This window comes from Streptomyces sp. NPDC057616, from assembly GCF_042800575.1.
In the GTDB taxonomy this organism is placed as follows: domain Bacteria; phylum Actinomycetota; class Actinomycetes; order Streptomycetales; family Streptomycetaceae; genus Streptomyces.
In genome coordinates this window covers 86,242-131,783 of record NZ_JBHVGU010000021.1, presented here as the reverse complement: position 1 = coordinate 131,783, position 45,542 = coordinate 86,242, and the positions used below count along the sequence as shown (strand labels likewise).

At 72.3% G+C, this 45,542-nt stretch carries 42 protein-coding genes; 29 read left to right on the top strand and 13 right to left on the bottom strand.

Annotation, left to right across the window (positions count from 1 at the left end):
• Nucleotides 1–1,264, bottom strand: a 1,264-nt coding sequence (locus ACFU97_RS26190) for a HAMP domain-containing protein (protein ID WP_384260908.1), incomplete at its 3' end; no start/stop codon positions are given.
• Between the two features lie 192 nt (nt 1,265–1,456).
• On the opposite strand from ACFU97_RS26190, the gene ACFU97_RS26185 reads away from it, so the two are divergent.
• Together ACFU97_RS26185 and hemW are read left to right on the top strand one after the other, a co-directional pair.
• Nucleotides 1,457–3,370: a SpoIIE family protein phosphatase gene (locus tag ACFU97_RS26185; protein ID WP_384260905.1), complete on the top strand. Its 1,914-nt coding sequence runs from the start codon at nt 1,457–1,459 to the stop codon at nt 3,368–3,370.
• 46 nt (nt 3,371–3,416) lie between these two features.
• The gene (hemW, locus tag ACFU97_RS26180) at nt 3,417–4,649 is read left to right on the top strand and encodes a radical SAM family heme chaperone HemW (protein ID WP_384260902.1); all 1,233 of its coding nucleotides are present in this window, start codon (nt 3,417–3,419) and stop codon (nt 4,647–4,649) included.
• A gap of 449 nt (nt 4,650–5,098) precedes the next feature.
• Here hemW and ACFU97_RS26175 read toward each other — a convergent pair whose 3' ends face one another.
• Nucleotides 5,099–5,905 (bottom strand): DUF3097 domain-containing protein, encoded by an 807-nt coding sequence (locus tag ACFU97_RS26175; protein ID WP_384260899.1) that lies wholly within the window; start codon nt 5,903–5,905, stop codon nt 5,099–5,101.
• A gap of 34 nt (nt 5,906–5,939) precedes the next feature.
• Complete coding sequence (locus tag ACFU97_RS26170; RefSeq protein ID WP_384260897.1) at nt 5,940–6,668, bottom strand: MBL fold metallo-hydrolase; 729 nt, start codon at nt 6,666–6,668, stop codon at nt 5,940–5,942.
• A gap of 151 nt (nt 6,669–6,819) precedes the next feature.
• Between ACFU97_RS26170 and hrcA the strand changes: the two genes are divergently transcribed.
• The 10 genes from hrcA to ACFU97_RS26120 all read left to right on the top strand — a co-directional run bounded on the left by hrcA (nt 6,820) and on the right by ACFU97_RS26120 (nt 17,682).
• Complete coding sequence (gene hrcA, locus ACFU97_RS26165) at nt 6,820–7,836, top strand: heat-inducible transcriptional repressor HrcA (RefSeq protein WP_384260895.1); 1,017 nt, start codon at nt 6,820–6,822, stop codon at nt 7,834–7,836.
• Nucleotides 7,837–8,973: a molecular chaperone DnaJ gene (dnaJ, locus tag ACFU97_RS26160; RefSeq protein WP_384260892.1), complete on the top strand. Its 1,137-nt coding sequence runs from the start codon at nt 7,837–7,839 to the stop codon at nt 8,971–8,973.
• 100 nt (nt 8,974–9,073) lie between these two features.
• Nucleotides 9,074–10,150 carry a nitronate monooxygenase gene (locus ACFU97_RS26155; RefSeq protein ID WP_384260890.1) on the top strand — a complete coding sequence of 359 codons (1,077 nt, stop codon included), beginning with the start codon at nt 9,074–9,076 and terminating at the stop codon, nt 10,148–10,150.
• On the top strand, nt 10,147–10,899 hold the full coding sequence (locus ACFU97_RS26150; protein ID WP_384260888.1) for a 16S rRNA (uracil(1498)-N(3))-methyltransferase: 753 nt from the start codon (nt 10,147–10,149) through the stop codon (nt 10,897–10,899). Before ACFU97_RS26155 ends, ACFU97_RS26150 begins: the two co-directional genes overlap by 4 nt.
• Nucleotides 10,900–10,919: 20 nt before the next feature.
• Nucleotides 10,920–11,312, top strand: coding sequence for a VOC family protein (locus tag ACFU97_RS26145; protein WP_384260885.1), 393 nt, complete (start codon nt 10,920–10,922; stop codon nt 11,310–11,312).
• A 178-nt stretch (nt 11,313–11,490) separates the two neighbouring features.
• Entirely contained in the window at nt 11,491–12,045 is a 555-nt protein-coding gene (locus ACFU97_RS26140) for a hypothetical protein (protein ID WP_384260883.1), read from the top strand.
• Nucleotides 12,046–12,090: 45 nt separating this feature from the next.
• Entirely contained in the window at nt 12,091–15,342 is a 3,252-nt protein-coding gene (locus ACFU97_RS26135) for a S41 family peptidase (RefSeq protein WP_384260880.1), read from the top strand.
• A 64-nt stretch (nt 15,343–15,406) separates the two neighbouring features.
• On the top strand, nt 15,407–15,760 hold the full coding sequence (locus ACFU97_RS26130; protein WP_384260878.1) for a histidine triad nucleotide-binding protein: 354 nt from the start codon (nt 15,407–15,409) through the stop codon (nt 15,758–15,760).
• Between the two features lie 6 nt (nt 15,761–15,766).
• Nucleotides 15,767–16,672: a ribonuclease Z gene (locus ACFU97_RS26125; RefSeq protein ID WP_384260875.1), complete on the top strand. Its 906-nt coding sequence runs from the start codon at nt 15,767–15,769 to the stop codon at nt 16,670–16,672.
• Between the two features lie 20 nt (nt 16,673–16,692).
• Nucleotides 16,693–17,682, top strand: coding sequence for an adenosine deaminase (locus ACFU97_RS26120; protein WP_384260873.1), 990 nt, complete (start codon nt 16,693–16,695; stop codon nt 17,680–17,682).
• 9 nt (nt 17,683–17,691) lie between these two features.
• On the opposite strand, the gene ACFU97_RS26115 is transcribed toward ACFU97_RS26120, so the two are convergent.
• Together ACFU97_RS26115 and ACFU97_RS26110 are read right to left on the bottom strand one after the other, a co-directional pair.
• Nucleotides 17,692–18,882, bottom strand: coding sequence for an MFS transporter (locus ACFU97_RS26115; protein ID WP_384260870.1), 1,191 nt, complete (start codon nt 18,880–18,882; stop codon nt 17,692–17,694).
• A 220-nt stretch (nt 18,883–19,102) separates the two neighbouring features.
• Nucleotides 19,103–19,885, bottom strand: a complete 783-nt coding sequence (locus ACFU97_RS26110) for an IclR family transcriptional regulator (RefSeq protein WP_384260869.1) — start codon at nt 19,883–19,885, stop codon at nt 19,103–19,105.
• Between the two features lie 142 nt (nt 19,886–20,027).
• Here ACFU97_RS26110 and ACFU97_RS26105 point away from each other — a divergent pair, with 142 nt between their 5' ends.
• From ACFU97_RS26105 to ACFU97_RS26065, 9 genes are all read left to right on the top strand, one after another.
• On the top strand, nt 20,028–20,924 hold the full coding sequence (locus ACFU97_RS26105) for a 5-dehydro-4-deoxyglucarate dehydratase (RefSeq protein ID WP_384261003.1): 897 nt from the start codon (nt 20,028–20,030) through the stop codon (nt 20,922–20,924).
• Complete coding sequence (locus ACFU97_RS26100; RefSeq protein WP_384260866.1) at nt 20,921–22,210, top strand: glucarate dehydratase family protein; 1,290 nt, start codon at nt 20,921–20,923, stop codon at nt 22,208–22,210. The genes ACFU97_RS26105 and ACFU97_RS26100 overlap by 4 nt, the downstream gene beginning before the upstream one ends.
• 112 nt (nt 22,211–22,322) lie before the next feature.
• A complete protein-coding gene (locus ACFU97_RS26095; protein WP_384260864.1) occupies nt 22,323–23,726 on the top strand; it encodes an MFS transporter in 1,404 nt (467 codons plus the stop codon).
• Between the two features lie 229 nt (nt 23,727–23,955).
• A complete protein-coding gene (locus ACFU97_RS26090) occupies nt 23,956–25,101 on the top strand; it encodes a carbohydrate kinase family protein (protein WP_384260861.1) in 1,146 nt (381 codons plus the stop codon).
• A 141-nt stretch (nt 25,102–25,242) separates the two neighbouring features.
• The gene (locus ACFU97_RS26085) at nt 25,243–26,316 is read left to right on the top strand and encodes a PhoH family protein (protein WP_384260858.1); all 1,074 of its coding nucleotides are present in this window, start codon (nt 25,243–25,245) and stop codon (nt 26,314–26,316) included.
• Between the two features lie 13 nt (nt 26,317–26,329).
• Complete coding sequence (gene ybeY, locus ACFU97_RS26080; protein ID WP_384260856.1) at nt 26,330–26,827, top strand: rRNA maturation RNase YbeY; 498 nt, start codon at nt 26,330–26,332, stop codon at nt 26,825–26,827.
• Complete coding sequence (locus ACFU97_RS26075; RefSeq protein WP_384260854.1) at nt 26,824–28,131, top strand: hemolysin family protein; 1,308 nt, start codon at nt 26,824–26,826, stop codon at nt 28,129–28,131. The genes ybeY and ACFU97_RS26075 overlap by 4 nt, the downstream gene beginning before the upstream one ends.
• Nucleotides 28,128–28,418 carry a hypothetical protein gene (locus ACFU97_RS26070; protein WP_384260851.1) on the top strand — a complete coding sequence of 97 codons (291 nt, stop codon included), beginning with the start codon at nt 28,128–28,130 and terminating at the stop codon, nt 28,416–28,418. The genes ACFU97_RS26075 and ACFU97_RS26070 overlap by 4 nt, the downstream gene beginning before the upstream one ends.
• Entirely contained in the window at nt 28,415–28,774 is a 360-nt protein-coding gene (locus tag ACFU97_RS26065; protein ID WP_384260849.1) for an MmcQ/YjbR family DNA-binding protein, read from the top strand. Before ACFU97_RS26070 ends, ACFU97_RS26065 begins: the two co-directional genes overlap by 4 nt.
• Here the strand turns inward: ACFU97_RS26065 and ACFU97_RS26060 are convergent.
• Entirely contained in the window at nt 28,736–30,178 is a 1,443-nt protein-coding gene (locus ACFU97_RS26060) for an MFS transporter (RefSeq protein ID WP_384260846.1), read from the bottom strand. The two genes, ACFU97_RS26065 and ACFU97_RS26060, sit on opposite strands and share 39 nt — an antisense overlap.
• 180 nt (nt 30,179–30,358) lie before the next feature.
• Here ACFU97_RS26060 and ACFU97_RS26055 point away from each other — a divergent pair, with 180 nt between their 5' ends.
• From ACFU97_RS26055 to ACFU97_RS26035, 5 genes are all read left to right on the top strand, one after another.
• Nucleotides 30,359–31,180: a helix-turn-helix transcriptional regulator gene (locus ACFU97_RS26055; protein ID WP_384261001.1), complete on the top strand. Its 822-nt coding sequence runs from the start codon at nt 30,359–30,361 to the stop codon at nt 31,178–31,180.
• Between the two features lie 28 nt (nt 31,181–31,208).
• Nucleotides 31,209–31,562 carry a cytidine deaminase gene (locus tag ACFU97_RS26050; RefSeq protein WP_384260843.1) on the top strand — a complete coding sequence of 118 codons (354 nt, stop codon included), beginning with the start codon at nt 31,209–31,211 and terminating at the stop codon, nt 31,560–31,562.
• A gap of 210 nt (nt 31,563–31,772) precedes the next feature.
• Nucleotides 31,773–32,249: a hypothetical protein gene (locus ACFU97_RS26045; RefSeq protein WP_384260840.1), complete on the top strand. Its 477-nt coding sequence runs from the start codon at nt 31,773–31,775 to the stop codon at nt 32,247–32,249.
• Between the two features lie 161 nt (nt 32,250–32,410).
• Nucleotides 32,411–33,739, top strand: a complete 1,329-nt coding sequence (locus ACFU97_RS26040) for a beta-xylosidase (RefSeq protein WP_384260838.1) — start codon at nt 32,411–32,413, stop codon at nt 33,737–33,739.
• A gap of 56 nt (nt 33,740–33,795) precedes the next feature.
• Nucleotides 33,796–34,827 carry a WxL protein peptidoglycan domain-containing protein gene (locus ACFU97_RS26035; RefSeq protein WP_384260836.1) on the top strand — a complete coding sequence of 344 codons (1,032 nt, stop codon included), beginning with the start codon at nt 33,796–33,798 and terminating at the stop codon, nt 34,825–34,827.
• On the opposite strand, the gene ACFU97_RS26030 is transcribed toward ACFU97_RS26035, so the two are convergent.
• Both ACFU97_RS26030 and ACFU97_RS26025 read right to left on the bottom strand, forming a co-directional pair.
• Nucleotides 34,721–35,059 carry a P-II family nitrogen regulator gene (locus ACFU97_RS26030; protein ID WP_384260833.1) on the bottom strand — a complete coding sequence of 113 codons (339 nt, stop codon included), beginning with the start codon at nt 35,057–35,059 and terminating at the stop codon, nt 34,721–34,723. The two genes, ACFU97_RS26035 and ACFU97_RS26030, sit on opposite strands and share 107 nt — an antisense overlap.
• Entirely contained in the window at nt 35,056–36,366 is a 1,311-nt protein-coding gene (locus tag ACFU97_RS26025) for an ammonium transporter (protein WP_384260832.1), read from the bottom strand. The genes ACFU97_RS26030 and ACFU97_RS26025 overlap by 4 nt, the downstream gene beginning before the upstream one ends.
• Nucleotides 36,367–36,560: 194 nt before the next feature.
• Between ACFU97_RS26025 and era the strand changes: the two genes are divergently transcribed.
• Nucleotides 36,561–37,514, top strand: a complete 954-nt coding sequence (gene era, locus ACFU97_RS26020; protein WP_384260830.1) for a GTPase Era — start codon at nt 36,561–36,563, stop codon at nt 37,512–37,514.
• On the opposite strand, the gene ACFU97_RS26015 is transcribed toward era, so the two are convergent.
• Nucleotides 37,494–38,351: a helix-turn-helix transcriptional regulator gene (locus ACFU97_RS26015; RefSeq protein ID WP_384260827.1), complete on the bottom strand. Its 858-nt coding sequence runs from the start codon at nt 38,349–38,351 to the stop codon at nt 37,494–37,496. The two genes, era and ACFU97_RS26015, sit on opposite strands and share 21 nt — an antisense overlap.
• 136 nt (nt 38,352–38,487) lie before the next feature.
• Between ACFU97_RS26015 and ACFU97_RS26010 the strand changes: the two genes are divergently transcribed.
• Nucleotides 38,488–39,342 carry an NAD-dependent epimerase/dehydratase family protein gene (locus ACFU97_RS26010; RefSeq protein ID WP_384260824.1) on the top strand — a complete coding sequence of 285 codons (855 nt, stop codon included), beginning with the start codon at nt 38,488–38,490 and terminating at the stop codon, nt 39,340–39,342.
• Between the two features lie 12 nt (nt 39,343–39,354).
• Here ACFU97_RS26010 and ACFU97_RS26005 read toward each other — a convergent pair whose 3' ends face one another.
• The 4 genes from ACFU97_RS26005 to ACFU97_RS25990 all read right to left on the bottom strand — a co-directional run bounded on the left by ACFU97_RS26005 (nt 39,355) and on the right by ACFU97_RS25990 (nt 43,360).
• Entirely contained in the window at nt 39,355–40,614 is a 1,260-nt protein-coding gene (locus ACFU97_RS26005; protein ID WP_384260822.1) for an MFS transporter, read from the bottom strand.
• On the bottom strand, nt 40,611–41,933 hold the full coding sequence (locus ACFU97_RS26000) for a GH1 family beta-glucosidase (protein WP_384260820.1): 1,323 nt from the start codon (nt 41,931–41,933) through the stop codon (nt 40,611–40,613). Before ACFU97_RS26000 ends, ACFU97_RS26005 begins: the two co-directional genes overlap by 4 nt.
• A 65-nt stretch (nt 41,934–41,998) precedes the next feature.
• A complete protein-coding gene (locus ACFU97_RS25995; RefSeq protein WP_384260817.1) occupies nt 41,999–42,265 on the bottom strand; it encodes a protealysin inhibitor emfourin in 267 nt (88 codons plus the stop codon).
• A 21-nt stretch (nt 42,266–42,286) separates the two neighbouring features.
• A complete protein-coding gene (locus ACFU97_RS25990) occupies nt 42,287–43,360 on the bottom strand; it encodes a M4 family metallopeptidase (protein WP_384260815.1) in 1,074 nt (357 codons plus the stop codon).
• Between the two features lie 318 nt (nt 43,361–43,678).
• Between ACFU97_RS25990 and leuA the strand changes: the two genes are divergently transcribed.
• A complete protein-coding gene (leuA, locus tag ACFU97_RS25985) occupies nt 43,679–45,400 on the top strand; it encodes a 2-isopropylmalate synthase (protein WP_384260812.1) in 1,722 nt (573 codons plus the stop codon).
• Nucleotides 45,401–45,542: the final 142 nt, after the last annotated feature.

The following is a 45,542-nucleotide window of genomic DNA, read 5'->3' as shown; positions in this document are numbered from 1 at the left end:
CGACCTCGCGGGCGACGCGGGTGACCTCGTCGGCGAAGGCGGAGAGCTGGTCGACCATGGTGTTGATCGTCGACTTCAGCTCCAGGATCTCGCCCTTCGCCTCGACCGTGATCTTCTTGCCGAGGTCGCCCTGGGCGACGGCGGTGGAGACCAGCGCGATGTTGCGGACCTGCGAAGTGAGGTTGTCCGCCATGAAGTTGACGTTGTCGGTGAGGTCCTTCCAGACGCCCGACACACCGCGTACCTGGGCCCGGCCGCCGAGGTTGCCCTCGGTGCCGACCTCGCGGGCGACGCGGGTGACCTCGTCGGCGAAGGCGGAGAGCTGGTCGACCATGGTGTTGATCGTCGACTTCAGCTCCAGGATCTCGCCCTGGGCGTCGACGGTGATCTTCTGGCTCAGGTCGCCGTTGGCGACGGCGGTGGTGACCTGGGCGATGTTGCGCACCTGCGAGGTCAGGTTCGAGGCCATGAAGTTGACGTTGTCGGTGAGGTCCTTCCAGACGCCCGACACACCGCGCACCTGGGCCCGGCCGCCGAGCTGGCCCTCGGTGCCCACCTCGCGGGCGACCCTGGTCACCTCGTCGGCGAAGGCGGACAGCTGGTCGACCATCGTGTTCACGGTCAGCTTCAGTTCGAGCAGCTCGCCGGTCGCCTCGACGGTGACCGTACGGGTCAGGTCGCCACGGGCCACCGCCGTCGTCACCAGGGCGATGTCGCGCACCTGGGCGGTCAGCCGGGACGCCATCGTGTTGACCGCCTCGGTGACGGCCCGCCAACTGCCCGACAGTCCGGTCACCTTGGCCCGTCCGCCGAGCCGCCCCTCCGTGCCCACCTCGCGCGCGACCCGGGTCACCTCGCCCGTGAACAGCGATAGCTGGTCGACCATCTTGTTGACGGCGCGGCCCAGCCGGCGCAGGTCACCCCGTAACTGCCGGCTGCCGTCGTGCAGGTCGACCCGCTGGGTGAGGTCACCGCCCGCCACCGCGTCCAGGACCCGGGTGGCGTTGGCCGCCGGAGCCACCAGGGCGTCCAGGATCTGGTTGACGTCGTTGACCCGGGACGTCCACGCGCCCTGGCCCGGGCTGGCCGAGACCCGCTCGTCGAGCCGCCCGTAACGCACCAACTCCCGTTTCACACGCTGCACTTCACCGTTGAAGTGCGTGCTCCGGTCCGCAATCTGGTTGAAGGCCGCCGTCAGTTCGGCCACGATCCCCTGGCCGGTCTCGGGCACCTTCTTGAATTCCCCGTCCCGGGCCGCGGTCATCGCGGCGAGCAGCGGGCGCAGCTCCGATGCTCTGACTTGTTCCGCTTTTTGTCCGTCTTCGAGCACACGTGTAGCACTGTTCTCACTCATGGCGGCCCACTTCGGTAACTCGGCGCTTATGGGCGTGGCCAGTCTGTCACTCTGTCGGCATCGACTGAGGCGTATTCGTCCGAACCGTTCGGGGAGCTGTCCATGGGGGCCATTCCGACGCAACGGGAGACCGCTCCCTGTGCCTGCGGGGCGCCGGCGCCCGGGCACACGGCCGCACACGGGGATGCGGAGTCCTGCGCGCAGACGTGCACGACGCTCCCCGGAAGCCCCCTCGCGCCCGGATCCGCCCGCGCCCTCCTGCGCTCCGCAGCCGCGGAGTGGACCGACGCCCGACTGCCCGGCGCCGACCTCCTCACCGACCGCCTGGTCGACGACGCCGTGCTCGTCGTCAGCGAACTCGTCACCAACGCCGTCGTGCACGCGGGCACCGAGGTTGTGCTCGAGTGCCGGCTGGAGCACGACTCGGGCGCGCTGGTCGTGGAGGTCGGCGACCACCACCCCTCCCGGGCGCCCCGCGACTCGGAGGCCGAAGTGCCGTACGAGACACCGGAGTACGGCCGCGGGCTGCGTCTCGTCGCCACGCTCGCCGAATCGTGGGGCGTCACCTTCCGCAAGGGCACCAAGACCGTGTGGGCGCGGCTGACTCCCGAGACGCGCACCGCCGCGGGCGCGGAGGCGTACGGCGGCCGGCTCGCCCTGGAGCGCGGACTGCGCGCCGCGGAGATCCTCGCGCCCGACCCGCAGCGCGCCGAGCGCGACCGGGACTGGCTGCACCGGGGCGCCCTGTCCTTCCTCGCCGAGGCCTCCGACCTGCTCGCCGGGCAGCTCGACGAGAACCTGGTCGCCGCGCTCGCCGGGCAGCTGATCGTGCCGCGGCTCGCGGACTGGTGCGCGGTGTGGCTGGAGGACGAGGCCATGGGCCGCTGGGCCGACGGCACGGCCGGGGCCGGGCCCCGGCTCGCCCGCGTCTGGCACGGCAGCGAGAACCGCATCGAGGAACTGCGCCGCTCGCTGGAGAAGGATCCACCGCATCCGGCCGACCCGTCACGGTCCGGGCCCGTACCGCACCCCTGGCCCGGCGAGGCGCTCGGGGTGCGCGACGAGCACGGTGCGGCCCTCGCCTACCGCCTGATCGCGGGAGGCCGCCCGCTCGGCACGCTCGTCATCGGACGGGCCGGACTGCTGCGTTTCCCCGACGAGGTCACCGGGCTGGTCGAGGACCTCAGCCGCCGGGTGGCGCTCGCCATCGGCGCGGCACGGCAGTACGCCCGCCAGGCCACCATCAGCCAGGTGCTCCAGCGCGGCCTGCTGCCCGCCGCCGTCGCAGAGATCCCCGGCGTACGCAGCGCCCTCGTCTACGAGCCGTGCGACAAGGGCGGCCCCAGCGGCGACTTCTACGACCTCTTCCCGGCCGGCGACGGCCGCTGGTGCTTCGCCGTCGGCGACGTCCAGGGCAAGGGCCCGGAGGCCGCCGTGGTCATCGGCCTGGCCCGCCCCTGGCTGCGCCTGCTCGCGCGCGAGGGCTACCGCGTCGCCGACGTCCTCGACCGCCTCAACCGGCTGCTGCTCGACGACGCCACCGAGGCCGCGGACGCCGCCGCCCGCGCCCTGGTCAGGCCGCCCGCCCCCGGCGACGGCCCGCAGACCCGCTTCCTGTCCCTCCTCTACGGCGAGCTGACGCCCGTCGACGGCGGTGTCCGCTGCACCCTCGCCTCCGCCGGGCACCCGCTCCCGCTGCTGCTCGGCCCGCACGGGGACGTCCGTACGGCCGCCCGTCCGCAGACCCTCCTCGGGGTCGTCGAGGACGAGACGTACACCAGCGAGACCTTCGAGCTGCGCAACGGCGAGAGCCTGCTGTGCGTCACGGACGGGGTGACCGAACGCCGCGACGGCTCCCGCATGTTCGACGACGCCGACGGGCTCGCCGACGCCCTCTCCGGGTGCGCGGGCCTGAGCGCCCAGCTGATCGCCGAGCGCATCCGGCGGCTGGTGCACGAGTTCGGCGGGAAGCCGCCGGACGACGACCTGGCGCTGCTGGTGCTGCAGGCGGTGTGAGCGGCGCGGGACACAGCTCCGGCCGGGGTGCTGGACAATGGAGGGCATGCCTTCCGCCCTTCCCGACGGCGAGCCGGTCCCCGCCGACGGCGCCCTGCCCGCGTCCGCGCTCGCCGCGGCCGCCGACCGCCCCCTCGGGTTCTACCTGCACGTCCCGTACTGCGCGACCCGCTGCGGCTACTGCGACTTCAACACCTACACCGCCACCGAGCTGCGCGGCACGGGCGGCGTCCTCGCCTCCCGCGACAACTACGCGCAGACCCTGGCCGACGAGGTCCGCCTGGCCCGCAAGGTCCTGGGCGACGACCCGCGCCCGGTCCGCACGGTCTTCGTGGGCGGCGGCACGCCCACGCTGCTGGACGCGGACGATCTCGTCCGGATGCTGGGCGTGATCCGCGACGAGTTCGGCCTCGCGCCGGACGCCGAGGTCACCACGGAGGCGAACCCGGAGTCGGTCGACCCGGCCTATCTGGCGGCCCTGCGCGAGGGCGGCTTCAACCGGATCTCCTTCGGCATGCAGAGCGCCCGGCAGCACGTGCTGAAGGTCCTGGACCGCACCCACACCCCGGGCCGCCCGGAGGCGTGCGTGGCGGAGGCCCGCGCGGCCGGCTTCGAGCACGTCAACCTGGACCTGATCTACGGCACGCCGGGAGAGTCGGACGACGACTGGCGGGCGTCGCTGGAGGCGGCGATCGGCGCGGGCCCCGACCATGTGTCGGCGTACGCCCTGATCGTCGAGGAGGGCACCCAGCTGGCCCGGCGCATCCGCCGCGGCGAGATCCCGATGACGGACGACGACGTCCACGCGGACCGGTACCTGATCGCCGACGACGTCCTGTCCGCGGCCGGCTTCGACTGGTACGAGGTCTCCAACTGGGCCACCACCGCCGAGGCCCGGTGCCTGCACAACGAGCTGTACTGGCGCGGCGCGGACTGGTGGGGCGCGGGCCCCGGCGCGCACTCCCACGTCGGCGGGGTGCGCTGGTGGAACGTGAAGCACCCCGGCGCGTACGCGGCGGCCCTGGCGCAGGGCCGCTCCCCGGGCGCCGGCCGCGAGCTCCTCACCGAGGAGGACCGCCGGGTGGAGCGCGTCCTGCTGGAGCTGCGGCTGCGCGAGGGCGTGCCGCTGGACCTGCTGAAGCCGGAGGGGCGCGCGGCCGCCCGCCGCGCGCTCGCCGACGAGCTGCTGCAGCAGGGCCCGTACGAGGAGGGCCGGGCCGTGCTGACGCTGCGCGGCCGGCTGCTGGCGGACGCCGTGGTCAGGGACCTGGTGGACTGACGCGCCCTCGGCTGGACTGCCCGCTCGTGATCGCCGACGAACGGCCGAGCGGGAACGCCGCCGTGGTGCGGTGGGGACGGCGGCGACCGCCGATCCAGGTGCCGGTCTTCGTGCTGCTCGGCGCCCTGTGCCGGCTCGGGCTGCGCGCCGTCCTCGACGGCGGTGGCCGGGCGGACCTGGTGTTCGTCCTGGCGGCCGGACCGCTCGACGTGTGGCTGTTCCCGCTCGCCTGGCGGGAGCGCGACAGCAGCGTCGCCTTCGATGCCACCGGCCTGTGGATGCTGAGGCGAGGAGAGGCCGTACCGGTCCGCTGGGACGCGCCGGCCGGGATCGGCGTCGACGACACCCTGTGCCGCTCCGGGTGCGAGCGGGCCCTGTGGCGCTTCGCCCCGCGGAAGCTGCTGTGCGGGGAGGAGACCCGGCCGCGGGCGCCGCGAGGCCCCGCGCCGTCAGACCGGCGCCGTCACGAAGTCGATCAGCTCCTCGACGCGGCCCAGCAGCTCCGGCTCCAGGTCCTTGTAGGAGTCCACCCGCTTCAGGATCGCCTGCCACACGGCCCCGGTGTTCTCCGCGGGCCAGCCCAGCGCGCGGCACACGCCCGTCTTCCAGTCCTGCCCGTGCGGGACGCGCGGCCAGGCGTCGATGCCGACGGCGGCCGGCTTCACCGCCTCCCAGATGTCGATGTACGGATGGCCGACGACCAGGGCGTGCTCGCTGCCCACCGACTCGGCGATGCGCCACTCCTTCGTCCCCGGCACCAGATGGTCGACCAGGACGCCGAGCCGGGCGTCCGGGCCGGGGTCGAACTCGGCCACGATCGACGGCAGGTCGTCGACGCCCCCGAGATACTCCACGACCACGCCCTCGACGCGCAGGTCGTCGCCCCACACCTTCTCGACCAGCTCCGCGTCGTGCCGCCCCTCGACGTAGATGCGGCCGGCGCGGGCCACCCGCGCGCGTGCGCCCGGGACGGCGACCGAACCGGACGCAGTACGGGAGGGGCGGGCCGGGCCCGAGGACGGGCGCACGAGCGTCACCACCCGGCCCTCCAGCAGGAACCCGCGCGGCTCCAGAGGGAACACCCGGTGCTTGCCGAAGCGGTCCTCCAGCGTCACCGTGCCCGCCTCGCAGCGGATCACCGCGCCGCAGAAACCGGTGCCCGGCTCCTCGACCACCAGACCCGGCTCGGCCGCCACCTCCGGGACCGGCCTGGGCTTCTTCCACGGAGGGGTGAGGTCGGCGGAGTACTGGCGCATTCGGATGACGATAGGAGAACCGGCGGGCCGGTGGTCACGACACGCCGAAACGCGCCGCCAGCTCGTCCCGCTGGGCCCGCACGAACCGCGCGTCCACCACCGCTCCGTGACCGGGCACGTACAGCGCGTCCTCGCCGCCCAGCGCGAGCAGCCGGTCGAGCGCGGCGGGCCAGTGCGACGGCACGGCGTCGGACCCGGCCTGCGGTTCCCCGGACTCCTCGACCAGGTCGCCGCAGAAGACCACCTCGGGCGAGCCCGGCACCAGCACCGCCAGGTCGTGGGCGGTGTGGCCGGGGCCCACGTTCGCCAGCAGGACCTGCCGGCCGCCGCCCAGGTCGAGGGTCCACTCGCCGGAGACGTGGTGGCGGGGACCGGTCAGCGCGTCCACGGCCTCCTCGGCCGCCTGTGCGTCCAGGCCGTTGGCCACCGCGTCCGAGCGCAGTTCCTCGCGCGCCTGCCGCGCCTCGAACAGGGCGTCCATGCCCACCGCGCCGTACACCTGCGTACCGGCGAAGGCCGCCGTCCCGAAGACGTGGTCGAAGTGCGGATGCGTGAGGGCGAGATGGGTCACACGGTGACCGGTGAGCCGCTCCGCCTCGGTGCGCAGCCGTGTGCCCTCCGCCAGGCTGGAGCCCGCGTCGATCAGGAGCGCCGTGCCCTCGCCGACGACCAGGCCCGCCGTGCAGTCCCAGCGCGGAAGCCGGCAGCGCCCGACCCCGGCCGCCACCCGCTCCCACCCGAGCTCTTCCCAAGTCACCGTCATACGGCGACGCTAGCGGTACGGGCCGGTCCGGCAGGGACTGCCTTGCCCGGGGCGTACCCCACCGCCGTACACTGGGCCGGGGAACTCTGGCACTCGGATGGACAGAGTGCCAGGCGAAGCGCCCGGGGACGATTTTCTGGAGGTGTGCGCGATGCTGAGTGAACGACGGCTCCAGGTACTGCGTGCCATCGTCCAGGACTACGTCGGCACCGAGGAGCCGGTGGGCTCCAAGGCCCTGACCGAGCGGCACGGCCTCGGCGTCTCCCCGGCCACCGTGCGCAACGACATGGCGGCCCTGGAGGACGAGGGCTACATCGCGCAGCCGCACACCAGCGCCGGGCGCATCCCGACCGACAAGGGCTACCGCCTGTTCGTCGACAAGCTCGCCGGCGTCAAGCCGATGACCGGGCCCGAGCGGCGGGCCATCCAGAACTTCCTCGACGGCGCGGTCGACCTGGACGACGTGGTGGCGCGGACCGTGCGGCTGCTCGCGCAGCTGACCCGGCAGGTCGCCGTCGTGCAGTACCCCTCGCTGACCCGCTCGACGGTGCGGCACGTGGAGCTGCTCTCGCTCGCCCCCGCGCGGGTGATGCTGGTGCTGATCACCGACACCGGCCGGGTCGAGCAGCGCATGGTCGACTGCCCGGCGCCGTTCGGGGAGGCCTCGCTCGCGGATCTGCGGGCGCGGCTCAACAGCAGGGTCGCCGGCCGCCGCTTCGCGGACGTCCCGCGCCTGGTCGAGGACCTGCCCGAGGGCTTCGACGTCGAGGACAGGGGTACGGTCTCGACGGTGCTCTCCACCCTCCTGGAGACACTCGTCGAGGAGAACGAGGAGCGGCTGATGATCGGCGGCACCGCCAATCTCACGCGCTTCGGACATGACTTCCCCCTCACCATCCGCCCCGTGCTGGAGGCGCTTGAGGAGCAGGTCGTGCTCCTCAAGTTGCTTGGGGAGGCCGGAGATTCGGGCATGACCGTACGCATCGGTCATGAGAACGCCTACGAGGGACTCAACTCCACTTCTGTGGTGTCGGTGGGCTACGGTTCGGGCGGCGAGGCAGTCGCCAAGCTCGGCGTGGTCGGACCGACCCGCATGGACTACCCGGGAACGATGGGAGCGGTACGCGCAGTGGCACGGTACGTCGGACAGATCCTGGCGGAGTCGTAAGTGGCCACGGACTACTACGCCGTTCTAGGCGTGCGCCGCGACGCGTCGCAGGAAGAGATCAAGAAGGCCTTCCGGCGGCTCGCACGCGAGCTGCACCCGGACGTCAACCCGGACCCGAAGACCCAGGAGCGGTTCAAGGAGATCAACGCCGCCTACGAGGTGCTCTCGGACCCGCAGAAGAAGCAGGTCTACGACCTCGGCGGCGACCCGCTCTCGCAGGCGGGCGGCGGCGCCGCGGGCGGCTTCGGCGCCGGTGGCTTCGGCAACTTCTCCGACATCATGGACGCCTTCTTCGGCACGGCGTCGCAGCGCGGTCCGCGCTCGCGCACGCGCCGGGGCCAGGACGCGATGATCCGGCTGGAGATCGAGCTCGACGAGGCGGCCTTCGGCACGACGAAGGACATCCAGGTCGACACGGCGATCGTCTGCTCCACCTGCAACGGTGAGGGCGCGGCGCCGGGCACCTCCGCGCAGACCTGCGACATGTGCCGCGGCCGCGGTGAGGTCTCGCAGGTCACCCGGTCCTTCCTGGGCCAGGTCATGACCTCGCGGCCGTGCCCGCAGTGCCAGGGCTTCGGCACCGTGGTGCCCAGCCCCTGCCCGGAGTGCGCGGGCGACGGCCGGGTCCGCTCCCGCCGTACGCTCACGGTCAAGATCCCGGCCGGCGTCGACAACGGCACCCGCATCCAGCTCGCGGGCGAGGGCGAGGTCGGCCCCGGCGGCGGCCCGGCCGGCGACCTCTACGTCGAGATCCACGAGCTGCCGCACTCCACGTTCCAGCGGCGCGGCGACGACCTGCACTGCACGGTGACGATCCCGATGACCGCGGCGGCCCTCGGCACCAAGGTGCCGCTGGAGACGCTGGACGGCATGGAGGAGGTCGACATCCGGCCCGGCACCCAGTCCGGCCAGTCCATCCCCCTGCACGGCCGGGGCGTGACGCATCTGCGGGGCGGCGGCCGCGGCGACCTCATCGTGCACGTCGAGGTGCAGACCCCGAACAAGCTCGACCCCGACCAGGAGCGGCTGCTGCGCGAGCTGGCGAAGCTGCGCGGCGAGGAGCGCCCGCAGGGGCAGTTCCAGCCGGGCCAGCAAGGGCTGTTCTCGCGCTTGAAGGACGCCTTCAACGGCCGCTGAGCCACACCCGTCACGGCCGCCCGTACGCAGGGCACGGGCGGCCCGTACGAAGGGGACGGGCGGATTCGGACTTGTACGGAGGACGTGACAACATGCCGTCATGTCCTCCGCTCTGACCGATCTCTTCCCTCATCCGATCGTGCAGGCCCCCATGGCGGGCGGCGTCTCCGTGCCCCACCTCGCCCAGGCCGTGTCCGAGGCGGGCGGGCTGGGGTTCCTTGCCGCCGGGTACAAGACGGCCGACGGCATGTACCAGGAGATCAAGCAGCTCCGCGGGCTGACCACCCGCCCCTTCGGCGTGAACCTGTTCCTGCCGCAGCCCGACCACGCCGACCCCGGCGCGGTCGAGATCTACGCCCACCAGCTGGCCGGCGAGGCCGCCTGGTACGAGACCGAGCTCGGCGACCCGGACAGCGGCCGCGACGACGGCTTCGACGCCAAGCTCGCGGTACTGCTCGACAATCCCGTGCCGGTGGTCTCCTTCCACTTCGGCGTGCCGAGCCGCGAGGTGATCGACTCCCTGCGCCGCGCCGGGACCTTCACCCTGGTCGCCGCGACGACCGCGGAGGAGGCTCTCGCCGTGGAGCGCGCCGGCGCGGACGCGGTGATCGCGCAGGGCGTGGAGGCCGGCGGCCACCAGGGCACGCACCGGGACACCCCGGAGAACAACGGCGCCGGTATCGGCCTGCTCTCCCTCGTCGCCCAGGTGCGCGAGACCGTGAGCATCCCGATCGTCGCCGCCGGCGGCGTCATGCGCGGCGGGCAGATCGCCGGGGTGCTGGCGGCGGGCGCGAGCGCGGCCCAGCTCGGCACCGCGTTCCTCGCCACCCCGGAGTCCGGCGCCAGTGCCGTCCACAAGCAGGCGCTGACCAACCCTCTGTTCGTACGTACGGAGTTGACCCGCGCGTTCAGCGGCCGCCCGGCCCGCGGTCTGGTCAACCGCTTCATGCGGGAGCACGGCCCGTACGCCCCCGCCGCCTACCCGGAGGTCCACCACCTCACCGCCCCGCTGCGCAAGAAGGCCGCCGCGTCCGGCGACGCGCAGGGCATGGCGCTGTGGGCGGGCCAGGGCCACCGCATGGCACGCGAACTCCCGGCCGCCCGGCTGGTGGAGGTTCTCGCCGCCGAGCTGGACGCGGCCACGACAGCGTTGTCGGCCAAGGGGGACATGCGATGACCGCGCCCGTGTTCGTGATCGACTCGCTGGAGGGCGTGGCCGCCGGGGCGGTGGTCGAGCTGGCCGGCCCCGAGGGCCGCCACGCGGTCTCCGTACGGCGGCTGCAGCCCGGCGAAGCCGTGGTGCTGACCGACGGCCAGGGCCGGGGCGCGGCCGGCACGGTGGTGCGGACAGAGGGCAAGGACCGGCTGTTCGTCGAGCTCGCCGAGCTGCCGTTCGAGCCCGAGCCCGCGCCCCGGATCACCGTCGTGCAGGCCCTGCCCAAGGGCGACCGCGGCGAGCTGGCCGTCGAGACGATGACGGAGACCGGCGTGGACGCGATCGTGCCCTGGTCGGCCGCCCGCTGCATCACCCGGTGGAAGGGCGAGCGGGGCCTGAAGGCGCTGGCCAAGTGGCGTGCCACGGCCCGCGAGGCGGGCAAGCAGTCCCGCCGGCTGCGCTTCCCGGAGGTCGCGGACGCGGCAACGACCAAGCAGGTTGCCGCACTTCTGGCCAAAGCCGACTTCGCCGCCGTGCTCCACGAGGACCGGGCGTACTCCAGCGAGCCGCTGGCGACCGCGGAGCTGCCCGCCGAGGGCGAGATCGTGCTGGTCGTGGGCCCCGAAGGGGGTGTCTCGGAGCAGGAGTTGACGCTCTTCGAGGAGGCGGGCGCGAAGGCGTACCGGCTCGGGCGTAGCGTGCTGCGTACATCGACCGCGGGTACCGCGGCGACCGCACTGCTCCTCGGCCGTACCGGCCGCTGGTCCTGAACGCCCCAGGGGGAAACACCGTGGAACTCGCCCAGGTCAGGCTCCTCGTCAGCGACTTCGCCGCCTGCTACCGCTTCTACTGCGAGGTCCTCGGCCTCAAGCCGCAGTCGGGCGCGGCCGAAGGGCCGTACGAGAAGTTCAGCCCGGCCACCGGCTCGGCGGGGATCGCCCTGCAGGACCGGTCGATGATGGCCGAGGTGCTGAACGAGCTGGGCGACACGGCGACCGGCCACCGCTCCCTGGTGGTCCTGCGCGTCGACGACCTCGACACCTACTGCGAGCAGATCGCCGGCCGCGGCGCGACCCTGCTGCACGGCCCGTCGCCCATGACGGAGCGGATGCGGGTGGCCCACCTCAAGGACCCCGAGGGCAACCTGGTGGAGCTTCAGGAGTGGCTGCTGCTGCGCGGCTGACGTCGTGCGTTTCAGCCTGTCCGGCGTTTGAGGACGAGGCCCCTTCAGGGCCGATCCGGGGGCCTGGGGGCGAAGCCCCCGGAGGACGGCTCGAACGCGGGTCGCTCAAGGCACAGCCGCGCTTCAATGACTGTTTGCGCTCTACCGCCGGACGGCAACCGGTGGCAGGCTGCCGTCCATGGGGGCGTTGAGGCAGATCTGGCGGCGGCCGCGGGGACGGCGGGTCGCGGCTGCGACGGCCTGTGTGATGGCCGCCGTGGGCGGGGCCGTGGCGTGTGACCCCAACGGGCTGAACTCCGCGTCGGTGGCGTACACGACCGATCAGACCGCGACCGCGGCGCTGAAGGCGCAGCACGTCGACGTGCAGTGGCTCAGCTGCACCGCCAACTACGGCAACAACAACCAGGCGTCGAGCCAGGCACCCACGGCGAGCGAGACCACCATCGCCAACGTCGACTGCCAGGGCCAGACCAAGGACGGGCAGGACATCACCGTCACCGGCAAGGTCACGCGGACCGTCGACGGGGCGTGTGTGCGCGGTGATCTGACCGCCAAGGTCGGCAACAAGGTCTGGTTCCACGTGAGCGGGCTAGGCGACTGCAACGCGAAGCCGTCGCCCATCGTCAACAACCCGTCCACCGGGCAGCAGCCGGGCGCCACCGTCACCGTGACGGTCACCAGGACCATCTGGTGCAAGGGCGATCCGCAGTGCTGGCCCGTGGAGGGCAAGTGATCGAAAGGCCTGGTTGCGCGAGCCGCCCTTGCCTAAGGTGATCGGGTGACTCAGCCCGCCTCGCCGGCCTCCGCAGCCCCCTCGGTCTATCTTCGATTCCCGCATGTGCACGGCGAGTTGGTGACCTTCGCCGCAGAGGACGACATCTGGCTCGCGCCCCTCGACGGCGGCCGGGCCTGGCGGGTCAGCGCCGACGACGTGCCGGTCTCCACACCGCGCATCTCGCCCGACGGCACCACCGTCGCCTGGACCTCGGCCCGCGACGGTGCCCCCGAGGTGCACATCGCGCCGGTCGACGGCGGACCGGCCAAGCGGCTGACGCACTGGGGGAGTTGGCGCACCCAGGTGCGCGGCTGGACCCCCGACGGCCAGGTCCTGGCGATCACCACGCACGGCCAGGCCAGCCTGCGCCGCTCCTGGGCGCACGCCGTCCCGCTCGACGGCGGACCGTCGACCCTGCTGCCGTACGGACCCGTCGGCGGTGTCGCGTACGGGCCGAGCACCGTGCTGCTGTCCGCGCCGATGGGGCGGGAGGCGGCCTGGTGGAAGCGCTACCGAGGGGGTACGGCCGGGAAGTTGTGGATCGACCGGGAGGGCGAGGGCGAGTTCGTACGGCTGCACGAGGACCTCGACGGCAACCTCGAGTTCCCGGTCTGGACGGGGGAGCGGATCGCCTTCCTCTCCGACCACGAGGGCACCGGGGCGCTCTACTCCTCCCTCGCCGACGGGTCCGATCTGCGCCGGCACACGCCGCATGGGGGCACCTCCCGCCCGAGCGAAGCCGGGAGTGGGGGAGGCTTCTACGCCCGGCACGCCGCGGGCGACGGCACCCGGGTCGTCTACGCCTCCGCCGGTGAACTGTGGATCCTCGACGACCTCGACGGAGCCGAACCGCGCCGGATCGACATCCGGCTCGGCGGGCAGCGCAACGACCGGCAGCCCTTCCACCTGGACGCCTCCCACTGGTTCGGCTCCGCCGCGCCGGACCACACCGCGCGCGGCAGCGCGGTCGCCGTCCGGGGCGCCGTGCACTGGGTCACCCACCGCTCGGGCCCGGCCCGCGCGCTGGCCGCCGCACCCGGCGTACGGGCCCGGCTGCCGCGCACCTTCCGGGCGGAGGGCGAGGAGTGGGTGGTGTGGGTGACGGACGCGGAGGGCGACGACGCCCTGGAGTTCGCGCCCGCCACCGGCCTCGCGCCCGGCGCCACCCCGCGCCGGCTCGCCGCGGGACAGCTCGGCCGGGTCCTCGGGCTCGCCATGGCACCCGACGGCAGCCGGGCCGCGGTCGCCGCGCACGACGGCCGGGTGCTGCTCGTGGAGCGCGAGACCGGCGAGGTCCGCGAGGTCGACCGCAGCGACGACGGAGACGTCTCCGGCCTGGTCTTCTCGCCCGACTCGGCGTGGCTGGCCTGGTCCCACCCCGGCCCGCGCCCGCTGCGCCAGCTGCGCCTCGCCAACACCACCGACCTGTCGGTCACCGAGGCCACACCGCTCCGCTTCCAGGACTACGCCCCCGCCTTCACCCTCGACGGCAAGCACCTCGCCTTCCTGTCCAACCGCTCCTTCGACCCGGTCTACGACGAGCACGTCTTCGACCTGGCCTTCGTGGTCGGCGACCGCCCGCACCTGATCACGCTGGCCGCGACGACCCCCTCGCCCTTCGGGCCGCAGCGGCACGGCCGCTCCTTCGACGCGCCGGACAAGGACGAGACCCCCGACAGCGAGGGCACCCCGGCCACCCGCATCGACCTGGAGGGCCTCGCCGACCGGATCGTGCCGTTCCCGGTCGAGGCCGCCCGCTACTCCAACCTGCGCGCGGCCAAGGACGGCGTGCTGTGGCTGCGTCACCCGGTGCAGGGCGTCCTCGGCTCCTCCCGGGCCACCCCGGACGACCCCGACCCGCGGACCGAGCTGGAGCGCTACGACCTCGCGCAGCACCGCCTGGAGCATCTCGCCGCCGACGCCGACCACTTCGCGGTGAGCGGCGACGGCAAGCGGGTGCTGCTGTGGACGGACGGCCGGCTGAAGGTCGTCCCGAGCGACCGCAGGGCCTCGAACGACGACGACAGCGACACGAACGTCACCGTCGACCTCTCCCGGGTCCGGCAGACCGTCGACCCGTCGGCCGAGTGGCGGCAGATGTACGAGGAGACCGGCCGCATCATGCGGGACCACTTCTGGCGGCCCGACATGAGCGGCGTCGACTGGCCGGGTGTCCTCGACCGCTACCGGCCGGTGCTGGAGCGGGTCGCCACCCACGACGACCTCGTCGACCTGCTGTGGGAGGTGCAGGGCGAGCTCGGCACCTCGCACGCCTACGTCGTCCCGCGCGGCGGCCACGGCCACGGTCCCCGGCAGGGCCTGCTGGGTGCCGACATCTCCCGGCACGAGGACGGCAGTTGGCGCATCGACCGCATTCTGCCGACGGAGACCTCCGACCCGGCCGCCCGCTCCCCGCTCGCCGCACCCGGCGTCGCGGTGCGGGCGGGCGACGCGATCGTGGCGGTCGGCGGCGTCCCGGTGGACCCGGTCACCGGACCCGGCCCGCTGCTCGTCGGCACGGCCGGCAAGCCCGTCGAGCTGACCGTCTCCCCGGCCGGCGGCGGCGAGGCGCGGCACGCGGTGGTCGTCCCCACGGCCGACGAGGAACCCCTGCGCTACCACGCGTGGGTGGCGGACCGCCGCGCCCACGTCCACGAACGCTCCGGCGGCCGCCTCGGCTACCTGCACGTCCCCGACATGCAGGCCCCGGGCTGGGCCCAGATCCACCGCGACCTGCGCGTCGAGGTGGCCCGCGAGGGCCTGGTCGTCGACGTCCGGGAGAACCGCGGCGGCCACACCTCCCAGCTCGTGGTGGAGAAGCTGGCCCGGCGCATCGTCGGCTGGGCCCTGCCCCGCGGCATGCGCCCCTACAGCTACCCGCAGGACGCGCCGCGCGGCCCGGTCGTCGCCGTGGCCAACGAGTTCTCCGGCTCCGACGGCGACATCGTCAACGCGGCGATCAAGGCCCTCGGCATCGGCCCGGTGGTCGGGACGCGGACCTGGGGCGGGGTGATCGGCATCGACAGCCGCTACCGGCTGGTCGACGGCACGCTCATCACCCAGCCCAAGTACGCGTTCTGGCTGGAGGGTTACGAGTGGCGGGTGGAGAACCGCGGCGTGGACCCGGACGTGGAGGTGATCCAGAGCCCCCAGGACCACGCGGCGGACCGGGACCCCCAGCTCGACGAGGCGATCCGCATCGCCCTGGAGGCCCTCGCGGAGACCCCCGCCAAGACACCACCGGGCCTGGACTGAGGCCCGGGGGACGGGCCCTGGATACGATGCCCTCGTACGCGATCAGCCGGCCGGAGGAGAGCACATGCCAGGGGAGCCGCAGGACGACTGCCTGTTCTGCAAGATCGTCGAAGGTCATGTCCCGGCGACGATCGTCCGGGAGACGGACACCACCGTCGCGTTCCGGGACATCAACCCCCAGGCGCCCACGCACGTGCTGGTGATCCCCAAGGCGCACTACCGGGACGCCGCCGCGCTCGCCGCCGGAGCGCCGGAACTCGCCGCCGACGTGCTGCGCGAGGCGCAGTCCGTCGCCGACGAGGACAAGCTGGAGAGCTACCGCATCGTCTTCAACACGGGCGCCGGCGCCGGCCAGACCGTCTGGCACGCCCACGCGCACGTCCTCGGCGGCCGCGGCCTGCAGTGGCCCCCCGGGTAACTCCGTATGTCCGTACGTGAACTGGTGGTCCTCGGCACCGCCAGCCAGGTCCCGACCCGGCACCGCAACCACAACGGCTACCTGCTGCGCTGGGACGGCGAGGGCCTCCTCTTCGACCCCGGCGAGGGCACGCAGCGCCAGATGCTGCGGGCCGGCGTCGCCGCGCACGACCTGAACCGGATCTGCGTCACGCACTTCCACGGGGACCACTCGCTGGGCCTCGCGGGCGTCGTCCAGCGCATCAACCTCGACCGGGTGCCGCACGAGATCAGCGCGCACTACCCGGCCTCGGGGCAGCACTTCTTCGACCGGCTGCGGTACGCGACGGCGTACCGGGAGACGGTCGCGCTCACCGAGGCGCCGGTCGCCGCGGACGGCGTCCTCGCCGTCACGGACTCGTACACCCTCGAAGCGCGCCGGCTCTCCCACCCCGTCGAGTCCTACGGCTACCGGCTCGTCGAGCCCGACGGGCGCCGCATGCTGCCCGAGCGGCTGGCGGCGCACGGCATCAAGGGCCCGGACGTGGGCCGCCTGCAGCGGGAGGGCTCCGTCGACGGCGTCTCGCTGGCGGACGTCAGCGAGGTCCGCCGCGGCCAGCGGTTCGCGTTCGTCATGGACACCCGGCTGTGCGACGGCGTGCACGCGCTTGCCGAGGGCTGCGACCTGCTCGTCATCGAGTCGACCTTCCTCGACGAGGACGCCGGCCTCGCGACCGAGCACGGCCACCTCACCGCCGGGCAGGCGGCGACCGTGGCGCGCGAGGCGGGCGTCCGGCACCTGGTGCTCACGCACTTCAGCCAGCGCTACACCGACGCGGAGGAGTTCGAGCGGCAGGCGCGGGCCGCCGGCTTCGAGGGAGAGCTGACCGTCGCGCACGATCTGCTGCGGGTACCGGTTCCGAAACGCCGGTAAAACACCCGTACGATACTTCGATGCCTCTCCCCAAAGCTGAACTGCACCTCCACATCGAAGGCACCCTGGAACCGGAGCTGGCCTTCGAGCTCGCCGCGCGCAACGGCGTCGAGCTGCCCTACGCCGACACCGGCCGGCTGCGCGAGGCGTACGACTTCGAGGACCTCCAGTCCTTCCTGAACCTGTACTACGGGCTCATGACCGTCCTGCGCACCGAGCGGGACTTCGAGGACCTCGCCAACGCCTACCTCGCCCGCGCCGCGGCGCAGGGCGTGCGGCACGCGGAGATCTTCTTCGACCCGCAGGCGCACCTCGCGCGGGGCGTGGCGATGGGCACGGTCGTGGACGGGCTGTGGCGCGCGCTGGGCAGCAGCGAGGCGCACCACGGCGTCTCGACGCGGCTCATCCTGTGCTTCCTGCGGGACGAGCCCGCCGAGTCGGCCCTGGAGACCCTGCACCTGGCGAAGCCGTACCTGGACCGGATCACCGGCATCGGCCTCGACTCGGCCGAGGTGGGGCACCCGCCGGCGAAGTTCCGCGAGGTGTACGAGACCGCCGCGGGGCTCGGCCTGCGGCGGGTGGCGCACGCCGGTGAGGAGGGCCCGCCGGAGTACGTCACGGAGGCCCTGGACGTGCTCGGCGTCGAGCGCGTCGACCACGGGCTGCGGTGCATGGAGGACCCGGCGCTGGTCGCGCGGCTGGTCCGGGACCGTGTCCCGCTGACCCTGTGCCCGCTGTCCAACGTCCGGCTGCGCACGGTCGACACCCTGGCCGACCACCCGCTCCCCGCGATGCTCGACGCGGGCCTGATGTGCACCGTCAACTCCGACGACCCGGCCTACTTCGGCGGCTACGCCGGCGACAACTTCGCCGCCGTGCGCGCCACCCTGGGCCTGTCCGAGGAGCGCCTGCGCGAGCTGGCCCGCAACTCCTTCACCGCGTCCTTCCTGGAGGACGACGAGGAGCGGCGGGCCAGGTATCTCGCCGAGGTGGAGGCGTACGAGTTCTAGCCGGGCCCGCTACGCCGCCTTGGTGTCGTAGGCGCTCGGGACGGATGTCTCCACCGGGATCTCGACGACCGGGAGGGTGGTCCTGCCGACGCGGAGGGCGACCGCCGTCATCGGCACGGCGATCACGAGGAGGCCGACGGCGAGGACCGTGCCCATCACCGGGAAGCCGGCCCGCGCGGCGAGCACGCTGCCGGCCAGCGGGCCCGCCGCCGTCCCGAGCGAGGACGCCGAGCCGACCAGCACCGCCCAGCGTCCGCGCGGGTCCAGGAGGGCGGCGAGGCCGATCACGTACGACAGCACCACCGGGTAGAGCAGGTTCCAGGCGATCTCGCCGCCCGCGAAGGTCGTGAGGTCGGTCGCGGAGGCGCTGAGCACGATGCAGCCGGCGATGACGGCGGTGCCGGCGCCCACCGGGACGGCCCGGCCGAACCGCGGGCCGACGGCGCCCGCGACCGTCAGGCCCAGCAGCCCGGCGCCGAGCGCCACCGCGAAGACCACGCCCACGGTCGCCTCCGACAGGTGCGCCTGCGCCAGGCCGATGCGGCCGCTGACGCCCCACAGGGAGTTCTGCGCGAGGGACCAGCCCAGGAGGGCGAGGGCGAGGACGAGGCCGGAGCGGAAGTGGGGGAGGCGGGGGCCGTCCAGGGCGGACCGCTGGGTGGCCGTGCGCAGCGGCAGGCGGCCGGTGAGCGGCAGGACGGCGAGCGCGGTGAGGGCGATCGCGGCCAGCGGCTGCCCGTGGCCCGCACCGAGGTGGGGCACGGTCAGATAGACGGCGCCCGCGAGCGCGGAGACGCCGAGCAGGCCGACCGTGGTCGTGCGGTGCGGGTCGGGCTGGGCGGCGATCCCGGTGGCGGCCACGGTGGTGGCCGTACCGGAGCCGAATCCGCCGACCAGCGCGCCGAGGACGACGGCGAGGACGGAGTGGGTCAGCGCCGCGGTGCCGTAGCCGAGCACGGCGAGTGTGAGTCCGATCCGGGCCAGGGTGCGGGCCCCGGTCCGTTCGACGCGCGAGGCCAGCAGGAAGCCGGCCGAGGCCGAACTCAGCAGCAGCGCACTGCCGATGGCGCCCGCCTGTGTGGCGGTCAGTGGCAGCCCCGAATCCAGCCGGCCCACGGTGGTGGGCAGCAGGTAGGGGGCGAGGTACCCGGCCGTGAAAAGGGCGACGAGGGGCCAGGGGATGGTGCGAGGGGCGAACACGGGCGTTCCCAGGGCATGCGAAAGGAGCGGCACAAGAAAGGGGGTGGGGCGCAGGCCGTCGACGGACAGGAACGCGCGAGCAAGTTGTATCAAGCACGCGGTTTGCGAAAGAAGCCCAGACGGTGTGATCTGGCACACGTTCTGTTTGGGGTGCGGAAGTGCGGGTAGACGAGCGCCCCGCATCCGGTGAGCAGGCGCCTTCCGCCTGCGTGGAGGCGCGCTAACGCCAGTGCGCCGAGCCCCCCGCGCCGGGTGCGCTCGACTCGATCTTCAGCCGGATCTCCCGCATCACCGCGACGATCTTCTCCTGGTGCTCCGGCGTCAGCCGGGCCACCGGCACCGAGCAGCTGATCGCGTCCTGGGCGGGAGTGTCGTAGCGCAGCGCGAAGCCGAAGCCGACGATGCCGAGGACGCCCTCCTCGCGGTCGACCGAGTAGCCGCGGGCGCGGATCTCGGCGAGATCGGCGGCGAGGTCCTCCCTGCCGGTGCGGGTGTTGGGCGTCATCGCCGGGTACGGCCCCTCGGGGAGCTCCTCGTCGCCCCGCTCGGCCAGCAGCGCCTTGCCGAGGGCGCCGACGTGGGCCGGCAGCCGGCGGCCGACCCGGCTGATGGTGCGCAGGTACTCGTGCGACTCGCGGGTCGCGAGGTACGCCACGTCCCGGCCGTCCAGCCGCCCCAGGTGGATCGTCTCGCCGAGCGCGTCGGAGGCCTCGTCGAGGTGCGGCCGCGCGATGCGCACGCGCGGGTCGGAGTCCAGATAGCTGGTGCCGGTGAGCAGGGCGTGGATGCCGATGCCGTAGAGCGAGCCGGTGATGTCCGTGCGCACCCAGCCCCGGCCGATCAGGGTCTGCAGCAGCGCGTACATCGAGCTGCGCGGCACGCCCAGCTCGTCCGCCAGCTCCTGCAGCCGCGCGGGCCGGTCGCCGCGCGCCGCGAGCAGTTCCAGCAGCTCGACCGTCCGGGCGGCCGACTTCACCTCGCGGACGCCATCAGTCTCCGACATGGGGCGATGGTAATCGGCCGGCACCGGACCGTTGACGGCCGATGTTCGCATATCTAAGCTCTGTCTTCATACGTAGACGACATCTACATGGGGAGATGCTGTGACTGAGGCGAGGACGGCTGCGCACAGGCTGCGGGACGGGATGGAGAAGGGGGTGCTCTCCTTCCCGCTGACCTCGTTCCACGAGGACGGCTCGCTCGACCCGGAGGGCTGCCGCGCCCATCTCGCCGCCCAGCTCGCCACCGCGCCCGGCGCCGTCTTCCCGGCCTGCGGCACCGGCGAGTTCTTCTCGCTGGACGAGGACGAGTACCGGCAGGTCGTGACCGTCGCGGTCGAGGAGGCGGGCGGGCGCGTGCCCGTCGTCGCCGGCGTCGGCTACGGCTGGGCGCAGGCCGCGCGGTTCGCGCGCATCGCCGAGGAGGCCGGCGCCGACGCGCTCCTCGTCCTGCCGCACTACCTGGTCGCCGCGCCGCAGGACGGCCTGGTCGCCCAGCTGGAGCAGATCGCGGCCCGCACCCGGCTGCCGCTGATCGCCTACCAGCGCGGCCAGGTCGCCTTCACCGCCGACTCGCTGCGGCGCATCGCACGGATCCCGAACGTCATCGGCCTCAAGGACGGCCACAGCGACCTCGACCGCCTCCAGCGCCTCACCCTGGCCGCCCCGGACGGCTTCCTGTTCTTCAACGGCGCCTCCACCGCCGAGATCCAGGCCCGCGCCTACGCCACCGTCGGCGTCCCCGCCTACTCCTCCGCCGTGCACGCCTTCGCCCCGGAGATCGCGAACGCCTTCTTCACGGCGCTGCAGAAGGAGGACCTGGCCACCACCGGGACGCTGCTGCGCGACTTCTACGTCCCGCTCGTCGAACTCCGCGACCGCGTACCGGGATACGCCGTGTCGCTGGTGAAGGCGGCGGCCCGGCTGCGCGGCCGGCCCGTCGGCCCCGTACGCGCCCCGCTCACCGACCCCTCGGCCGCCGACCTGGCGGACCTCAAGACCCTCCTGGCCACCGGACTCGACCTCGTAGGAGCCTCCCTGTGAACCTCACCATCACCGACGTACGGCTGACGCCGATCCTGGTCGCCGACCCGCCGCTGCTCAACACGCAGGGCGTGCACCAGCCGTACACGCCGCGGCTGATCGTGGAGGTGGTGACGGCCGACGGGATCACCGGTGTGGGCGAGACGTACGGCGACACCAAGTACCTGGAGCTGGCGGAGCCGTTCGCCCGGAAACTGAAGGGCCGTCAGGTCAGCGACCTGAACCGGCTGTTCACGATCGCGGACGAGGTCGCCGTGGACGACACCCGGGTCTTTGGGCAGGTCGACGTCGGCGGGCTGCGCGGCGTCCAGACCGCCGACAAGCTGCGGCTGTCCGTCGTCTCCGGCTTCGAGGTCGCCTGTCTGGACGCCCTCGGCAAGGCGCTCGGCCTGCCCGTGCACGCGCTGCTCGGTGGCAAGGTGCGCGACGCGGTCGAGTACAGCGCCTACCTGTTCTACAAGTGGGCCGGCCACCCCGAGGGCGTGGCCTGCGAGCAGGACGACTGGGGTGCCGCGGTCGACCCGGCCGGGGTCGTCGAGCAGGCCCGGACGTTCACGCAGCGGTACGGGTTCACCTCGTTCAAGCTCAAGGGCGGTGTCTTCCCGCCGGACGAGGAGATCGCCGCGATCCGCGCGCTGGCCGAGGCGTTCCCCGGGCACCCGCTGCGACTGGACCCCAACGGCGCCTGGTCCGTGGAGACTTCGCTCAAGGTGGCCGCGGAGCTCGGGGACGTCCTCGAGTACCTGGAGGACCCCGCGCTGGGCACCCCGGCGATGGCCGAGGTGGCCGCCGCCACGGGCGTGCCGCTGGCCACCAACATGTGCGTGACGACGTTCGCCGAGATCGAGGAGGCGTTCACCAAGGGCGCCGTCCAGGTCGTCCTCTCCGACCACCACTACTGGGGCGGGCTGCGCAACACCCAGCAACTCGCCGCCGTCTGCCGCACCTTCGGCGTCGGTGTCTCCATGCACTCCAACACCCACCTCGGGATCAGCCTGGCCGCGATGACCCATGTCGCGTCCACCGTGCCGAACCTGCACCACGCCTGTGACTCGCACTACCCCTGGCAGTCGGAGGACGTGCTCACCGAGCGGCTGACCTTCGCCGGCGGCAAGGTCGCCGTCTCCGACGCGCCGGGCCTCGGCGTCGAACTCGACCGCGCGAAGCTCAAGTCGCTGCACCAGCGGTGGCTCGACGACGACGGCACGCTGCGCGAGCGCGACGACGCGGCGGCGATGCGCGTCGCGGACCCCCGGTGGGTCACCCCCGCCGTGCCCCGCTGGTGATTTCCCCCTGACAACTCCCCGCCGGTAAGCCCCCCTTGGCAGCCCCCCCACGGAAACCCCCCACGGCCACCCCCGACACCTCCCCTTCCCCTGCTCACGACCGGAGCCGCTCGTGTCTGCAGCAACCCCCGAAGTCCACCCGCCGGCGGTCGAGTCCGCCATCCGCAAGATCTTCCGCCGTGTGGTCCCGCTGTTCTTCGTGATGTTCGTCGCGAACTACATGGACCGCGTCAACCTCGGCTTCGCACAGGACCAGCTCCGCGCGGACGTCGGCCTGTCGGCCGCCGCGTTCGGCCTCGGCGCCGGCATCTTCTTCATCGCCTACGCCCTCTTCGAAGTCCCCTCCAACATGCTGATGGAGCGCTTCGGGCCCAAGGTCTGGCTGACCCGGATCATGATCAGCTGGGGTGTGGTGGCGACGGCGATGGCCTTCGTGAACAGCCCCGGCGCGTTCTACGCCCTGCGCTTCCTGCTCGGCGTCGCGGAGGCGGGCTTCTTCCCGGCCGTCATCTACTACTTCTCCCGCTGGCTGCCCGACTCCCACCGCGGCCGCGCCACCTCGATCTTCCTGATGGGGTCCGGTACGGCGACGGTGATCGTCGGCCCGATCTCCGGCGCGCTCCTCGAAATGCACGGCATCTGGGGCCACTCCGGCTGGCAGTGGATGTTCTTCGTCGAGGGCGTCTTCTCCGTGGTCCTCGGGTTCGTCGTCTTCCGCTTCCTCGACTCGGGAATCGAGAACGCGCGCTGGCTGACGGAGGAGGAGAAGCGGGAGCTGGTGGCGGTCATCGACACCGAACAGGCCGCCCGTGACGAGCGGCGCGGCACCGGGGCCCACGTCTCCCGCTGGAAGCTGCTGGCCGACCCCCAGATGCTGCTCTTCCTCTGGATCTATTTCGCGATCAACGTCGCCCTGTACGCGGTGACGTTCTGGCTGCCGTCGATCGTGGACGACATCGGCGGGCTGAGCGACTTCCAGGTCGGCCTGCTGACGGCGGTCCCGTGGCTGTGCGCGATCGCCGCGGTCTACGGCGCCGGGCGGATCTCCGACCGCATCGGCAAGCGGCGCCCGGTCCTGATCGCCCTGCTCGTGCTCGGCGGCTGCGGCACCCTGCTCGCGGTGTTCGTCTCGCCCTGGGTGAGCCTCGGCGCGCTGTGCCTGGCCGCCATGGGCTTCAAGCCGGCCTCCCCGATCTTCTGGACGATCCCCCAGAGCTACCTGGACGCACGGGCGGCGGCGCCCGGCATCGCCCTCGTCAACTCCATCGGCAACCTCGGCGGCTTCGTGGCCCCCACGGCCTTCGGCCTCATCGAGGACGCCACGGGTTCGACCAAGGCCGGGCTGGTGGGGCTGACGGTGGTCGGCTTCCTGGCCGCGCTGAGTGTGCTGCTGGTCCGCGGCGGCGGCCGCAACGACCGCGTCCGCCCGCGCCCGGCACCGGCCGCGCCGGCACCGGCCCCGGAGACGGCACCGAAGGCGCTGCGTACGGGGCGGTGGGGAGGTTCGGCGGCCTGATCCGGCCGGGGGCCGGGGCCGGGAGCCGGGGCCGGGCTGGTGGGGCTGATCGGCGCTCGCTTCCTGGCCGGGCCGACGCGGCACCGGAGGCGCTGCGTACCTGGCCGCGGCCTGATGCGGTCGGTGGTTGCCGGGCGGGGGGACGGCGTTCACCGGGGCGTTCTGGTCGGCGTGCTGTCGGTGGGGTGGTGCACACTGGCCTGATCCGCACCATGTCAGGGAGCGCACCGTGATCACCCCCACCGGGAAGGGACCGTCGCCCATCACCGAAGGACCGCAGTGCCAGGCCCAGGTCGACCCCCTGGCCGCGCTGCGCAGTCCGGACGATCCGCCCTGGGACGTGTACCTCACCGGCACGGTCTTCCTCGACATCATCTTCACCGGGCTCGACTCCGCCCCGGTGCGCGGGACGGAGTCCTGGGCGCGCGGGATGGGGTCGAGCCCCGGCGGCGTGGCGAACATGGCCACCGCCCTGGCCCGCCTCGGCCTGAAGACGTCCCTGGCCGCGGCCTTCGGCGACGACCACTACGGCGAGTACTGCTGGGACGCGCTGGAGCAGGGCGAGCACATCGACCTCTCCACCTCCCGCACCCTCCCCGGCTGGCACTCCCCGGTCACCGTCTCCATGGCGTACGAGGGCGAGCGCACGATGGTCTCCCACGGCCACGAGCCGCCCTTCGAGGCCGTCCTCGACCAGGCCGGCAGCCACGACCCAACCCCGCGCGCACGTGCCGCGATCGCCGCGCTCAGCCCGGGCAGGCGCGCCCCCTGGATCGCGGAGGTCGCCGCCCGCGGCACCCGCATCTTCGCCGACGTCGGCTGGGACGACAGCGGCGCCTGGGACCTCGCGGGCCTGGCCGACCTCGAACACTGCGAGGCCTTCCTGCCGAACGCGGAGGAGGCGATGCGCTACACCGGCGCCACCTGCCCCCGCGCCGCCGCCCACGCCCTGACCGAACACGTGCCGCTCGCGGTGGTCACCCTCGGCGCCGAGGGCGCGTACGCGGTGGACCGCCGCACCGGCGAGACCGCCGAGGTCCCCGCCATCGCGGTGGAGGCCCTGGACCCGACCGGCGCGGGCGACGTCTTCGTGGCCGGCTTCGTCACCGGCACCCTCGCCGGCTGGCCGCTCGCCGACCGCCTCGCCTTCGCGGGCCTCACGGCGGCCCTGTCGGTGCAGGAGTTCGGCGGCTCCCTGTCCGCGCCGGGCTGGTCGGAGATCGGCGCCTGGTGGCGCGAGGTGCAGTCGGTGCGCAGCCAGGACCCGGCCGCCCTGCGCCGGTACGCCTTCCTGCAGACGCTCGTCCCGGAGGAGGAGGCGCGGCCGTGGCCGCTGCGCCGGGCGGTGCCGACGATCGGTTTCAGATCCGCGTAGCGGGCGTGGCGCTGTGAAACACGGGGCACGGAAAAGCCCTACGGCGTTGTCACTGCCCCGGCGTACCCTTGAAATCGCCAGGCAGCCCCATCGGGCAGCGTGCCGTAACGAGGAGGACGAGCAAGGCCTACGAGCCGGCCCATGACTCAGACACCCACAGCTCACAGCCCCGCGCAGGGGCAGGCACGAGCAGAGTTCACCGTCCCCGCCCAGCACCCGATGGTCACAGTTCTGGGGTCCGGCGACTCCCTTCTGCGCGTGATCGAGACGGCCTTCCCGGCGGCCGACATCCATGTCCGGGGCAATCAGATCAGCGCGGTCGGCGACCCGAAGGACGTCGCCCTGATTTCGCGCGTGTTCGACGAGATGATGCTGGTGCTCCGCACCGGGCAGCCGATGACGGAGGACGCAGTGGAACGCTCGATCGCCATGCTGAAGGCGAGCGAGAACGGGACGAGCGACGGCCAGGAGACCCCGGCCGAGGTACTCACGCAGAACATCCTGTCCTCCCGCGGCCGCACCATCCGCCCCAAGACCCTCAACCAGAAGCGGTACGTCGACGCGATCGACAAGCACACGGTCGTCTTCGGCATCGGCCCCGCCGGCACCGGCAAGACCTACCTCGCCATGGCCAAGGCGGTGCAGGCCCTGCAGTCCAAGCAGGTCAACCGCATCATCCTGACCCGTCCGGCGGTCGAGGCCGGCGAGCGTCTCGGCTTCCTGCCGGGCACGCTCTACGAGAAGATCGACCCCTACCTGCGCCCGCTCTACGACGCGCTGCACGACATGCTCGACCCGGACTCGATCCCGCGCCTGATGGCCGCCGGGACCATCGAGGTCGCGCCGCTCGCGTACATGCGCGGCCGCACCCTGAACGACGCCTTCATCATCCTGGACGAGGCCCAGAACACGAGCCCCGAGCAGATGAAGATGTTCCTCACCCGGCTCGGCTTCGACTCGAAGATAGTGATCACCGGTGACGTGACGCAGGTCGACCTGCCCAGCGGCACCAAGTCGGGTCTGCGCCAGGTCCAGGAGATCCTGGAGGGCGTCGAGGACGTCCACTTCTCCCGCCTCACGTCCCACGACGTCGTACGGCACAAGCTGGTGGGCCGTATCGTCGACGCGTACGAGAAGTACGACAGCAAGCACGGCACCGAGAACGGCTCCCACAAGGGCGGCCGGGGCAGGCAGTCCGGGCACAAGGGGAAGTAGACCGAGCAGCACCATGTCGATCGACGTCAACAACGAGTCCGGTACCGAGGTCGACGAGCAGGCGATCCTCGACATCGCCCGCTACGCGCTCGCGCGGATGCGCATCCACCCGCTCTCCGAGCTCTCGGTGATCGTCGTGGACGCCGACGCCATGGAGCAGCTGCACGTGCAGTGGATGGACCTGCCGGGGCCCACGGATGTCATGTCCTTTCCCATGGACGAGCTGCGTCCGCCGTCGAAGGACGAGGAGGAGCCCCCGCAGGGTCTCCTCGGCGACATCGTGCTGTGCCCCGAGGTCGCCAAGAAGCAGGGCGAGGAGGCGCCGACGCAGCACTCCATGGACGAGGAGCTCCAGCTCCTGACCGTCCACGGCGTGCTGCATCTCCTCGGGTACGACCACGAGGAGCCCGACGAGAAGGCCGAGATGTTCGGCCTCCAGGCGGCCATCGTGGACGGCTGGCGCTCGGAGAAGGGCCTGACCGGCCCGTCCCCGGCCCCGACCGTCTCATGAGTCCGCAGATCGTCGCGGGCGCGATCGCCCTCGTCGTGGTGGCGTGGCTCGCCGCCTGTGCGGAGGCGGGCCTCGCGCGCGTCTCCAGCTTCCGGGCCGAGGAGGCGGTGCGCTCAGGGCGGCGCGGCAGCGCGAAGCTCGCGCAGATCGCCGCGGACCCGACGCGCTATCTGAACGTCGCGCTGCTGGTCCGCGTCGCGTGCGAGATGGCCGCCGCGGCGCTGGTGACGTACGCCTGCCTCCAGGAGTTCCCGGGCACCACCCGCGCCCTGCTGGTGGCGATCGGCGTCATGGTGCTGGTGTCGTACGTCGCCGTCGGCGTCTCGCCGCGCACCATCGGCCGCCAGCACCCGCTGAACACGGCGACGGTCGCGGCGTACGTGCTGCTGCCGCTGGCCCGGATCATGGGCCCCATCCCGAACCTGCTGATCCTGATCGGTAACGCCCTGACTCCCGGCAAGGGCTTCCGCCGCGGCCCGTTCGCCTCCGAGGCGGAGCTCAGGGCGCTGGTCGACCTCGCGGAGAAGGAGTCGCTGATCGAGGACGAGGAGCGCCGCATGGTGCACTCGGTCTTCGAGCTCGGCGACACGCTGGTGCGGGAGGTCATGGTGCCGCGCACCGACCTGGTCGTCATCGAGCGATACAAGACGATCCGTCAGGCCCTGACCCTCGCGCTCCGCTCGGGTTTCTCGCGCATACCGGTCACCGGTGAGAGCGAGGACGACATCGTCGGGATCGTGTATCTGAAGGACCTGGCCCGCAAGACGCACATCAGCCGCGACGCCGAGTCCGAGCTCGTCTCGACGGCCATGCGGCCGGCCGCGTTCGTGCCCGACACCAAGAACGCCGGCGACCTGCTGCGCGAGATGCAGCAGGAGCGCAACCACGTCGCCGTCGTCATCGACGAGTACGGCGGCACGGCCGGCATCGTCACCATCGAGGACATCCTCGAGGAGATCGTCGGCGAGATCACCGACGAGTACGACCGCGAACTGCCGCCCGTGGAGGACCTCGGCGAGGACCGCTACCGCGTCACCGCCCGCCTCGACATCACCGACCTCGGCGAGCTCTACGGCCTCGACGAGTTCGACGACGAGGACGTGGAGACCGTCGGCGGCCTCCTCGCCAAGGCCCTCGGCCGCGTCCCCATCGCCGAGGCCTCGTCGGTCGTCGACCTCCCCGACGGCCGCGCCCTGCGCCTGACCGCCGAGGCCGCCTCCGGCCGCCGCAACAAGATCGTGACGGTCCTGGTGGAGCCCCTGGCCCCACCCGAGGCACCGACGGAGGAGGCGAAGGAGGAGTGACGGAGGCCGACGGGGGACAGGCGGCGCGGCTGCGCGTGACCAACCGGGGCACGGCCCCGCTGGAACTGATCCTCGAGCCCTACGGCAGCGACCACTGGCTGCGCCCCGGGGAGACCTTCGTGGTCGTGACGTACGGTTTCGGCGACGGCGACCCCTTCGAAGTGGAGCACGAGCCCGCCACGGTGACGGTGCAGCTCGACGGGCACGGGTACGTGACCGACCTCCACGGGAACGAGATCGAGTGTGCCCACGGCCGTCCGGCGACCGGCGAGGAGACCACCGTATGAACCCGCAGGAGCTGCGTGACCTCTGTCTGTCCTTCAACGCCGCGGTGGAGGACTTCCCGTTCACGCCGGAGACCTCCGTCTTCAAGGTGCTGGGCAAGATGTTCGCGCTGAGCCGGCTGGACGGGCGGCCGCTCACCGTGAACCTCAAGTGCGAGCCGGAGGACGCGGTGCGGCTGCGTGCCGAGTACGAGGGGCTGATCAGCCCCGGGTACCACATGAACAAGCGGCACTGGAACACCGTCACCGTCGACGGCGAGCTCCCGGACCGGCTGGTCCGGGAGCTCGTGGAGGACTCGTACGACCTGGTGGTGGCCGGTCTACCGCGCGCGGAGCGGCTGCGGCTCGACCGCCCCTGAGCGGACCCGCAGTCCCACGGCGACGAGTACGGCCGCGAGCAGGACGACCGCCGCGTCGATCGCCAGCACCGTGTGGACGCCCGACAGCAGGTCGTGCGCGGTCGTGGCCAGGACGCCGAGCAGCGGGATGCCGACCGTGAGGCCGACCTGCTGGGTCGAGGTGACCAGGCCGGTGGCCAGGCCCTGCTCCTCGTCCGGGACGCCGGAGGTGACGGTCAGGCCGTAGGAGATGATCGCGCCCAGGTGGCACATGCTGGACAGGGAGACGGCGGTCACCGCGAGCCAGACCGACCAGCCGTGGGCGTTCAGGCCGAGCAGGGCGGCGATCAGGGCGCCCTGGCCGGCCAGTGAGGCGACCAGCGTGCGGCGCGCGCCGATCCGGCCGATCACCCGCGGGGCCCAGGCGCCGGCGACCGCCGACAGCACGCCCTGGACGCCGAAGACCAGACCGGTCTCGAAGGCCGACAGGTGCAGGATCTCCTGCAGGTAGAGGGTCAGCACGAAGACGACCGTCGACATCATCGAGAAGGTGACCAGGCCGCCGAAGTTGCCCCACGCCACGGTGCGCCGGCGCAGCATCGGGAGCGAGACCAGGGGCGCCTGCGACCGGGACTCGACGGTCACGAACGCCGCGAGGAGCACGACGCCCGCGGCGAGCGCCGTGACGACGTCCGCACGGCCGAAGCCGTGGTCGGCGGCCGTCGACAGGGCGTAGATCAGCGAGAGCAGGCCCGCCGTGACCGTGATCGCGCCGGGCACGTCCAGGCGCGGGCGGTGCGGGGTGCGGGACTCCGGCAGCAGGGCGGGCGCCAGCGGCAGCACGATCAGGGCGAACAGGGTCAGCAGCGCCATCGTCGAGCGCCAGCCGAACGTGTCGGTGAGGACGCCGCCGGCCACCATGCCGACCGTGAAGCCGAGCGAGAGCAGCGTGCCGGAGATGCCGACGGCACGGTCGCGGGCCGGGCCCTCCGGGAAGGTCGTGGTCAGCAGGGACATGCCGGTCGGCACGATCGCCGCCGCGCCGAGGCCCTGCAGCGCGCGCCCGGTCAGGAAAGACGCCGGGTCCCAGGCGAGCGTCGCGAGCAGCGAGGCCGCGCCGAACAGGGCCAGCCCGGTCAGGAACAGCTTCCGGCGGCCGAAGAGGTCGCCGGTCCGGCCGAACAGCAGCAGGAAGCCGCCGGAGGGCAGGGCGAACGCGGTGACCGCCCACTGCAGGGCCGACCGGCTCATGCCGAGGTCGCTCCCGAGGGCGGGCAGCGCCACGTTCAGGACGGAGAAGTCCAGGGCGACCATGAACTGGGCCGCGCACAGGACGAAGAGGACGAGCTTGTCGCGCGTCGACAGCCGGGGGGTGTCGAGCGGTTCGGTGGGGCCGGTGACGGGTGAGGTGGTGTCGATCGCCATGCACAAGAGCGTGCGGCCGCCGGAATAGCCGTGGGGAGCGGGAGGTTGTCCTGGTGGTGGCACCACCAGTCACGTGGTGGCACCACCAGGCACGCTGACGGGGGAGTTGGACAGGTGGCGGACGTCGTCGAGACAGCGGCGGGCAAGGAGCACCGGCTGCGGGAGCTGCGCGAGTTCCTGATGAGCCGGCGGGCGAGGGTCTCTCCGGCCGAGGCGGGCCTGCCGGACGGCGGCGCCCGGCGGCGCACCCCCGGGCTGCGGCGCGAGGAGGTCGCCGTGCTCGCGGGCGTGGGCGCCTCCTGGTACCAGTGGCTGGAGCAGGGGCGGGACATCTCGGTCTCCCCGCAGGTCCTCGACTCCGTGGGACGTGTGCTGAAACTGAGTGGCGCCGAGCGCCGGCACCTGTACCTGCTGGCGGGGCTGAACCCGCCTCCGCCGCAGACCGAGCCCGGCAAGCGGGACATGTACGAGGGGCTGCGGCGGCTGATCGACACCTGGATGCCGTATCCGGCGCACATCATGGACCCGTACTACAACTGCGTGCTCTACAACGACGCCGCCGCGGCGGTGCTGGGCATGCGGCCCGACAACACGCAGAACTGCGTCGTCGACTTCTTCACGGACCCCCTGTACCGGTCCCGCTCCAAGAGCTGGGAGCGGAACGCGCGCACGGTCGTCGCGCAGTTCCGCGCCGCGAGCTCGGCCCGCCCCGACGACGAGGGGTTTCAGTCACTGCTGGCCCAGCTGATGGACGTCAGCGAGGAGTTCGCCGCGATGTGGGCGGAGCGGGACATCGAGGACGCCGGGCAGATCCGCAAGGAGCTGGAGCATCCGCTGGTCGGGCTGCTGGTCGTGGAGTCCACGGCGATGCGGGTGCCGGCCCGGCCCGACCTGACGATCGTGCTGCACACGGCGCTGGACGAGGCGAACACCGCGGCCAAGCTGGAGTGGCTGGCCTCGCCGGAGGGCCGCCGCGGGTCGATGTACCCCGTGGCCGGATAGCGGCCCCCGTGCTCCGTATGCTCGCCTCATGACCGACAGCAGCGCGCTTGACCCCGAGGACCGCAAGATCGTCACCCTGGCCCGTTCCGCGCGGGCCCGCAACGCCGTGCCCGAGGGGGCGGCCGTACGGGACGAGACCGGCCGTACGTACGTCGCGGGGACCGTCGATCTTCCGTCGCTGAAGCTGAGCGCGCTGCGCACGGCGGTCGCCATGGCGGTGGCCTCGGGTGCGAAGTCCCTGGAGGCGGCGGCCGTGGTGACCGAGGCCGGGGCGGCCGCGGACGAGGACCGGGCCGCGGTGGCGGACCTGGGCGGCCCGCAGACGCCGGTGCTGGTGGCCGGGCCGGACGGATCGGTTCGGAGCACGGTCACCGCGGGTTGAAAACCGGCCGCTTCAGAGTCGTCCGGAATTCGTCCTTGCCGTCTCTCCACCCCACGCGCATCAATGGAACCGGTAGTTCCGACGGGCCGTCAGATCCGAACCGCCACCCCCCACCCGGCGTACCGCACCACGCCGACCCGGCGGTCCGTCCGGACCTCTCCCCACCATCCCCACATGGCAATTCCCACATGGGAAGGGAGCCGGATCTCCATGAGAGCCAGACGAATCAGCACCGGTGCGGCAATGGCGGCGGGGGCCCTCGCGGCCGCCTCGCTCGCGTTCGCCCCCAGCGCCCTCGCCGTCACTCCGCAGTCGGCGACGATCACCGCCGACTGCGGCAGCTTCGGCGGCGGCGAGGCCACCCTCACGGCCACCCAGGACGGCACGTCGGCCACCATCACCCTCACGTCGTCCGCGATCACCGCGCCGATCGCCCTGTCGCAGGACTCGATCTCCTCCACGCTGACCATGGTCAAGGCGAGCGGCGGCACCACCGCGTTCACCGGCACCAAGAACCCGGCGATGGCGGCCGGCGATCCCGTCAGCGTCGGTCCGCTCAGCGGCACGGTGGCCTCCGGCGACAGCCTCGAGGCCAACGGCGGCTCGCTCCAGATGACCGTCTTCGGCATCACCATCACCTGCACGGCGACCGGGCCGCAGTCGCCCGGACCGTTCGTGTTCGACTGAACCGGCGCGACCGGCCGGCGCTGAACGGGCCTGTACGGACCGTCAGTTCCCGAACCTGTGGAACTGACGGTCCATCAGTTCAGTTCCGGCATCTCCATTGACTTCTCACGCGATCCACACATCAATGCCCCCAGTGAGCGCACCAGAGAGGGGGCACCACCATGGATCCGACCACCCGAAGACCAGACCGAAGACGCCGCTGGGCCGCGCTGCTCGGCGCGACCGCGCTCGCGGTCTCCGCGGGCGGCGCGCTGGCCTGTCCGGCGGGCGCCGCCACGAACGTGGACTTCGCCACGCACTGCATCCCGCCCGCCGTCGCCGGCATCCCGCCGATCGACGGCACCACCACCGCGACCGTCGCGGTGGACAACGCGAGCCCCAAGGTCGGCGACACCGTCACCGTCACCTACACCGTCGTCAAGCCCGCCGCCAGCAACCCCACCGCCATCGCCCTGCCGGCCGACATCATGACGCCCACCGGCAAGGTCACGCTCGGCGGTGCGCAGACCGGTGACGTCACCGTCGCCGGCCCCAAGAAGAACGACCCGGTGCCGGGCAACGGCGCCTTCCCGTCGTTCTCCATGACCGGCACCTTCAAGGTCACCGCGCCCGGCGCGATCACACTCTCGCCCGGCGACTACAACATCCACACCAGCTACATCCTCGAGCTGGACACCCCGTGCACGGTGACCAACCCGCCCGCACCGGTCTCCGAGACGGTCACCGCCACGGACGCCAACCCCGCCAACGACCGTGCCATCGCGCTGGGTTCGGCCTCGGGGAACGTGGGCGACGGCGTCACGGTCAGCGGCACCCACTTCACGCCCGGTGCCTCCGTCACGCTCGCCGGGCGCTCCGGGGACACCCAGACCGCGGACACCGCGACCGTCACCGCCGCCGCCGACGGCTCCTTCAGCGGCACGCTCGTCGTCAACGACACAACGACGACGGGTGTGGTGGCGTACGAGGGCAGCGCGTGGAGCGCCGCCAAGGGCGCCGGGCCCGCCGCCTACGTCGTCAACGACACCACCCCCGTCCCCGACGGGAGCCAGAAGCTGACGACGACGGTGAAGGCCGGCACGCTGTCCATGTCCCAGGCCGGGGACTCCGTCGCGCTGTCGGCGGTCGACTTCGGCAAGGGCGGGGCCTCGACCGGCGCCCTGAACTCCGTCACCGTCAAGGACTTCCGCGGCGGACCCGCGGGCTGGTCCCTGACCGGCAAGGTCACCGACTTCACCGGTCCCGGCGCCAAGATCGATGCCGGGAAGCTGAGTTGGAACCCCGCCTGCGCCACCAAGGCGGGCAGCCCGAGCACCTGCCGGGCCGGTTCGGCGGGCACGGTGGGCAGTTCGGGGGCGACCCTGGCGTCCACCCCCGACGGCACGCTCACCGGCGGCGAGTTCACCGCGGACGCGGGGCTCTCCCTGGACGTCCCGGCGTTCACGCCTCCGGGGTCGTACGCGGGCGTGCTCACCCTCACGCTCACCTGACCGCACGGGCGCCCGCACCCGCCCGTCCAACTCCTCGCTGTGGGGGGTCCGCACCCATGCGCAAGCTCCACGCCCTCGTCCTGGGCCTGTTCCTCGCCGCCTCCGCCGCCCTGGCCGGACCCGCCGCACCCGCGCACGCCGCCGACAACGGCAGCTGGTCGGTGTACCCGGCGTCCTCGCAGATCGCCGCGCGCCCGTACTTCTACCTCTCCGCCGATCCCGGCACGACCCTGCGCGACGAGGTGGTCGTCGCCAACAAGACCGGGAAGCCGCTGACCTTCCGGCTGTACGCGGCCGACGCCTACAACACCGCGCGGGACGGCGGGTTCGCCGTGAAGAGCGTGACCGAGAGGCAGCGGGGCGTCGGTGCGTGGGCGAAGCCGGCGAAGCCGCGGGTCACCGTCCGCGCGCACGGCGAGGTCACCGTGCCCTTCACGCTGCGCGTGCCCGAGGGGGCCGAACCCGGCGACCATCCGGGCGCGCTGGTGGCGCTGGAGTGGGGGAAGGCCGAACGGGGCAGCGGCTCACTGGCCCTCGGTGTGCGGCGGGCCGTCGGCGCCCGCGTCTACCTCCGCGTCAGCGGCCCGGCCGTCCCCGCGATCGCCGTCGAGAACGTCCACGTCGTCCACCACCAGCCCCTCGTGCCCGGCCTCGGCGACAGCACGGCGGCGATCTCCTACACCCTCCACAACACCGGCAACGTCACCCTGAACCCCGCGGTGGAGCTGCGCGCGCAGGGCCTGTTCGGCCGCACCCTGCTCTCCCGCGACCTGACCCGCATCCCTGCCGAACTGCTGCCCGGCCAGCGGGTGAAGCTCACCGAGCCATGGCGGGGCGCACCCCAACTCGACTGGGGCGAGGTGACGTTGACCGCGAGCGCGCCGCACACCCGGGAGTCGGCGAGCGCGTCGTTCTTCGCGCTGCCGTGGGTGGTGGCCGTGGTGCTGCTCGTGGTGGTGGCCGTCGGGACCGCCCTGGTGGTCAGAGGGCGTCGGGACCGCGTTCGCCCGTCCGAACCCGTACGACCGTCTCGACCGGCAGGGCCCACACCTTCCCGTCCCCGATCTTCCCCGTCTGCGCGGCCTTGACGATCGCGTCGATCACGGCGTCGGAGTCCGCGTCCTCGACCACGACCTCGATCCGCACCTTGGGGACCAGGTCGACCTGGTACTCGGCGCCGCGGTAGACCTCGGTGTGCCCGCGCTGCCGGCCGTATCCACTGGCCTCGGTCACGGTCAGGCCGTGCACACCGAGTTCCCGCAGCGCGGTCTTCACCTCGTCGAGGCGGTAGGGCTTGACGATCGCGGTGATGAGCTTCATGCCTGGCTCTTGACCTTCTGGGCGGAGGAGAGGACGGCGGACGAGACCGGGGCACCGTGGCCCAGGACGCCGTGATCGTATGCCGTCTCGGCGTGCACCGTAAGGTCCAGGCCCTTGTGCTCGTGCTCCTCGCTCGCCCGGAAGCCCATCGTCCTGTCGATGACCTTGCCGATGGCGTACGTGACCAAGAAGACGTACGCGGCCACGGCCACGACGCCGACCAGCTGCTTGCCCAGCTGGGTGAGCCCGCCGCCGTAGAGGAGGCCCTCGGGGCCACCGGTCATCGCCTTCTCCGCGAAGACGCCGATCAGCAGGGTGCCGATGACGCCGCCGACGAAGTGGACGCCGACCACGTCCAGGGAGTCGTCGTAGTTGAGCTTGAACTTCCAGCTCACGGCGTACGAGCAGACGACACCGGCGGCGAGGCCGACGACCAGCGCGCCGAGCAGCGAGACCGAGCCGCAGGACGGGGTGATCGCGACCAGGCCCGCGACCGCGCCGGACGCACCGCCCAGGGTGGTGGGGTGGCCGTCGCGCCTCTGCTCCACGAAGAGCCAGCCGAGCAGGCCCGTGCAGCCGGCCGCGAGGGTGTTGAGGAAGGCGGCCGCGGCGAGCCCGTTGGCGCCGAGGGCCGAGCCCGCGTTGAAGCCGAACCAGCCGAACCAGAGCAGGCCCGCGCCCAGCATCACCATGGGCAGGTTGTGCGGGCGCATGGCGTCCTTCTTGAAGCCGAGCCGCGGCCCGAGGACCAGGCAGAGCGCCAGGCCCGAGGCGCCGGAGGTGATCTCGACGGGCATGCCGCCGGCGAAGTCGAGCGCGCCGAGCCGGTCCAGCACCCAGCCGCCCGGGCCCCACACCCAGTGCGCGACGGGAACGTATACGAGCAGCGCCCAGACGGGCACGAAGACCAGCCAGGCGGAGAACTTCGCCCGGTCCGCGATCGCGCCGCTGACCAGCGCCGCCGTGATGATCGCGAAGGTGAGCTGGAAGGTCGCGAAGAGCAGGGTGGGGACGGTGCCGTGCACGCTGGACGGGCCGATCCCGGCCATCCCCGCGTGCTTCAGGCCGCCGATCAGGCCGCCGCCGGCGTCGTCGCCGAAGGACAGCGCGTAGCCGCCGGCCAGCCAGACCACCGTGACCAGGGCGATCGACACGAAGCTCATCATCAGCATGTTGAGGACGCTCTTCGTGCGGACCATGCCGCCGTAGAAGAGGGCCAGGCCCGGCGTCATCAGCAGGACCAGGGCGGTGGCGGCGAGCAGCCAGGCGGTGTCGCCGGTGTCGGCGTGCGGGGCGGCGAGGGTCACGGGCGTCTCCGTCGCGGTGGGGGCACGTCCCCTCGGGCGGGGGCTCGTCAGAGCGTCACCGCCGCGCGTTTCCGGTTGTGCACGGGTGTGTTTCGACGGTGTTTCGTTGCGTGAGGGTTTCGGAAAGCTCACCGCGGCGGGGGTGTGCGGGGCGTGGTACGGCGGTGCCTCGTGGATCAGGGAGAATGTTGGGTATGAGCGTTCGTACCCAGTCATCCGAAGCGTCCGGCGAGACCGTCCACCGGGCCGGCTTCGCCTGCTTCGTCGGCCGCCCCAACGCGGGCAAGTCCACCCTCACGAATGCTCTGGTCGGGCAGAAGGTGGCGATCACCGCCAACCAGCCGCAGACGACGCGGCACACCGTGCGGGGCATCGTGCACCGGGAGGACGCCCAGCTGATCCTGGTCGACACCCCGGGGCTGCACAAGCCGCGGACGCTGCTGGGCGAGCGGCTGAACGACGTGGTGCGCACGACCTGGGCGGAGGTCGACATCATCGGCTTCTGCCTGCCGGCGAACGAGAAGATCGGCCCCGGTGACCGGTTCATCGCCAAGGAGCTGGCGGGGATCAAGAAGTCCCCGAAGGTCGCGATCGTCACCAAGACCGACCTCGTCGACTCCAAGGCCCTCGCCGAGCAGCTGATCGCGATCGACCAGCTGGGCAAGGAGCTCGGGATCGAGTGGGCGGAGATCGTGCCGGTGTCGGCCGTCGGGGACAAGCAGGTGAACCTGCTCGCCGACCTGCTGATCCCGCTGCTTCCCGAGGGCCCGGCGCTCTACCCCGAGGGCGACCTGACCGACGAGCCCGAGCAGGTCATGGTGGCCGAGCTGATCCGGGAGGCGGCGCTGGAGGGTGTCCGCGACGAGCTGCCGCACTCCATCGCGGTGGTCGTCGAGGAGATGCTGCCGCGCGAGGACCGGCCCGCGGACAAGCCGCTGCTGGACATCCACGCCTACCTCTACATCGAGCGGTCCAGCCAGAAGGGCATCGTCATCGGCCCCAAGGGCAAGCGGCTCAAGGACGTCGGGATCAAGTCCCGCAAGCAGATCGAGGCCCTGCTGGGCACCCCGGTCTTCCTGGACCTGCACGTGAAGGTGGCCAAGGACTGGCAGCGCGACCCGAAGCAGCTACGGCGTCTCGGCTTCTGACGGGGTCAGGTCCTGCAGGCCCACCACGCGCAGCAGCTGCAGGCGCTCGTAGGACTCGGTGCCCGGGCGGGCGGTGTGGACGACCAGCTGCTGGTTGTGGTCGGAGTTGACCAGGACCTCGCAGTCGAGTTCCAGGACGCCGACCATCGGGTGCCGGAAGCGCTTGGTCGAGGCGCGCCGTACGGCGACCTCGTGCTCGTCCCAGAGGCGGGCGAACTCCTCGCTGCCGGCGCGTAGTTCGGCGACGAGCGCGGCGGGCTCCGGGTCCGTGGGGCGGGCCGCCGCCACCGCGCGGAGGCTCGCCACCTGCTCGCGGGCGCGCTCCGGGCGGTCCTCGGACGGGAAGAGCGCCTGGGCGGAGGGGTCCAGGAAGAACCGCCGCAGCATGTTGCGCTCGCGCGGCGGACGGGCCAGCAGGTCCCCGCTCAGCGCCCGCGACATCGCGTTCTGCGCCAGGACCTCGCCGCAGTCGGTCACCACCAGCGCCGGGCAGTCGTGCAGCCGGTCCAGCACCAGCAGCAGCCCCGGGCGCACATGCGTGCTCGTCGCCTCCCGGCGGGGCGGCTCCTCACCGGTCAGGTGGAAGAGGTGGTCGCGCTCGTCCTCGGTCAGGCGCAGCGCGCGGGCCAGCGCGGTGAGCATCTGGCGGGAGGGGCGCGGGCCCCGGGACTGCTCCAGGCGCGTGTAGTAGTCCACGGACATGCCGGCCAGCTGGGCCACCTCCTCGCGGCGCAGCCCCGGCGTTCGGCGCCGTGCACCGGCCGTGAGGCCCACGTCGGAGGGGTCCAGGCGGGCGCGGCCGCGGCGCAGGAAGTCGGCGAGTTCGGCTCGGTTCACCCCTCCAGGGTGCGGGAGCGCGGCCGGCTTATCCAGGGAGTGCCGATCCCCTGATGAGGAGGTCTCTCCCGGTCGCCGTCGCATCGGCCGAGGCTGGTCACCGACGACGGACGAACGAGTGCGTGAGGAGCACATCATGCTGACGTTGGTGACCGGGACGACGGGACAGGTCGGGCGGCGCTTCGTGCCGAGGCTGCTGGCGCAGCGGGAGCCGGGGGAGCAGGTCCGGGCCCTGGTGCGGGACGCGGCCCGCGGCGAGCGGTTCGCGGAGCTGGGCGCCCAGGTGGCCGTGGGGGACATGCGCGAGGAGGAGACGCTCGGCAAGGCGCTCGCCGGGGTGGACGCCGTCGTGAACGTCGCCGCCTCCTTCCGCGGGGTGCCCGACGAGGAGGCGTGGGCCGTCAACCGGGACGCGGCGGTGGCGCTGGGACGGGCCGCGCAGAGTGCCGGCGTGCAGCGGTTCGTGCAGGTCAGCACGGGCAACGTGTACGGCACCGGCCGGGGCCGCCCGCTGACCGAACGGGACGAGAGCCGACCCGGCGGCGAGATGTGGGGCGCCTACCCCGAGTCCAAGGCCGAGGCCGAGCGCGAACTGCTCGCGATGGAGGGCCTGAACGTGCGGATCGGACGGCTCCCCTTCGTCTACGGCGAGGGCGACCCGCACCTCGCCAACGTCATGCACTGGGCGCCGAAGTGGGCCCCGCACCAGCGCCTGCAGATGGCCCACCACGCGGACGTAGCCCAGGGCCTGATGCGGCTGCTGTACGCGCCGGGCATCGACGGCCGGATCTACAACATCGCCGACGACGCCCCCGTCACGACGGTCGAGCTGTACGGGCTCAACGGCGTGGAGGTGCCCGCCGCGCTGTACGAGAACACGGACCCCGACCCGTGGCACGGGATCATGTCCAACGGACGGATCCGCCGCGAGCTCGGTTTCCGGCCCATCTACCCGAGCGTGTGGACGGCCCGGGACGCCGGCGCCCTGTAGCCGGGGCGGGCGTCACTCCACGCCCCTGATCCGCCCGACCAGCACCGCCCCCGCCAGACCGATCACGGCCGCCACCAGGTACAGCACCCGGTAGCCGCCCAGGTACGTCACGATCGGCGCGGCGAGGGCGGGCGCCGCGACCTGCGGCAGGGCGTTGGCGACGTTGATCACGCCCAGGTCCTTGCCGCGGTCCAGCGCCTTCGGCAGGACGTCCGTCATCAGCGCGAAGTCGACCGAGGTGAACACCCCGAAGCCGACGCCGAGGACGGCCGCGGCGACGATCGCGCCGGACCAGGTCTGCCACCCCGCCAGGGCCGCCGTCGCCACCGCCATCAGCACCCCGGACCAGATCACGAACGGCTTGCGGCGTCCCGAGCGGTCCGACCACACGCCGCCCACGACGACCGTGGCGAGCAGCGTCACGCCGTTCACGGCGGTCAGGATCAGCACGCCCTCGTCGGGATCGCCGTAGTGGAGGCGGTCGCGCAGGTAGTACAGCAGGTACAGCAGGACGAGCGCGTTGCTGAGGTTGATCAGGAAGCGGGTCAGCCAGGCCCAGCCCAGGTCCGGATACCGGCGCGGACTCAGCCAGAACCCGGCCAGGAAGCCCCGCCACGACCAGGCGGGCCGGTCCGCCGCCGCCAGCCGCAGGTCCTCGTACCGCACGACGTACGGCAGCACGCCCACCACCGTGAACACCGCGCACGCCGCGTACCCGGCGCCGATGCCCCCGGCCACCGTCGCGAGCCCCGTCCCGCCGACCACCCCGAGGATCTGGGCCGCCCCCAACCAGCCGCCCACCGAGCCCCGTTGGAGCCGCGGCACCCGGTCCGGCACCGCCGCCGTCACCGCCGCGAACGCCGCGTTCAGGGTCAGCTGGACCAGGCACCAGCCCGCCGCCATCGTCCACACGCCGCCCGCGCCCGCGAGCAGCAGCAGCGACAGGGCGCCGCCCGCCGCGCCGGTCACGATCCACGGCGTACGGCGGCCCCGGCGCGAGGTGGTCCGGTCGGAGAGCGCGCCGAAGACGGGGTTGGCGACCAGCGACACCGCCGCGCCCGCGCCCGTCACCCAGGCCAGCATCGTCTCCTTGGACATACCGGAGCCCGGCGCGAAGTCCTTCGCCTGGGAGGCCAGCAGGATCTGCAGCGGGCCGTACCAGCCCACCCAGATCGCCCCGTTGGCGAGCGAGAGCGAGGCCGTCCAGCCCCGCCCCACCCGCCGGGACGGCTCGGTGAGCGCCGCCGGCGCCTGCCGCTCCAGGGAGGTCATCTCTGCGCCCGCAGCACGCCCCGCAGCCAGTCGTACGACGCCTTCGGCGTGCGCTTCTGCGTCGCGTAGTCCACGTGTACGAGCCCGAACCGGCGCTCGTACCCCTCCGCCCACTCGAAGTTGTCCAGCAGCGACCACACGAAGTACCCGCGCACGTCCACGCCCGCCTCCGACGCCCGGTGCAGCGCACGCAGATGGCCGTCCAGGTACGCGATCCGGTCCTGGTCGTCGATGCCCTCGTAGCTGCAGCCGTTCTCCGTGATGACGACGGGAGGGAGCCGGTCGCCGTAGCGGTCGCGGAAGCCGGTGAGCAGCTCCGTCAGCCCCTCGGGCACCACCGGCCAGCCGAAGTCCGTCACCGGCACGCCCTCGATCTGCCGGACCGAGAAGGGGAGTTCGGCCGGGATGGTGAGGCCGCCGAAGTCGATGTCCGCGCCCTGCGGGGCGCCCACCCGGGTCGGCGCGTAGTAGTTGACGCCGTACCAGTCGATCGGCTCCGCGATGACCTTCAGATCGGACTCGACGTCGCCGGGCATCAACTCGCCCAGCCCGTCCGGATACTGACCGAGCAGCAGGGGATCGGCGAACAGGCGGTTGAGCAGCAGGTCGTAGAAGCCCGCCGCCTCCACGTCCGCCTGGTCCTCGGAGGCCGGCCAGGTCGGGCCGTGCGAGTTGGCGATCCCGATGTCCGTGGCGCCGGCCGCGCGCAGGGCCCGTACCGCCAGGCCGTGGGCGAGCAGCTGGTGGTGGGCGACCGGGAGCGCGTCGAACATCAGGTGCTTGCCCGGCGCGTGCGCGCCCAGCGCATGACCCAACAGGGTGTGTTCCGCGGGCTCGTTGAGGGTGATCCACTTCTGCACCCGGTCGCCGAGCCGCTCGGCCACCACCGACACGTACTCCGCGAACCGAGCCGCCGTGTCCCGCTCCAGCCAGTCCAGCGCGGCCGGCAGGTCCCAGTGGAAGAGGGTCGGCACGGGCCGCACGCCCGCCGCGCACAGCTCGTCGACGAGCCGGTCGTAGAAGTCCAGGCCGCCCTCGGAGCGCACCCGCGGCCAGGAGACCGAGAAGCGGTACGCGTCCACGCCGAGGCCGGCCAGCAGTGCCACGTCCTCGCGGTAGCGGTGGTAGTGGTCGCAGGCCACCTCCGCCGTGGAGCCGTCCTTCACCCGGCCCGGCTCGGCGGTGAAGACGTCCCACACGGACGCCTCGCGCCGGTCCACCGCCCCCTCGATCTGATGGGCCGAGGTCGACACGCCCCACAGGAATCCGGCCGGGAAACGGGGCATCGGGTTCGCCGTATCGAACGGTTCAGTCGCCATGCGCGGATCATCCGTACCCCCGGTAACGGAAGTCAACGCCCGCGCATGGACGACCTGTTACGAGCTCAGGCTCCCTCCTTCAGCACCCGGGAGATCAGCATCCGCTGCTCCTCGGTGAGCTGGGGATCCGCGGCGTAGAACGTCCTGCCGTCCACGGTGATCTCGTAGCTGAACCCGTCCGGGACGCCGGCGGGCGCTTTGCTGTGCCCGCCGGCCACGGCCTGCTCGGCCAGAGCGTGCCACTCCCCGGCGTCGGGCCGCGTGGAGGTGTCCACCTCGGCCTGCCGCTCGATGCCCGCGAATCCACCCGTGCGCCGTACTCGAATACGCATGGGTCCGTGTCTAGTACGGAACTACGTGGTCCGCACCCCGACCTGCTCCCACGCCTTCAGGACGGCCTGAAGTTCCTCCCCCTCGCTGAAGCGGGCCTTGGCCGCCGCGACCGTGAGGTTCGCGAAGTCCACGAACAGGGCGTCCTTCTTCAGCTCGCCGCCGGTCAGGACGTCGTACCAGACCTGTCCCGCCTTCTCCCAGGCGTTGCCGCCGAGCGCGTTCGCGACCAGGTAGAAGGCGTGGTTGGGGATGCCCGAGTTGATGTGGACGCCGCCGTTGTCGCGGCCGGTGCGCACGAAGTCGTCCATGGTCGCCGGCTGCGGGTCCTTGCCGAGGACGTCGTCGTCGTACGCCGTGCCCGGCGCCTTCATGGAGCGCAGCGCCTTGCCGGTGACGCGCGGGGCGAGCAGGCCCGCGCCGATCAGCCAGTCGGCCTCGGCGGCGGTCTGGCCGAGCGTGTACTGCTTGATCAGCGAGCCGAAGACGTCGGACAGCGACTCGTTCAGGGCGCCGGGCTGGCCGAAGTACGTGAGGTTGGCCGTGTACTGCGTGACGCCGTGGGTGAGTTCGTGGCCGATGACGTCGATCGGGATGGTGAAGTCGAGGAAGATCTCGCCGTCACCGTCGCCGAACACCATCTGCTCGCCGTTCCAGAAGGCGTTGTTGTAGTCGTTGTCGAAGTGGACCGTCGCGTCGAGCGGCAGGCCGTTTCCGTCGATCGACTGGCGCTCGTACGCCTTCAGATAGAGCTCGAAGGTGGCGCCGAGGCCCGCGTAGGCGCGGTTGACGGTGGCGTCCTTGCCCGGGGCCGAGCCCTCCGAGCGGACCTTCCTCCCCGGCAGGTCCGTGTGGTGGCGGGCGTCGTAGATCGTGCGGTGCGGCTGGTCGGTCGCCGCGCCGGCGGGCGGGGCGACGGTCGGAGCGCCGATGACCGTGGTCAGCCGGCGGTGGGTGCGCTCGTAGGCGTCGCGCTCGAGTGTCTTGCGCGCGCTCGCCGAGAGTGCCGAGTCCTCGTGCTGGGCCAGCTTGTCGAGGATGTGCGGAGGTACGACGGTGCAGAAGACGGGCTCGAAGCCCCCGTTGGTCTTCGTCATGCCCGGAACCATTGCACTGAGTTATGCCGGTGTCACTACCCGCAACCATGATTGGTGAAATATCGGGACAGCGCTCCGTACGCTCCGTGACGAAGTGGTATGGCGCACGTTTTGCCCCATTTGCTGCCCGGGTCCCGCATACTGATACGGCGCCCCGCATCCGGAGGGGCTCGGCTAGCATGCGGAGCATCATGCGTTTCGGGCTGCTTCTTCTTAGCTGCCGCGGCGAGGGCCTGTAGTCCAGGTCGACTCCCTCCCCGCGGTGCTTCGCGTTGCGTCGTCGGCCGTCCTTCGGACACCTCGAGGAGCCCCGCAATCATGGCGAACCGCCAGCAGCCCAGCACCATGCCGATCCACAAGTACGGCCGCTACGAGCAGGTCGACATCCCGGACCGCACCTGGCCGAACCAGCGGATCACCGTCGCCCCCCGCTGGCTCTCCACGGACCTGCGTGACGGCAACCAGGCCCTGATCGACCCGATGTCGCCCGAGCGCAAGCGCCGGATGTTCGACCAGCTGGTCAAGATGGGCTACAAGGAGATCGAGGTCGGCTTCCCCGCCTCCGGCCAGACCGACTTCGACTTCGTCCGCTCGATCATCGAGGACGAGGGCGCCATCCCGGACGACGTCACCATCTCCGTACTGACCCAGGCCCGCGAGGACCTGATCGAGCGGACCGTGGAGTCGCTGAAGGGTGCCCGGCGGGCCAACGTGCACCTGTACAACGCCACCGCGCCGGTCTTCCGCCGGGTCGTCTTCCGCGGCTCCAAGGACGACATCAAGCAGATCGCCGTCGACGGCACCCGCCTGGTGATGGAGTACGCCGAGAAGCTGCTGGGCCCCGAGACCGAGTTCGGCTACCAGTACAGCCCGGAGATCTTCACCGACACCGAGCTGGACTTCGCGCTGGAGGTCTGCGAGGCGGTGATGGACGTCTACCAGCCCGGCCCGGGCCGCGAGATCATCCTCAACCTGCCCGCCACGGTGGAGCGTTCGACGCCCTCCACGCACGCGGACCGCTTCGAGTGGATGCACCGCAACCTGTCGCGCCGCGAGCACGTCGTGCTGTCGGTCCACCCGCACAACGACCGCGGCACCGCCGTCGCCGCCGCCGAGCTGGCCGTGATGGCCGGCGCCGACCGCGTCGAGGGCTGCCTGTTCGGGCAGGGCGAGCGCACCGGCAACGTCGACCTGGTCACCCTGGGCATGAACCTGTTCTCGCAGGGCGTCGACCCGCAGATCGACTTCTCCGACATCGACGAGATCCGCCGCGTGTGGGAGTACTGCAACCAGATGGAGGTCCACCCCCGCCACCCGTACGTGGGCGACCTGGTCTACACGTCCTTCTCCGGCTCCCACCAGGACGCCATCAAGAAGGGCTTCGACGCGATGGAGGCCGACGCGGCCGCCAAGGGCGTCACCGTCGACGACATCGAGTGGGCCGTCCCGTACCTGCCGATCGACCCCAAGGACGTCGGCCGCTCCTACGAGGCCGTCATCCGCGTCAACTCGCAGTCCGGCAAGGGCGGTGTCGCCTACGTCCTGAAGAACGACCACAAGCTGGACCTGCCGCGCCGGATGCAGATCGAGTTCTCGAAGCTGATCCAGGCGAAGACGGACGCCGAGGGCGGCGAGATCACCGGCGCCGACATCTGGTCGGTCTTCCAGGACGAGTACCTGCCGAACCCCGAGAACCCCTGGGGTCGTATCCAGGTCAAGAACGGCCAGTCGACCACCGACACCGACGGGGTGGACACCCTGAAGGTGGAGGCCACCGTCGACGGCACCGACACCGTCCTGACCGGCTCCGGCAACGGTCCGATCTCGGCCTTCTTCGACGCCCTGCAGTCCATCGGCATCGACGTGCGGCTGCTGGACTACCAGGAGCACACGATGAGCGAGGGCGCGTCCGCGCAGGCCGCCTCGTACATCGAGTGCGCGATCGACGGCAAGGTTCTGTGGGGCATCGGGATCGATGCGAACACGACGCGTGCGTCGCTGAAGGCGGTCGTCTCCGCGGTCAACCGAGCCACCCGCTAACCCTTCCACCGGGCCTTTTCGGCGCCCCGACCGCTGTGCACGGGGGGCGGGGGGTCGTCGGTTTTCTGGCACCTTTTCCTTGAGGTCCCCGGAAAAGCTTTTCCGCGGTGACTGCCCCTGCTCCACAATTTGGTTCACCCCC

Bases quoted from the DNA above. Each gene is read 5' to 3' on its own strand.
- ACFU97_RS26040 (WP_384260838.1), top strand. From the start codon at position 32,411: ATGGATCCGACCACCCGAAGACCAGACCGAAGACGCCGCTGGGCCGCG.
- ACFU97_RS26000 (WP_384260820.1), bottom strand. From the start codon at position 41,933: ATGGCGACTGAACCGTTCGATACGGCGAACCCGATGCCCCGTTTCCCG.
- ACFU97_RS26155 (WP_384260890.1), top strand. From the start codon at position 9,074: ATGTCCTCCGCTCTGACCGATCTCTTCCCTCATCCGATCGTGCAGGCC.
- ACFU97_RS26030 (WP_384260833.1), bottom strand. From the start codon at position 35,059: ATGAAGCTCATCACCGCGATCGTCAAGCCCTACCGCCTCGACGAGGTG.
- hrcA (WP_384260895.1), top strand. From the start codon at position 6,820: ATGCTGAGTGAACGACGGCTCCAGGTACTGCGTGCCATCGTCCAGGAC.
- ACFU97_RS26175 (WP_384260899.1), bottom strand. From the start codon at position 5,905: ATGCGCCAGTACTCCGCCGACCTCACCCCTCCGTGGAAGAAGCCCAGG.
- ACFU97_RS26170 (WP_384260897.1), bottom strand. From the start codon at position 6,668: ATGACGGTGACTTGGGAAGAGCTCGGGTGGGAGCGGGTGGCGGCCGGG.
- ybeY (WP_384260856.1), top strand. From the start codon at position 26,330: ATGTCGATCGACGTCAACAACGAGTCCGGTACCGAGGTCGACGAGCAG.
- ACFU97_RS26130 (WP_384260878.1), top strand. From the start codon at position 15,407: ATGCCAGGGGAGCCGCAGGACGACTGCCTGTTCTGCAAGATCGTCGAA.
- ACFU97_RS25995 (WP_384260817.1), bottom strand. From the start codon at position 42,265: ATGCGTATTCGAGTACGGCGCACGGGTGGATTCGCGGGCATCGAGCGG.
- ACFU97_RS25990 (WP_384260815.1), bottom strand. From the start codon at position 43,360: ATGACGAAGACCAACGGGGGCTTCGAGCCCGTCTTCTGCACCGTCGTA.
- ACFU97_RS26075 (WP_384260854.1), top strand. From the start codon at position 26,824: ATGAGTCCGCAGATCGTCGCGGGCGCGATCGCCCTCGTCGTGGTGGCG.
- ACFU97_RS26055 (WP_384261001.1), top strand. From the start codon at position 30,359: ATGAGCCGGCGGGCGAGGGTCTCTCCGGCCGAGGCGGGCCTGCCGGAC.
- ACFU97_RS26035 (WP_384260836.1), top strand. From the start codon at position 33,796: ATGCGCAAGCTCCACGCCCTCGTCCTGGGCCTGTTCCTCGCCGCCTCC.
- leuA (WP_384260812.1), top strand. From the start codon at position 43,679: ATGGCGAACCGCCAGCAGCCCAGCACCATGCCGATCCACAAGTACGGC.
- ACFU97_RS26050 (WP_384260843.1), top strand. From the start codon at position 31,209: ATGACCGACAGCAGCGCGCTTGACCCCGAGGACCGCAAGATCGTCACC.
- ACFU97_RS26185 (WP_384260905.1), top strand. From the start codon at position 1,457: ATGGGGGCCATTCCGACGCAACGGGAGACCGCTCCCTGTGCCTGCGGG.
- ACFU97_RS26085 (WP_384260858.1), top strand. From the start codon at position 25,243: ATGACTCAGACACCCACAGCTCACAGCCCCGCGCAGGGGCAGGCACGA.
- ACFU97_RS26045 (WP_384260840.1), top strand. From the start codon at position 31,773: ATGAGAGCCAGACGAATCAGCACCGGTGCGGCAATGGCGGCGGGGGCC.
- ACFU97_RS26110 (WP_384260869.1), bottom strand. From the start codon at position 19,885: ATGTCGGAGACTGATGGCGTCCGCGAGGTGAAGTCGGCCGCCCGGACG.
- era (WP_384260830.1), top strand. From the start codon at position 36,561: ATGAGCGTTCGTACCCAGTCATCCGAAGCGTCCGGCGAGACCGTCCAC.
- hemW (WP_384260902.1), top strand. From the start codon at position 3,417: ATGCCTTCCGCCCTTCCCGACGGCGAGCCGGTCCCCGCCGACGGCGCC.
- ACFU97_RS26005 (WP_384260822.1), bottom strand. From the start codon at position 40,614: ATGACCTCCCTGGAGCGGCAGGCGCCGGCGGCGCTCACCGAGCCGTCC.
- ACFU97_RS26060 (WP_384260846.1), bottom strand. From the start codon at position 30,178: ATGGCGATCGACACCACCTCACCCGTCACCGGCCCCACCGAACCGCTC.
- ACFU97_RS26010 (WP_384260824.1), top strand. From the start codon at position 38,488: ATGCTGACGTTGGTGACCGGGACGACGGGACAGGTCGGGCGGCGCTTC.
- ACFU97_RS26105 (WP_384261003.1), top strand. From the start codon at position 20,028: ATGGAGAAGGGGGTGCTCTCCTTCCCGCTGACCTCGTTCCACGAGGAC.
- ACFU97_RS26125 (WP_384260875.1), top strand. From the start codon at position 15,767: ATGTCCGTACGTGAACTGGTGGTCCTCGGCACCGCCAGCCAGGTCCCG.
- ACFU97_RS26065 (WP_384260849.1), top strand. From the start codon at position 28,415: ATGAACCCGCAGGAGCTGCGTGACCTCTGTCTGTCCTTCAACGCCGCG.
- ACFU97_RS26150 (WP_384260888.1), top strand. From the start codon at position 10,147: ATGACCGCGCCCGTGTTCGTGATCGACTCGCTGGAGGGCGTGGCCGCC.
- ACFU97_RS26140 (WP_384260883.1), top strand. From the start codon at position 11,491: ATGGGGGCGTTGAGGCAGATCTGGCGGCGGCCGCGGGGACGGCGGGTC.
- ACFU97_RS26120 (WP_384260873.1), top strand. From the start codon at position 16,693: ATGCCTCTCCCCAAAGCTGAACTGCACCTCCACATCGAAGGCACCCTG.